This is a genomic window from Psychrobacter sp. CX5 (genome assembly GCF_057621535.2).
The window spans coordinates 1,960,831-2,018,501 of the sequence record NZ_CM177735.1 but is presented as its reverse complement, the minus strand read 5'-3'; the positions used below and the strand labels follow the sequence as shown (position 1 = coordinate 2,018,501).

The window sequence follows — 57,671 nt, the reverse complement described above, 5'->3', positions numbered from 1 at the left end:
AGGTGACATTTTTATGATGATTATCATATTAGCCATCATTTAGTCGAGTACGTAATATTCTAGTACTTATATTTAAGTATCTATATTTAAGTAATTATATTTAAGTACCTATATTCAAGTAACTAACCTAGCAGTTTAAGGACAACTTTACCATTGATAAATTTTAACACTTAAGATACTAACACTTAAAGATGAAGTTGCTTAGATCTGCAAGTACTTATTCATACTTAACGTTTATTATTTCTGTACCGAGATCCTTAATTTACTCATTTCTTAATATACTCAACTTATTTTACTTAATCAGATGAGTTATGCTTTGATAAATTAAGTTAGGGTACGATAGCTTATAACTATTTATTCTAAGAGGCTATTAATAACTTAAGTTATTAATAGCCTGATCAAAAAGTTTGACTCATTATTCAATGGTTAGTAACACAGGTGTCAGCCAACAGCGTTGAGAGAAAAGAATCAATTTTTGCTAAAGTTAGAAGCGGTAGTGAGAGAATGCTTTGTTAGCATCTGCCATACGGTGAACTTCATCACGTTTTTTCATAGCAGCGCCTTTACCTTCTGAGGCATCAGCTAATTCACCAGCAAGGCGAAGTGCCATAGATTTTTCAGAACGTTTTGCAGCGGCTTCTGCGATCCAGCGCATTGCTAGAGCAGTACGACGGGAGGGGCGTACTTCCATAGGTACTTGATACGTAGCACCACCAACACGGCGAGCTTTTACTTCAACCATTGGGCGTACGTTTTCAAGAACTTCTTCAAAGAAGGCAACTGGATCTTCGATGTTGCGTTTTTCAGTTACTTGCTCAAGTGCACCGTAAACGATACGTTCAGCAGTAGACTTTTTACCATGACTCATGACATGGTTAATGAATTTAGCAATAGTTTGGCTACCAAACTTTGGATCCGGTAGGATCTCACGGGTAGCGACGACGCGACGTCTTGGCATAACATTTTCCTTATCTTCAGGGTTGTCTGGCATTCATAACCTTATACAAATGTATATGATAAATAAATGGTTACCAGCCAGCCTTACTGCATGGTGGTATGTCTGCTAAATTGCAAAACACCTATCCCATGCATATTATTGAGTAATATGCTAATTAAACCTTAGGTTTCTTAGCACCATATTTAGAACGACCTTGCTTACGGTCTTTAACTCCTGCACAGTCAAGTGCGCCGCGAACAGTGTGATAACGTACACCTGGTAGGTCTTTAACACGACCACCACGGATTAATACAACACTATGCTCTTGCAAGTTATGCCCTTCACCACCGATGTAGCTAGAGACTTCATAGCCTGAGGTTAAGCGAACACGACATACTTTACGCATGGCTGAGTTTGGTTTTTTAGGTGTGGTAGTATATACACGAGTACATACACCGCGGCGCTGTGGGCACGCTTGTAAAGCAGGAACACCAGACTTTTCCTTTAATACTTTACGACCCTTACGAATCAATTGGTTAGTTGTTGCCATAAGGCATCCTTCTCCCGTTTATTAAATACAAAAAAATGGGTCATTAAACTGTCAGTTGCATTCTAAAGCGACCATAACATAATGTAAGACGAATCTTAGCATCGTAATAAGCTTTAAATTGCAGCACCAGCTTACCCATTTTTCGGACACTATATTATATAGACTTAATACAAAAAACTCAAGCCCAAGTTCAAACAGTGCCCGGCAAACATCAAAGCACTCAACCGAGGACTCATACTATGTCTTTAAGAGACGACTATGTTTTATGTCACTATCATTCTTTAAAATAGCTTTCTTAAAGATAGCTTTTTAGAATATAGCTTTCTATTAAGTGAATTGACTATATAGGGGCGATAACCTGTTATTTCAATAGCTTATCTTAAAGCGCGCATCGTACTCAATTTACGACACTTTATGATAAACTCCTCAAAGATAAAACTACTTATTCATTCAACTATAACCAACAATTATAACCATCAGGTATGCCCGTATGACTTCCCAAAACTCAGATAAAAATACGACTAAGACAGCAGACTTTATCAATCCAAATCAAGACACCCGTATCACCGAAGGCAGTCAGGTCAAGCTTCACTTTGAAGTGTCGTTAGAAAATGGCACCATCATTGACTCGACCTTTGATCGCAGTCAACCTGTCAGCTTAACCGTGGGTGACGGTAGCCTTTTGCCTGGCTTTGAGAGCGTACTCAACAACCTTCGCGCCGGCGATACCCGTACCGCTCACTTAGAGCCAGAACAAGCCTTTGGTGAATGGAATGACGACAATGTACAGACCTTTAGTCTTGCACAGTTCGCTACTACTGAGACAACTCCTGAAGTGGGCATGATGTTAGAATTTGAAGATAAAGGCAAAAACACCCTTCCCGGTGTCGTCAGTAAAGTCACCGAAGATGACGTGGAAGTAGACTTCAATCATCCGTTAGCCGGTCAGCCTATTTTATTCAAAGTTCAGATTTTCAAAGTGACTCCGCCAGGCCAAACAAGCGTCCAATTAATGTAGTCGCTATTTCGTGGGTATGATTTATTGAGTACGATTCACGAAGGTTTCAGGAGCCAATCTCGCTTTCGCTACTATCTCCTTGACTGCGCATAGCGGACGGCTAACGTCTTAAGTGTCTCCTGCTTCGCGAGCCACTTAAGACTAAGCCGCCACAATCTGCTCAATCAAGCAGTATATCCGCTACAATCGAGGCTAAACCGCTCTTAACATTGACCTATCGATGCAAGTAAGGCAATCTGGATAAAGTGCTAAATTAGCAAGAGCCATAAACCAATAAAAAATAAAGGACAGATTATGAAATATACCACTCTCCCTAAGCTTGGTGATAAAGTCTCCAAGATATGCCTTGGCACCATGACATGGGGTCAGCAAAATAACGAAGCGCAGGCGCATGAGCAAATGGACTTTGCATTGACTCAAGGTGTCAACTTTTGGGACACTGCCGAGATGTATCCCTCCCCGCCCAATGAGGATAAGCAAGGCGACACCGAACGCTTTATCGGGACTTGGTTTGCTAAAAATAAAAAACGCGAAGAGGTGGTTTTAGCAAGTAAAATATCCCCAATGAGTTTCTTACGTGACGGTAAAACCCGTTTTAATGCCAAGCACATCAGTGAGGCTATTGACCACAACTTACAGCGCTTGCAAACAGACTATATTGATATTTATCAACTACATTGGCCAGAGCGTCAAAGTAACTTCTTTAGTACCCGCGGTTATACAGAAGAGATGGCCCAGCAAGACTTGAGTGATCTGACCCCCTTTTTAGAGACTATCGAAGCATTAAACGCTGAGATCAAAAAAGGACGTATTAGAGCCTTTGGGTTATCAAACGATACAGCATGGGGCGTGATGCGCTACTTATGGGAAGCAGAAAAAGCCGGACTTGAAGGACCTATCACGGTTCAAAACCCGTACAGCTTACTCAACCGTCTCTATGAAGTTGGACTGGCCGAGATTTCGCATCGTGAAAACGTCGGCTTACTGGCTTACTCCCCGCTTGCCTTTGGAGTGCTCTCTGGTAAATATTTGGATGGCAAAAAACCTGAAGGCGCCCGATTAACCATGTATGACCGCTTTCAACGCTATACCAATGATGAGGCAGTTTGGGCGACGCAGCAGTATGCTCGCATTGCTAAAGAGGCAGGTCTCGATATGGCGCAAATGGCGTTAGCATTTGTTAATAGCCGCCACTTTGTCACCAGCAATATCATTGGCGCCACCTCAGTGGAACAACTAAAATCAAACATTGACAGTATTAATCTTGAGCTGAGCGACGAGGTACTCCAAGCCATCGAGACGGTACATACCCAGCAGCCCAACCCTTCACCCTAAGGGTCTTGTCAGATTTTCAAGGCGTCCAGTGTTTATCGGACAGCTCTGTAATAGGCAGCTCTTCTATAAATAGCAAAAAATCCCTGCTAGGGTTAGTAGGGATTTTTTATGAATAGCTGACAATAATATTAATCAGTCTTTAACACCCGACTGTGTAACTCCTCTAAGCCTAACTGCATTGTCTCTTGTAAAGCCGCTGTCAGTTCCTCAAGACTCTTATCCTCAGGGTATAGTGGGTCAAGTGGCAGTACATAGGCAGTAACAGGCTCGGCTTCTATCACATTTAATAAACTCTTTTTTAATGTTCTATCGCCATAATAAGGCACGGTATCATCAAGTTCACCTTGGCTATTAACATAACACACTACCACAGGCTGGATAGGTTTGTTTGCCTCTATCGCTGCCTTAAGTAGTTTTCCATGTATTTTCTTGATCCTTTTGCCATTTGTGGTTGTTGCTTCAGGGAAGAATAATACAGAATGACCTTGTTTTAAAAAAGTAGACATTTGCGAGGCAACTGAGCCGGCATCCCCTGAACCCCTTTTTATAAATAACGTCCCCGCTGCTATTGCTAACGGGCCCATCAAGGGCATCTTTTCAACTTCTGCTTTCGATAGAAAAAAAGCGGGGCTGACACTGCCAATGACGGGGATATCCATCCATGAAATATGATTAGAGGCCCATAAAGCATGTGTCTTTGGCACTGGCTCAACCTCGATGATTTTCACCCCAAAGGCATTGGCTGTTTTACGACAAAACTGTTGAATATATTTAGGCAATATTTCTCGAGGGGGTTCACGCCAAGCGCCTATCTTAGTCGCTGCTCGATATCCTCCTAGCATGGCATCGGCTAAGCCAATAAAAGTTTTACTTTGTTTTATACTTCTTTTCGTGGTGTTAACTAACGTGCTTTCTATCTTATCTTTAACACTCATTATCGTCACCCTTTTTAATGATACTTACATTCATTAAACGACCTAATCTTAGGATATTTAATTTATCTCTTTAAGTAAGCAAGAGTATAGCAAAGATAATGATTCCAGTATGCATGTGTTCACTGATTTATTCGTAAAATATTTTCAATGAGGTTAGGGCGTGTGGAACATTCGCAAGTTAGCACTGCTGATAGCTAAAATCGTTCCAGACTAGGCGCAAACTGACGCTAATGTCTAGACCTTGGCTAGGTTTGTAACAATGTCTGGGGCGATTTTAGTATCAGCCCGAAGGGGCGGGACTCATTTTTGCCAATATATGGCGGCTTTTAAAAATTTAGGGTTCTAACTTAGAATGACTAAGCGTCAAAAATTTCTCTGCAAATTGACTAAAAAATAGTCTCCGCCAGTGCCATGGTCGAATGTTCCACACGCCCTAATTGTCCTATATTTGTATTCATTTACAGTTCATCCCTTTTAATTTACTATTGTTAGCATCATAAATAACGCATAGCATGGCTTATAGGATCTTTGTAATCCTCAGAATGACTCAATTTGTCACTTTGAAAGGCATTAACAAGCATCAACACACATTGCCAATAAGCGATGAAACATTTTAATTTTTAGATAGGTGAATATTTTTGGAGTATTTTGAGAGACATAAAGGTGGCGAACGTGCCATCTTAGTACATTTGGATATTAAGCAAATTTTAGACCCCGATGATTTAGAAGAGTTTAAATTATTGGTGGACTCAGCAGGTGCTCAACAACTTGCCGTAATATCTGGCTCAAGACTTAAACCTGATGCCAAGTATTTTATTGGTAGTGGTAAAGCTCAAGAGATTGCAGAAAAAGTACAAGAGCTGTGCGCTGATATAGTGATTTTCAACCACAGTTTATCGCCCTCACAAGAGCGTAATTTAGAAACGTTATTACAGTGCCGTGTATTAGACCGGACAGGGCTCATTCTTGATATTTTCGCGCAGCGAGCACGTACCTATGAGGGTAAGCTGCAAGTTGAGCTCGCTCAATTAAACCATTTAGCAACCCGCTTGGTACGGGGTTGGACCCATTTGGAACGCCAAAAAGGTGGGATTGGATTACGTGGTCCTGGTGAAACGCAGCTTGAGACTGATAGACGTCTACTACAGATTCGCGTCAATCAGTTAAAAAGTCGTTTAGATAAAGTCAAACAAACTCGAGCCCAAGGTCGTGCCAAACGTCAGAAGTCGGATGTACTGACTATATCTTTAGTCGGATATACTAATGCTGGCAAATCAACATTGTTCAACCGTTTGGTAGATGAAAACATCTATGCTGCTGATCAATTATTTGCCACACTTGACCCCACGTTAAGACGGTTAGATTGGCAGGGGGTTGGTCGAGTCGTCCTAGTCGATACTGTAGGGTTTGTGCGTCATTTGCCGCACGAATTGGTAGAGTCATTTCATGCAACCTTAGAGGAGACATTAGAGGCCGACTTACTGCTACACGTCATTGACTCGGCAAGCCCAGATATGCACGAACAAATCAGCGCTGTTAAGTCTGTCTTAGCTGAGATTAATAATGATGTGCCTGTCCTCAATGTCTATAACAAAATAGACCTTACTAATGAGCCTGCTCGTATCAACTATAGTAAGCCCGGTGTGCCAAGTCGTGTATACGTATCAGCAAGAGCAGATTTGGGTATGAGTATGTTACACACAGCGGTTCAGCAGTTACTGACCGGTAAACTCAATACCTTTGAGTTAACCCTTCCCTTTGATGCGGGCAACCTAAAAAATGAGCTCTATCGCATAGACGTCGTTGAGCAAGAAAGCTACGATGAGTCTGGTCACGAAGTACTGACCTTGCGTCTGCCGTCTGATAAGCTTCTACAGTTATTAGGACAAGCGAATATAGACCCTCTTGAGGTGTTACCTGAAGATCAAGCTAATGAACTCATTCCTAAGCTTGAACCTTTTGAAAAAGAGCTAAAGGAAGAACAAGATCAGAGGGCTGAGCAGGATATACTAGATGGGTCTGATGGGTCCGTTGACAAGCCTATTGATAACACTTCAATTGACTGAGACCAATCTATAGAACATTATAGATAGCTCCATAGTCTCTATAGCCAACGAACCTTTTAAAAGGATTATTGCTCAGTGTTATAGTTCCACACTATAGTCTATCTTAAAACACTACTAATTTAAGTCACTACTAAATAGATAAATTAGACCTAACCCCATAAGTAGTAATTAACTTATGGGGTTTTTCTAGTTGTCACTATTGTCAGGACATGTTCAACCTACTATTATAATCATTAGCTCTGAAGCTTAAGGCACTAATTATTACCTCAATAATTTAGCTCATTACCTAAAAAAACGCGTCAACTAAGATAAAACATGATGACATTACGATGACAATATGAAGTCTTCAAAATGCTTATATCCAGCAAAATGAGTGTCTTATTTTACTTGAATAACGACTTAAATAAGCATATTAAGTTTTAGCCGCTTGATTTTTTAGACGCTTGATTAAGGATGACTTGATTAAGGACAACTTGATTAAGGATAATATATGCCTCCACGCTCCCACTCACCAATCTCAAATACAGAGGTCCATCATATAGACGATATCTCGCTTGAAAGCCAAAAGATGTCTGATACGCGTGACATCAATAATTCGGATAACAGCTCTGATAACAACTTTAATAGTAACCATGTCAAAAACTCATCTCATAAAAAAGAGCCTAGAAAAAATATGCCACTCCTATTTGCGATTATATTGACCCTAGCAATTGTGGTAGTCATAAGAGAGACTGCGGTGATCGTTTGTCAGGCTCTAGGCTTTGGGAGTGCTGGCAATGTGGTCGGTATGATTGCCTTTTTTTTATTACTCATAGTATATCGATTTACATTCGGTATTCCTGAATGGTTGACTCATGCCAGCAATACACTGCTCGTGGATAGTGGTTTCGCCTTTTTACCTGTTTCAGCAGGTGCGGGGTTGTTAATCTTTGGACTAGGAGATGAGCTATGGGGCATCATAGGTATTATGGTGGTAAGCACTCTACTACCCTTATGGGGCTTAGCTAGATTATCGAATACTTGGTTGGGTAACTCTCATGATAGTGAGTCACCCAAAACTAAGTAGCTTGTTTAACCATATTAGCTAAATAGTTAATCTATACAGACCCTAATGAAGGCATGACGTTATGACCCTATTTGAACAAATGCCAACAGGCACCACGTTTACAGTCGTTGCAGCAGCATTTATGCTGACCTTAGTGGCTCATATCTTAGCCCGTATTCTATCTAAACGACTGACAATGTTACCTATGGTCATCACTGCTCTTATTTTGGTGCTGCTGTTTTTATTTGTTTTAAAGTGGGATTACACTGACTATTATGCAGTGTCTAAGCCCATATTTGACCACCTTCTAGGGTATGTCACTGTCCTACTGGCCATTCCCTTAGCGACCATGAACTTCAAAGGTCTGCCTCTGAAAAAACTGATGGGTATTGTGATCATCGCTAGTGTGGTAGGCGCCCTACTTCCTATGGGGTTGGCTTATGCATTAGCACTCAGTCACGATACGATTTTAGCATTTGCAACCCGATCTGTGACTACTCCAATCGGATTAAGTGTGGCTGAGATTATCAAAGCACCGTTAGCGTTAGCCAACCTGATTATTATCGTTTCGGGGTTACTAGGTGGGGCAATGGCAAGAGTGCTGTTTAAAAATATTGACGATGATAAGGCAAAAGGCTTGGCGTTAGGATTAGCGGCTCACGCCTTTGGTACGATTGAGGCATGGCAAATTAGTCATACGGCTGGTCGATATGCAGCGTTTGGACTGGCGGTTAATGGTTTGTTAACGGCAGTATGGGTTCCCATATTTCTAATAGCAGTGTCTTAATCTAACTTTCTAAAACTATTTCTTAACGTAACCTCAGTGTTTTGTTTCTTAATCTTTCTGTAATGATGTTCATGAGATAATTTAGCGATACAGGATTAGATTAGCAAACATATAAATGTTATATTACATTTTCTCAATATTGTTGTTCCAATAATCTAACAATAAATTACAGCTCTTATATAGCGAAAATAACTATGACTGACCTGTTGTATAAAACATTTACTCGTTCAGCCAATATGGTTGTTGCAACTTTATGTCTATCTTCAAGCATCCTTGCCTCACAAGCTGCTCAAGCTGGAAACATGTATATCTATAAAGATGACACTGGACAAGTGCTTCTTACCAATGTAAATCCTTCAGGTAATTTTGGAAAATATAGCAAAAAAGTAAAAGTATCCTATTATCCTAATTCGGGTGCCGAACAGGATGCCCAAAGAACTGTACTACCCGCTTTAAGCTCCCCTAATTATAGTGATTTTGACGTACCATTTGATGTACCGACTACCACAGTCGCTGGCAATAATATGTATGACCATTACATTATTGACTCCGCAACACGCCATGGCGTTGATCCTGCCTTACTAAAGGCCATGATGCATACTGAGTCAGCGTTTAACCCTAATGCACGATCGCCTGTCGGTGCACAAGGATTAATGCAATTAATGCCTGCCACGGCACGTCGCTTTTCAGTCCGTAATGCTTGGAATCCTGCTGAAAATATCGAAGGCGCTGCAAAATATGTGGCTTGGTTATCCAAACGTTTTAACGGCAATATCGAACACGTGTTAGCAGGATATAATGCTGGAGAAGGCAATGTTGATAAATATGGCGGTATTCCTCCCTTTACAGAAACGCGTAATTATGTCAAAAAGGTCTTAAACCGTTATAATACTTTGTATAAAAATGACAGTGCCTTGTTTAGTGCTAGAAACGTCACAGACTCAAATTATGATGATACTATTCAACAAGTTAGCTTTGCCACTTCAAGCAACGGCTATTCCCAATCTGCCTTTAGCGCCCTTCGTTAAACTTTAAAAGTTTTAAGATTAAATGAAGTTCGATAAAAAAAAGCCCTCTACACTGATAGAGGGCTTTTTTTTAACTTTAATTTTAATGTATGCTACTTAATACGCACTAATTAATACGGGTTATGCAGTAGGATGCAAACGTACGTTTAATTCATCAATGACTTCAACCCAAGCAGCATCACGCTTCCATTCTTCTTGTAAAAAGGCACGCTGAGAATCTGTCCAGATATCGGCTTCAATAAGTTCTTGGTCTTTACCAAGTTTATTATCATTAATAAATTGATCAATGGCTTCATCTGAGCTGTCTAAACCCAATTGAGCAAATAGCTCATTCATGGTGTATTCTGGTTCACCTAACATAATTATCTCCAAAGGTTATTAACGTTCTAAACAGTTACCTTATTATCTTTAAATTTATAATAAGTATAATGTTTAATTTAAGGACTTTATCTGCAAATTATACCTATAAAGCCATACGATAGTTACGTAGAAGCTTTGCGATTATGTTAACAAATCGTCCCGCCATAAAGTGTCTTTTCAGCTTAAAGAGATTTTAATCGTCTTAAATAAAGATATGACCTAAAAATACACAGTAATATCAAATCTAGCATAAAAAAAACCTGCTCGTAAGCAGGTTTTTTAATGAAAATAATTCAGTACACTCTTAGGATTAATTCATTAAGCTAAAAAAATTAAACTCAAAAAATTAAGCCTTTAGATTATGGTAATAAATGTTCTACAGCATCACGCTCTTCAGTAAGCTCTTGCTCTGTCGCTTTCATTTTCTCTTGAGAGAAGTCTGAAGAGGTATCTAAACCTTCAACAATTTTCCAGTCGCCATTGCTGCAAGTACATGGGAATGAGTAGATCAACCCTTTAGCAATACCATATTCACCTTGTGAATACACGCCCATAGATACCCAGTCATTCTCATCTGAGCCTAATGCCCAAGTACGCATGTGAGCGATAGCTGCGTTAGCTGCTGAGGCTGCTGATGATGCACCGCGCGCTTCAATAATTGCTGCACCACGTTTTTGCACGCTTGGGATATAGGTATTTTCATACCAATTGCGATCCACTTGGTCTAGGGCTGGTTTACCATTAACAGTACATTCAGTTAGATCTGGATACTGAGTTGATGAGTGGTTACCCCAGATGATCATTTTCTTAATATCATTCACAGTGCTGTTAGTTTCTTCAGCAAGCTGCGCTAGGCCACGGTTGTGATCAAGACGGGTCATAGCTGTGAAATTACGTGGGTCTAAATCAGGAGCGTTACGTTGAGCAATTAGCGCGTTGGTATTTGCAGGGTTACCGACTACCAATACTTTAACATCACGGCTAGCTACGTCATTAAGGGCCTTACCTTGCGCTGAGAAAATAGTTGCATTAGCTTCAAGTAAATCTTTACGCTCCATACCAGGGCCACGAGGACGAGCACCAACTAATAGAGCATAGTCTGCATCTTTAAAGGCAATATTAGCGTCATCAGTCTGTACCACACCAGCGAGTAATGGGAATGCACAGTCTTCAAGCTCCATAACAACCCCTTTTAGGGCATCAAGAGCGGGGGTGATTTCTAAAAGCTGTAAAATAACAGGCTGATCTTTACCTAACATTTCGCCGGAAGCAATACGAAATAGCATAGCATAGCTAATATTACCAGCAGCACCAGTAACGGCAACGCGAACAGGTTGTTTCATTTAATTCTCCTAGTGATTTATTAAAATTATGATAAGGGGTATGACACTAAATAATAGGTCATAAATAGACACCTTAAGTGCTAAACGGTGCGATTACTTATAATCATTATCTAAGAACCTGTTTTAACACCAGATGATTAGAGTAATTATGGCATCTACAATGGCTGTAATTCCGGACATAGACTTTGATTTAAGCCATAATTGATATCATTATTCCTGACAATACCTATAATTTGGATTGCGGTAAAAGTGTAGCACCTTTCAAAATTTTGCTCAAACCTAATTATGTCAAGCCACAAGTTTATTGTGTGTTATAAGAGTACACTGTTATCTTGATTATTCAAAGTTCCCTAAAACTAATAAAGTTATAGAGAACTTAGATCCCATTCTTGGGAATAAATAGTTTTACGAGAATTTTGACTTAATAGCCAGCAGGGATAGGACGCATACGCTGCGATATTGAGGTATTCTCCCCCAACATACTGCTATAAATGGTAGCATTTTCCATCACTCGTTTCACATAATTGCGGGTTTCAGAATACGCTATCGTCTCAACATATTGATCTGCCTCTAGAGATCCGTAAACCGGTTGCCAACGCTGTGCTTTGCTTGGTCCAGCGTTGTAACCCGCGGTTGCTAATACAGGGTGATTATGCAATTTCCCCATAATATCGCTCATATACCAGGTACCGTAACGAATATTGGTATCGCCACTATTGGCACGGCTAGCACTATAAGACTCTCCTAAGTTACGTGCGATATATCTAGCAGTATCGGGCATAATTTGCATAAGACCACTTGCACCGACACCTGAACGCGCTGAGCTGACAAAACGACTTTCTTGACGCATAATGCCATACGCCCATGCAGGATCAATACCCGCTTGTCGACTGTAACTGACCACCGAGCTTTGATAAGGCATAGGATGCGATAAACTATATTGATTTAACCCGTCTGTATTATCGATGGCATAAATAGAGCGATCCAGCCAGCCGATATCATGCGCATGCTTAGCAGCCGCTAATATCATCTGGGTATCATTACTATCCCGTGCCTTCTTAACCGCCCAGTTCCATTCTCGATTGGCGTAAGAGCGATTAACATCAGCATTATACAAAGCCAACGCTCTTGCAAAATGAGGATTATTTAGCATTCGATTGATGTCGGTACTAGACACATTGGGCAGCGAAGTGCTACCCGCAGTGAAGCGCTGTCCTATTTTGTCTTTGGCTAAAAACCCGTAATAATCATTATGGCTAGACAAGCGCTGATAAATTTGACGTGCCAGACCTTTTTGAGCCCCATCACTAGCTTGCTCATACGCGCGCGCAAGCCAATATTGCCACATATCTTGCTGCTGAGTAGCACTATCCATACTACCTATCGCCGTTATTAAGTCTTTCCATTGACTAAAGCGAATGGCAGCCTTGGCATATTCTTCGGCCTCATCATCACTAAAGGTCTCACCCAAACTATTTCTAAACCAAGTCACCGCCTCATCATTAAAGCCATCATCCGTATTATAATACATGCGTTTGACCCCAAGCGTTCTGTAAGCTTGGCGACGCGTTTCCTCACTGATCAGCTTTTGCGGTCGGCGATTGTCTTGATTGATATCATAATCAAGCTGCATAGCCGCTTCTCGATAGGATTTATTGGCAATACGACCGATAGCATATAAATAAAGATATTGATTTTTGACACTATAGGGTTGGTTACCAAAACGAGTGATAAATCCGGTTGGATTCAGTTGAATTTCGCTAAGCTCACTATAGGCGATAGGGATACCCAATGACTGAGATAGAGCCATAATATCTCCCGTATTACCTTCTCGTAGCATACGCATCAAGCGCTCTTTACGATCTGTATTACTGATCATCGAGTTGTTGTTCATTTCTGATGCCAACTGATTGCAGAGCGCAGGTTGCTTTTTCGTCGTTAACCAGACATCAGGTTTTAAGGACAATGCTCGCATCGGATCGCCTGTATGATTAAAACCTAAAGCGATCGCGCACTTTTCACTGTTATCCGGGTTGATGATATAGCTAGCTACTTGACGCACCGCATTATAATCACCCGCTTGCGCCTTTGTTTCCGCGTAGTCAGCAGTTAACTTTTCTGCCATAACACTACCCTGATACTTATTCGCAAAATTAGTGACGACAGAAGGATTGAGGGTTGAAAGGTCATTATTTAAACGCCAATATTCTGGATACATGGCAAATAATCCACCACTCATCATCTGCTCATACTGGTATAAAGCACCCGAATCATTACGATTTGCGGCACTTAACGCTTCATTAAAGTAGTAAACACTACTATCACTGGCTGCGTTATACGTATTATCTTGGACATCTAGTTGAGCACAGGCTATTTGATTCATGCCAAGTAAACTCAATAAGGAGATTGCAAACGAAGCTTTGGTGCTGACACGGGCATGAGTCCTTAATAACCCAGCTTCAGTAGTCGTCTGTTTTTTGTTGTTTTGTCTTGAGATAAAGGGTTTGTTCAGCATAATTATAATCTTATTGGTCAGGCAAACATTGAGTAAATTGAATGTTTTAAAAAGTAGTCTCTAAAAAGATAACGTAAAAGAGTTTAATATAAAGTCGGCGAACTTATAAGTCGAACTTATAAAGAGTCACGGTGTTAACCGTGTTAAGCCTACTCCCGTATTACTTGCTACTTGCACTCGGTTGCCTTGTGACTACTTTAAAGTTCTTTGACTATAGTGTATTGATTATAGGCAACAAACTGTCAGACACCAAAATGCTTTATGTAAGCTGATGTTGCAGCCCCATTTACATCTCCTTAAATTTGGATGACCTATATGGTGTCTGATAAGTGTTGGATGATAGTTTATTTAGTAGGTCTCCATCTTATGAATAGGAGTGCATCAGCGGATATTGTTTGAAGCTTTTTTTGAAATTTTATTGTTTCCTTCCTAGTAGGTCATAGCGACGTAGTGTCATAGCAAAATAGTGTCATAGCAAAATAGTGTCATAGCAAAATAGTGTCATAGCAAAATAGTGTCATAGCAAAATAGTGTAATTGCTAAGTAGTGTCATGGCGCGTTTGAGCGTTTTTCTACTGAAATAAGAAACTTTCGATTCAAAATACTTAGGTCAGATACCTCTCATTACACCTCTAAACTTAGTCACTGGATTAATACTCAATAACAATAAGCTTATGGTATAATATCGACCCACTATTGACCTTAAATAGCCTGACCTTAAAATGTTTAACTTTCACTTAATCGTTAAACTTAAACACATCAGCGTCTTAGATCAGCACATAAAAGACAACTCTTGCTAGAGTAATCCAGTAACTGTTTTGCAACTCTAATAACTGTCGTGCTACCCTTTTCATCATTCTAACCTTGGACTGCTTAATATGAGTGCTACTATATTTGACCCTAAATCTATCCCTGTATCTGAGGAAAGTTCCCTAGCGACTACCTCATTATCAAATGTGGATTTTGCAAGTCAAACTAGCCCGACAACCGAGCGTGCAAAAAAGAAAGTCTATATTGCGACTCAAGGATGTCAGATGAACGTTTATGACTCTGAGAAAATGGGTAATGTGTTGGGCGACTCTCACGATATGATCGTCACCGATAATATTGACGAAGCTGATGTGTTGTTAATGAACACCTGCTCAATCCGTGAAAAAGCACAAGAAAAAGTATTCTCAGAATTAGGGCGTTGGCGCAAACTTAAAGAGCAAAGACCAGATCTCGTTATCGGCGTCGGAGGCTGTGTTGCCTCCCAAGAAGGTGACAATATCCAAAAGCGTGCACCTTATGTCGATATGGTATTTGGCCCGCAAACCCTACACCGTTTGCCTGAGCTTTATGACAAGTCGACTCAGCAAAAAGACGTTAAACCCAAAGATCGTATTGGTACGGTGGACGTCTCTTTTCCAAGTATTGAGAAGTTTGATTTTTTGCCAGAACCTAAAGTAGAAGGCTATCGTGCTTTTGTCTCTATCATGGAAGGCTGTTCGAAATATTGTTCTTTTTGTGTGGTCCCATATACCCGAGGCGAAGAGCTATCACGACCATTGGATGATGTATTGGCCGAAATTGACAGCTTAGCTGAGCAAGGGGTGCGTGAGATTACCTTATTGGGACAAAATGTAAACGGCTATCGCGGTGAAAAAGATGACGGCAGCATCTGCCGCTTTGCCGAACTATTACATTATGTGGCTCATGTAGACGGTATTGAACGCATTCGTTATACGACTAGCCATCCGCTTGAGTTTACCGATGATATTATTGATGCTTACGCTAAGCTACCACAGCTAGTGTCACACCTTCATCTGCCTGTACAAAGTGGTTCTAATAAAATCTTGTCCGCAATGAAGCGTAATCATACTATTGACGTATACATCAACCAAATTAAGAAGCTGTTAGCGGTTCGCCCTGATATGCATTTATCCAGTGATTTTATTATTGGATTCCCAGGCGAAACCGAAGAGGACTTCTTGGAAACGCTTAACCTTGCTAAAGCGCTCGATTTTGATCACTCTTACAGCTTTATTTATTCTAAACGTCCAGGTACGCCGGCTGCAGAGTTACCAGATGATGTCAGCTTAGCGACCAAAAAAGAGCGTTTGGCTATCTTCCAGAAGGTCATTCGTGACTCTACCTTGAAGAAAACCGAAGAAATGGTGGGTAAAACGGTCAGAGTGATGGTTGAAGAGGTTGCAGATCGCTATCCAGACCAACTATTGGGTACTGCTGACAATACCCGTTCAGTACTATTTAAAGCCACAGAGCAACAAAAAATGGACTTAATGGGAAAATTCGTGACGGTTAAGATTGATGACTATGTTAGCCCGCATATGGTACGTGGCGAATTGGTCGACATTTTAGGCTAGGTTAAAAAGTAAAGATTCAAAACAGTTATAAAAGCACGGTGATCAGTAAATCACTGTGCTTTTTTATATTTAATCTAGAGATTAATACCCAATCTAGAAATCAATCTATCACGAAAGGTATCTGCAAACTCTATAAATAGTTGTTTGGTAAGGTTAACGCTGTCGTACTTTAGTTTGCCTATGACGATAAATAGCTTTAAGCGGTTAACGAACTCAATAATTGATCTAAGAAACGATCACACATTGCCAATTGCTCAAGTTCGACATATTCATCCGCCTTATGCGCCCGCTCGATACTACCCGGTCCACAAATCACTGTCGGAATCCCTGCATTGGTAAATTGACCGCCTTCAGTCGCATACGCCACTTTATGCCGCGCTGAGCTTTCCACCAATCCCGCTATTAAGGCTTGTAACGCCTCACTATCACTGTCAGTCATAGCTGGCACATCTTCTAATTGCTTAATTTCAATACCCGTATTGGCATCAATGTGCTGCATTTGTGCATTCAGCTCTTCAATTTTTTGTTGAATAGCCGGTAATATATGCTCGGCACCCATAAAAGGAAGATTGCGATAATCAAAGGTAAACTCGCATAAATTCGGCACGATGTTCGTTGCGGTACCGCCTTGGATGGTACCAACTGACAATGTAGAGAACGGCACATCAAACTCAACGTCTAATTGACCTGAATTCGCCAATTTACCAGCCAGCTCGTCTATAAACCCAATCAGTTTAGCCGCATAACTAATGGCATTTACCCCTTGCGGAGTCAAAGAAGAGTGCACTGATTTACCATGTACCGAACATTTAAATACCGATATACCCTTATGGGCGATGACCATCTTCATAGACGAGGGCTCACCGACGATACAATAATCGGGATGTATGCCCCGTTGCTTAAGATCATCAATCATAAGCGGCGCACCCAAGCAGCCAACCTCTTCATCAAATGACAATGCAATATGCAGCGGTTTTTTAAGCTGACCTTGGCGGGATAATACAACCGCTTTAGGTAGTATACTTAACGCGCTGGCTATAAAGCCTTTCATATCACAAGCACCGCGACCATACAGTTTATTATCGCGTATCACTGCTTTAAACGGATCTGATGACCAATCCTGACCGTCTACGGGTACCACATCGGTATGGCCTGATAAGACAATACCACCACTAATAATGGCAGGACTGTTATCCTCCATACAGTTGTTATCCACACTGTTGTTATCTAAACTGTTATTTTCAACGTCATTATTCTCAACACCCCCATCATCAAGACCCTTTCCCGCAGGAACGGTAACAAATAAATTGGCTTTGTCTTTGTTTTGGTTAAAGGTGAGTATAGGCTTGAGTCCTAAGCTCTGACAATACGCTTGCACATCATTAATCAGCGCCAAGTTAGAGTTACGACTGACCGTATCAAAACCAATCAAACGGTTCAGCCATTCTAAACTTTGGCTAGGATAGACAGTATTGCCAACTGAGGTAGTCATAGGGTTTTCTCACACAAATAAGGTCATAGGGCTAATGGTTGATAAACAGCGCTGATGTACAAAAGTCATTATAGTATGACTAAAGAAGGATCTCTTTAAAAGCTAAGTGATATAATAGCTAAGAGGGATTGTTATGATTCATGATATCCATAACAGGCGGAATTGGCTTAGGCTTAACCCCCTCCTCCTCAAGCTCTTTCGCCGTTTTGGCATCAAGAGATAGTCCTGCAATAAGCGGCAATGACATCATAGATTTACGGGGTCTAACCGCTAAGCTTACCGGGACCATACGTATAAATTCATATAAATACAAATAAGACTCTTCACCACCCTCGAACTCATCTTCTGGATCAATGCGTATCCCGCCAATTTTCGCCAAATCAGCAAATATCATATTTTCTTCTGCGCTAAGAGTACTGTCTGTCACGCCAAAACCTGTCATAAAGCCATTCGCCCATTGCTTTAAAGCAATGACTCGCTCGTAGAGATCGTGCTCATCATCTGGCACTAAAGGAGAAAACTGATAAGCATCGTCTTTATCTTTTAACTGAAACGAAGTGTCTTCCGCCTCTTCTGCTAGTAAGGTTAACGCAGCCTCATCTGGAATAGAGAAGCTTAATTCAGTGAGTAAACGCTCCCACTCTTCAATCTTACTAGGCGCATGACACACCGTCATTAATCCTGTCATTAAGCCATGCAGTTCACTAATGCTGACGTCAGTCCAGTTTTCAAACGCTCTTGACCAATCATTCCAGCCAGAAATATCATCATTCATAATCATTACCTGTAAAGTTTTAAAATATTAATTTTATTAAATCGAGACCCTAATTTTAAGTAACCCTAGGTTTAAATAAAGAATATAGAGGTGTTATAAATGCCTAGTATCATTAAGGCAACTTGTGTAATAAACAGTCACAATGAGCAATTAATAGTATGAGCGTTTAGTGAACATTTTAATATTATGAAATAGCCTATTTGATTTATTTAGCCCTGATTAAAAATGTTTTTTGAGAAACAATACTTTTAAGTTATACTGAAATAAATGTGTCGTAAAATGATAGAAAATATTTCTAAACAACGGGTTATGCTATACGCTATGACTTTAATAAACTCTTTAGACCAATAAAAAGCCCTAAATCTTCTTTTATTTTTAAGTGTTAAACACATTCATTAACAACCTAATGCTAGATATAATGTGGGCATCTATGGCATTATTAAAGGCAATGTATCCATAACCTTGCATTTAAATTTAATCTGACTTTATTAGAAGTGATTACCCATGACTGAATCTTTGATTGATAAACTGCAACACTTGCATGCAATATTAAATGATCTTCGCCATCGCTATGAAGCCACCCAAGCTGAATTAATAAACCTCAAAAATAGCCCTGACGTTGAAAATGAAGAAGTTCAACAGTTACATAAACAACTTGAGGACCATCGACAAGCTTTTGAGCAAAGTCTTCAGGACAAACAAAGCCTTCAACAAAAGTTTGAACAGCTTGATGAAAAGTATCAGACCCTTGCTGAGGCACATCACAACTTAAACGATACTTATAATGAATTACTAAAAAAATGTGAAGCGCTAGAGCACTCTAATCAAACTTTACTTGAAAAAAACCGCTTAGCCAAGGAACATACTAAAGTGGTTATGCAGAGACTGACCTTGATTGACCAAGCAACGGATTAGTCCATACTCATTAGCTTAAGCTCTATGACTGATTTAATTACCCCTTACCATTACAATTTTTAAGAGAATATTATGTCAACCCAAAACCATAACGAGATAACGGATGACGGTCAAAGGTTATCGAATGAAGTAGAAATTAATGATATGACTACCACTGGTACAGACATTGAAATTATCACACCCGATGACTTATCGGACAACCCTAATATAAATATTAGAGAATCTGGCACCTTTGATTTTGAGTTAGATGACACAGAATCATATGACTCTGATGACCATACTGACAAGCATGAGTCAAACACCTATGATACTGTTACCTATGATACTAATACTTATAATGAGCCTGATAGTTATAATGAGCCTGAAACCAACTCGCCTCAGTTTACAGCCGTTGATATCGATATTTTAGGACGGTCTTATACCATTAACTGTCCTGCAGGTGAGGAAGAAGAGCTCAACTCTGCTACTCACTATATCAATGATTTTATCACTGATATTCACGAGCAGGCGTCACACTTATCCCATGAAAACTTATTGGTGTTATGTTGTTTGAATTTATATGAGCAAATTCAACAAGCCAAAAAGTCAGCGTCTGACCATGATGATCTCACACAGCAAGCTAACCTGCTGGTCGATCAAATCATTCAAGACATGCAACAGAGTCAATAACAGTAGGGGCTAAGCACCAAGCAAGTTTTAGTGACATATACTCTGTTATTATTTAATTCAGTGCTTTATTGACTCAGTGCTTAATCGTCTCAGTACTTATTTGACTCAATACATGTTTGCTCATTAAAGGTTGAAGGACTTTAGGCTATTTCACTTGTGAATGAAACTCGTCTTGATGATCATAGTTACAAAAAAACCAAGATGTGATTTTCTTAATTGCTTGTCGTTGTTCATTTAATTGTTTTTGATACTGTTTAATCTCCGACTTTGTTTGCCTCTTTTGCTGGCGAGACAAGGTTTTTGACTGTGTAGTATCGGTTAATTGAGTTTGTAGTTGATTGATTTTACTTTCGTTATCCGCTATTGAATGTGTTAGGGTTTTGACCTCTTGTTGTTCAGAAACGGTGAGTTCATCTTCAGGCTTTATTTCTAAAACGCCTCGGTATTCCGCAAGGGGATAGCCACAAAAATCACAATCTCGCGGGGTAATAATATCGCCTTCTTTAGGCATGAATTGTCTGGGCGGTTTAGGATACATAAACTTAAAAAAACCCCACATACATAGCCATACAATCATTATAAAAAATAAGAATGAAAAAAATGCAAACATGGTAACTTCCTAAATATACCCATCATTTAAATAAGGCTAAGATATAACATTAAAAATTTGATGTTATACTAAAGGTAATTGTATCGGTTTTTGCCTAAAAAAGGTCAAATGATAGAAACAATCGTAATTCAGATACGAAATATAAATGACCTGACGTTACTTTTTCAGCATGACCAAACATCAGCACGACTAGACTTAAATTATGATTATCAAATGACAATAACTAAATAATCTAGACTGAACGTTTTAAATGCATTATTACAATCAAAATTGCTAAACTTTCTTCGAAAATTAAATTCACTATAATTAATACTATGTCTAAATCAAGAGTCAATACCTACAAAACTTAATAAATTGATTCTCTATTTAGCGTTTAGTAATAAGACCCATTATATAGGATCTACTAATGTCAACAACGAATAACAGCAAACAAGTTAAAGGAAATTCACTAAAATTTGCGATGGCGCAGTCTCACTTTATGGTGGGAGACATCCAAACAAATATTAATAAAATGCGCCACCTTGCTATCGAAGCACGTGATAATGGTGCCGATATCATTATCTTTCCTGAGCTCGCTTTATTAGGCTATCCGCCTGAAGATTTATTATTACGCCCTAGCCTATCTGACCGAGTGAAATCGGCCCTTAATTCACTAAGCGATATCAATGATATTGTAATGATTATTGGCTACCCTCATGTGGATTACCATGGTACCTTTAATTCAGCCGCTATCATTCAAAATGGTCAACAAAAAGGCTTTTATCACAAGCAACATTTGCCAAATTATGGTGTTTTTGATGAACGTCGTTATTTTGATAAAGGACGTAATCAGGTCCTTTTTGATTATCAAGGGGTGACTATTGGGCTGCTCATCTGTGAAGATCTATGGGTCGATGAGCCTATTAATGCGCTAAAAGATCAAGGAGCTGACTTAATAGTTACTATCAATGCATCCCCCTTTGAAGCAGGAAAACAGCACGCTCGACAGGCCTTATTAACTAAGCGCTCAATGGATACCAAACTGCCTCTTATTTATACCAATTGTGTCGGTGGTCAGGATGACTTAGTGTTTGATGGCGGCTCTATGGTCATTCAGTCTAATGGTGAAGTTGCTCATGAAGCACCAAGATTTCTTGAGCACATGATGTACGCTACATTTGATGCCGAAAGTGGCAGCTTTGATACTCAGGATAAAGCACCTCTACAGCTCAGTGCTGAATCTGAAACCTATCAAGCCCTAGTCGTTGGTTTGCGAGATTATGTCAATCACTCGGGCTTTGAGGGCGTTATCGTTGGTTTATCAGGTGGTATCGATTCTGCATTAACGTTATGTATTGCCGTCGATGCTTTAGGCTCCGACAAAGTTTACGCCGTGATGATGCCTTATGAGTATACCTCTCAAATTAGCTTAGAGGATGCTCAAATTCAGGCTAGAAGGTTGAATGTGTCTTATACCGTTTGCCCTATCCATGATGCGGTAGATGGTATGCGCCATACCTTAGCGCCTTTGTTTAATAAGTCTAAAGCAGATACCACTGAAGAGAATATTCAAGCGCGCGCTCGTGGTATGGTACTTATGGCATTATCTAATAAGTTTGGTCATTTAGTTATCACTACCGGTAATAAGTCTGAAATGGCAGTTGGTTATGCCACTTTATACGGGGATATGGCAGGTGGCTTTGACGTTCTTAAAGATGTTTATAAGACCCAAGTTTATGCTCTCGCCAATTATCGCAATCGATTAGAAGATACCGATGTGATTCCTGAACGTGTGATTACTCGTCCCCCTTCGGCTGAGCTACGACCGGATCAAAAAGATCAGGACAGTTTGCCTGATTACGATATTCTTGATGCGATTTTAAAAGACTATGTGGATAATGACTTAGGTTTTGATGACATTGTTGCTAAAGGTTTCGACGCTGAGACTGTTCGTCAAACCATAACCTTAGTTGATAGAAGTGAATACAAACGCCGACAAGCCGCAATTGGTACTAAAATTAGTCATAAAGCATTTGGACGTGAAAGACGCTACCCGTTAGTCAATGGTTGGTCAATAAAAGGGGATTGAGCATTAACACCTACGACTTAACTTTCGTACAATGACTTAATATGATCTGAAAAGAGCCTCATTTAATTGATGAAGGCTCTTTTTTTATTTTAGGACTGACGACAAAATTAAAATGTCGTTACTCTCTTGCACCAAAAATGGCACTGCCTACCCGAACCAAGGTTGAGCCCTCGGCTATAGCTTGCTGCATATCCCCGCTCATCCCCATACTCAGTGTGTCCCACTGGCTAAGTTCTGGATGCGACTGTTTGACAGTATCAAACAGCGCTTTGGTTCTGACGAATGCATCGGTGTCCTGTTTTGAAGGAATAATCATTAACCCGCGTAGGTTCAAATTTTCATAGTCTTTCACAAGACCGACCAACCCATTCACCTCTTCAGTTAAACAGCCTGACTTACTCTCTTCATTATCTATATTGACTTGAATAAGCACATTGAGCTTCGGTAAGTGTTCGGGACGTTGATTGCTTAGCCGTTTGGCAATGATATCGCGCTCAATGGTATGTACCCAGTCAAAATTTTCAGCGATATCACGGGTCTTATTACGCTGGATATGACCAATATAGTGCCAAACGATATCAACGTTAGTGTCTAAATGAGAGGTCAATTTGTTTACTTCTGCGATTTTGTCCACCGCTTCTTGTAGATAGTTTTCCCCAAAATGAAGCTGTCCTGCCTCAAACAAAGTGGCAACCATACTCGCCGGCTTAGTTTTAGACACCGCCAGTAAGGTAACTGAATCTCGGTTTGATGCTGCACAAGCGTCATCCACCTGTTGTTTTACGGCCTGCCAGCGTTGCAATAATTCACTGTCAGAAATCTTAGAATCGGTCATATTACGCCCCTTCATTTTTAGAGTTATCTCATACTGTCATGCTAAGTAATGGCTAAATAATATAGCTAACAGTCGCTAATTGTATTTTGAGAACTTTAACGGCTGTTAGAACATTGACCACCTCAGCTTCAGGTTGTCGACATTAAATGGTGTCATCATTAGGATAATTTAATTCTATCCACTAAAAATTTTAATTCCCATGAAAAAGATTTAATGGGTTAAATAATGCTATAAAACTATGTAGACTTGATATGATAGCTTTAAATGACGGGTAATTTGGATAAGGAATAACTTAGTGACGAATAAGGATGTAACCCAATTTAGCAGTGTAGTGTGTAATAAAGAATTAAATACTGAATATGATGGTGAATGTAAAAACAAATTTGACAGCATTGAGCGTCTATTAGACTATGCGTATCAGCGACAGGCTTCAGACATACATCTCTCTGCTGGTATGCCCGCTATGATTCGTAAAGACGGTGACTTGATTAAACTTAATATGCCACCATTAGCACATAGTGAGGTACAACAATTTATCTATGCCACCATGACCGCCTCGCAGCGTACTGAATATGAAGCGAGTCTAGAGCTTGATTATGCGTTTAATGTTCCTGATCTCGCTCGATTTAGGGTCAATGCATTTCATCAAAATCTAGGGGCTGCGGCAGTATTTAGAGTTATTCCCTCCAAGATCATGTCTCTTTCAGAATTAGGGCTGGATGCCTCTACTTCACATCAGCCCGATATTCACCATACTTCGCTTGAAGACACCTTAAAGCGCATTGCCAGTTTTGCACGAGGTCTGGTGCTAATTACTGGTCCTACAGGCTCTGGCAAGTCCACAACGCAAGCCGCACTCATTGACTATATCAATAACTCTCGTAAAGCACATATACTGACGATTGAGGATCCAATTGAGTTTATACACCAATCCAAGCTTAGCTTAATCAATCAACGTGAAGTATCTCGCCACACTTTAAGCTTCGAGTCCGCCCTACGTTCAGCATTAAGAGAAGATCCAGATGTTATATTAGTCGGCGAATTAAGAGATCTTGAGACCATACGTTTGGCACTGACTGCTGCAGAAACGGGGCATTTAGTATTTGCCACACTGCATACCAGCTCTGCCGTAAAGACAGTAGATCGTATTATTGATGTATTCCCAGCCGCTGAAAAAGATATGATTCGCGCGTTGCTCTCTGAGTCATTACAAGCTGTTATTTCTCAGACGCTTGTCAAATCACTCTCTTGTGGCCGTGTGGCTGCGCATGAAATAATGATTGCCACACCTGCCATTCGCAATTTAATTCGTCAAAATAAATTAGCGCAAATGTATTCTGCTATTCAAACGGGCGGCCAAAATGGTATGACCACTTTAGATGATTCTCTTAAAACCTTATTAAGTCTTGATATAATCACTAAAGAACAGGCTAAGCGTCACGCGAAGCAACCTAATAGTTTATGACATCTGACCATAATATAGCCGCCGCATAAATAGCCGCCGCTTAATATGCCAGTTCTGATAGTTATATTGAAGGGTTAATCGTTAGCATCTATAAATAGGTAGTCTCTATAAGGTAACGCTTAGCTCTACTTAGCTGAGTTTCGACATTCTTCACTATCACATAGACCATACATAACCAGTGAATGACCAGATAGTTTAAAGCCGTGTTCTGCAGCAACTTTTAATTGTTCTTCTTCAATTCGAGCATTATGAAATTCGACAATTTTACCGCAAACATCACACACTAAGTGGTCATGGTGCTCTTCTTGGGTAATTTCAAACACAGAAAGATTGTTCTCAAAATTATGACGTTCAACAATTCCCGCCTGCTCAAACTGAGTGAGTACACGGTATACTGTGGCTAAACCGACATCCTCACCTTGCTCTATTAACGCTTTATACACTTCTTCAGCGCTCATATGATGATGTTCAGCGCTCTCTAATAGCTCAAGAATTTTGACACGGGGTAACGTAATTTTTAATCCAGCTTTACGTAAATCCTGATTTGTAAATTTCATTGTGTTCCCTATAGGTTATAATGAATATGCGAAAGTGCATTATGGGTGACATTAATGCAAAATTTAACTAAATAATCTCGTAAGTGGTAGGCAATTGCAAGTAATTGACGTATCATTTATCGAAACATTTCGATTGATTAATTATAACCCCTACTTTGTTAGATACATCGATTTAATTGTAGTTCTTAACATATGATGGCTTTAAAATCTGACAGTCTTTAGACATGACAGTTTCGAAGTATGGTTATACTGAATATATTGTCGTAGTGGTTAGGGTATTAATCTATCCACGACAAGAATTCAAAGCATACAGTACTAAGATTTGGAATAACGTGTTAATACTAACTATAATTAACAGCAACTATAATTACCTGTGGTAGAGTAAACGGTCTTGAGTTAATATTCTTATTCGCTATAGACTCTAATCGCTAACTTAATCGTTAGCGTTATCAATGGATAATTTAAAAACGTGAAACTATGAAATCATTAAAATATTTTTTTTACCCCGTGGCTATTGCAACCACATTATCACTCTCTGCTTGTTCTATCTTTGGCGTTTATAAGATAGATTTGCCACAAGGCACGCCTATTACTCAAACACAAGCGCAGCAGATTCAACCAGGAATGTCGAAAAACCAAGTGCTTTATTTAATTGGTAGTCCTGCTCTGCGTGACACGCTTGCACCGAATCGCTGGGATTATATCTATGATTATACCCCAGGCACTTATGGTGAACGTGACGGTAAAAAAGTTATTCAAGATGCCAGTCAACATCTGGTTATATACTTTAATAATGACGATATTGTCACTAAGATTGAAGGCGTTGATACCTTACCTGTCACCAAATAATTCGCTTACTCGTTCACTAAGCAATTACATATAATGGCCTAGGCCTAATGCCATTGCTATATTTTAGATGAGTTTGAGATTGGTAATGTCACCCATCGATAATTCAATCTTTGGTTCGAGTTGGTTTGAATAAGTTTTAAAGCTTATTACCTTACAAGATTTAGTCTTATTTAGTCTTTATGCGGACTATTTAGGTAATAAGCTGTTTTCCTTTAATTAAGTCTATTAAAACTCATAAAGTCTATTAAACACTAATAGATTAATACTGACTATTGAGCATTAGCTCTTCTTTTACGCTTACGCATTGGGTCTATAGTCAGGGGTCGATATATCTCAATACGATCATGCGCCTGCAATATATAACTCAATAATTTCTTCTGCGAAAACACCCCTACACACCAGTGCTTATTGTCTATTTGAGTGTCATGACGGTGAGCATCACACCATTTATCTAATTCTGGATACTGTGCTAACCATCCTGCTAACGTTAATGCGTCAAGCAAATTGGTATCTTGAGGCACCTCAATTTCAAGATATACGTTCTCAATGGGTGTTGGTGCATAGGCTAAACTAATTGGTATTCTATCAACATTTGAATAACTGACCTTGTAAGGACTGGCATTGGAAAGAGCCACATTTGAATCAGCCACATTTGAATCAGCCACATTTGAATCAGCCACATTTGAATCAGCCACATTTGAATCAGCCACTTTGATAGCCTGCTTTCTATTCTGTAACTCTACACCCTCATTATTCATGATAAAAACCAACCGACTACGGCTATCAAAATGAGTAGTGGTGCTAAGATACGAATGGCCACTCTCCACATGTTATAAATGCCTTCAGACTTAAAGTTTAAAGACTTACGCATATGACTAATTTTCATTTGCCAGCCTGAGAAAATCGCCAATACAAGAGCGCTGAGAATACTAAGCACGACCAGTATTATTACTAACGCGTGTGGCGAGGCAACTAATACCAATAATATTCCAATAACCATACTCACTGCCGTCGCTATCCCTATACCAAAGCGACCAAACTTAGTGGCAATCTGAGTACTCGCAAAGTGAATAAAATAGGCAGCCGCCGCCAATACCCCTAGTCCGTATATAATCGCTGGGATTGGGGTTAAAGCACCTGTACTGAATGTACTGAACATAAGCGCAATACTGCCTATCACCAGTTGGGTCAACCAAATCGGCAATACTGTCTTTGTGGCTATCTCTTTCGTATTACGACCTACTTCTGCACTGTGATTAGGATCTTTGCTAACGAGCGGATTATTAAACCAATATAGACCCGTCCCTACCCCAACACTGACTAAGGCTAAGGTCACTGCTCTCGCCCATTCACTAAGAGTGGGCTCAGTCATAACCAAGGCCAATGAAGACAAATGAGTCACCGCCCCGATGGCAAAAGCGATGGCGATAAGCACCAGTGAAACTACCAAACTGCCAGACCCGAGTAAACTCAATAAGGCTGCAATTACCATCAGAACAATGGCGAGTGCATAGCTTGGAACCTCAAAATTGATACCCAGCTCACGCATTGCTTCCAATAGATTAGCACTGATTGCATCAATACCTAAACCAGCAATAACCAAAGATAGCAAAACGGCTAACCACACAAAACTTCGCCAAATCGTACTGGTATCTGCTTGTCGAGTGAGCTCCTGAATACCTTGCGCTGGAGTTTTTTGGCTGCGATGCGCAAGTCCAACTTCAGCATACAATAAAGGCAATCCTACGACCAGCATTGCTATAACCCACATCAGCCAAAAATCTAATTGACCTATTGGCATTGGCACAAACCAATGAAAGAGCAATAAGGGTAATAGTGCGGCAATAATAAGTGAGGCAAAACGATTTTGCATGCGAATGTCCACGGGTTAAATAATAGGTTAAATAAAGATACGTTGAATGACAATCTAACTGATTTTGAATCTGAAAATCAAATGTAATAAAGTATAGTGACTAAATCAATGTTTTAAACCTTTTATAGTCACTATAACAACAAAACCCCGATGAACGGGGTTGTAGTACACTAATTATCAGATCAATATCAATCAAAAGTAAGTTTAGTGAATAGCACTTACATACTGAGATAACATCTTAATGTCTTTATCAGAAAGTCTTGAAGCCACAACTTGCATCATGCCTTTATCACCTTCTTTGGCGCCATCATTAACACGCATTTGATCTTTACTTACGTCATCTTCCCGACCCGCAGCACGGAACATTTTTAACTGCAAACCAAGGTATTCAGCGTGTTGACCGCCAATACGAGGGAAGGCTGCGTAAGCATTACCAGAACCTTTCGGATCATGACACCCTGCACAAGCAATCACACCTCGTGTCTTATCACCCCCCAAGAAAAGTTTGGTCGCCGCTGCGGTAGTCGCTGGATTACCCGCGAAGGCACCCCAAGGCTTTTGTTCTGAAAAATAGCCTGCCACGTTAGCAAGGTCTTGCTCTGATAAATTTGCAACCTGTCCCTGCATAATACCGTTTGTACGGTATCCTGTTTTGAAGTCTCTTAATTGCTTAAATAGGTAACGCACATTCTGACCGGCAAGATTGGGCTGTGTCGGTACAACACTAATTCCAGTCATACCATGACAGGCAGCACAGGATATTTCGACAATTTTTTGACCTGCCGCAACATCATATTTAGGAACAGTAATAACTGCATGTGCACTGAGACTGGCAATAAATAAGCTGGAGGCAACGAGCAATTTTTTCATTGTAGTTTAATCCTACTAAGTCTTTCAGGCGGTAGCTAAGTACTTATAACCCTAATGCAACACTATTTGCTATCTTGTAACGTCAATATAAGTTCTAATTAGCTTTATGTAACATAATCATGACTCACACTATTATAACAAATTAGCGCTAAGTTCAAGTTATAACGACTCACTGAGAATATTTGATGTCATTATTATATCAATAGTTTTGTAAAAATAGCTACCTATGAGTGACATATTAGTCAGCATAGATTGACATACCTTACTATTATTAGGCTTTCATTAAAAAAACCTTAGCATAACTAAGGTTTTTTTTAATATTATGACTTATAGGTCTACATATTAGTTTTTGGAACAATCGTATAGTTATTATATTGAACTTATCAAGTATGACTATTTTGCCATATACTCGATTAATGCTGCATAATCTGCATTGGAACAGTCACTGCATAAGCCACCAGCTGGCATTTGCGGCATGCCATTTTTTACAGAGTTTACCAATGCAGGCATACCTTTTTGTGATTTAAGCTTATCCCAAACGGTTTTATCGCCCGTTTTTGGAGCATTTAAAGCCCCTGTAGCATGACAAGCGGCGCAACTGTCTTCATAACGTTGAGCCGTATCTGCATTGGCTAACAATGGCAAACTATTTAATAGCAACCCGACAACAAAGGGTGTTGCAACTTTTGTAAGTCTCATTTCGACTCTCCTTACCTCTAATATGCTCTAAACAGTAGAACAATCAAGGTATCATGCAATTATTAGAATAAGGGTATTGCAGTATAAAGATAACACGTTTGCATTTTAGTATACACTTATTCACTTAACTATATTATGGCGCTATTTAGTTAAATTTCAATATAAAGACTAAGGTTTTTTGTTGCTGATACTCACGTTGTCTGTTACGTTTTTGGTATCACTATAATTCATGCGTTTAAAGGCGTAACTTTAAAGTGATATGTATGTTGATATAAATTCATTAAGTATCTATTGAAGGCGACCTCATTTAAGGGTATCACTCAATTTCCCATATCGATGTGAAATCTTACCTTTGAAATTTGTGCATTGACGATTTTTAAAAACGTAATAACAAACATTATGAGGATCAATTCATTTACTGCGCCATTTTATCAAACTTATGTTAAAGTTTAAGTTATTAAAGTCAATAAATTGATTAAAATAATTTAATGTATTGCATACTCTTAACTTAGGTCATTATCATTAGTTGCTAAGACTCGTTATAATGAGGCGATTTATTCGCCTGTTGTCTTCTTATTTAAGTATTACGGCTAGCATTTATAACGACAAATAGTGCTATTATTTTATCTGACACAATTTAACAAGCATCATCTATTTGTTGTTAAAGTTATTTATTACCATACTTAAATTTTATAATAGGTTAAATAGCTGTCAGTTGTTTAAGTTTCATATTCTACACTCTTGTTTATCGTTCAAATTTTGAGACACCCTATGTCCAACACCTCCAAGACAAAAAAAACCAAAGCACCAGAATACATGCCCCCTGAGTCAGCCTCAGATTTATCACATTTGACACCCAGAAAGCGTTTGGAACAAACAGAATTTTTAATGTCTGCCCCCACTTTCAAGTTATGCCCACCGGATATTGGCTATGAAGTAGCGTTTGCTGGACGCTCAAATGCAGGTAAATCTTCAGCAATCAATGTATTAACCAATCAACGCCAGCTTGCTCGTTCTTCAAAAACACCAGGGCGCACTCAAATGATAAACTTCTTCTCTATCGGGAATGATCAAGCACGCTTGGTTGATTTACCAGGCTACGGTTATGCAGCCGTACCCGAAAAGATGAAACTGGTTTGGCAAACAGAACTTGAAGAATACTTGGTCTCTCGTGAAAGTCTGGCAGGCTTAGTACTTCTCATGGACAGTCGCCATCCTCTCAAGTTTTTTGATGAACAAATGCTGCGCTGGGCTAAAGATGGCGAGTTACCTGTGCATGTACTATTAACCAAGGCAGACAAGTTTAAGTACGGACCCGCCAAAAATATACTATTAAATACCAAACGTGAACTTGAAAAGATGGGGCTCCCTTTTAGTATTCAGCTTTTTTCGTCATTAAAAAAAGACGGTGTGGATGAGTTGGCTGAAGTGATGGGACGCTGGTTAAGAATTGATGGACTAACTACACCAATAAGCGAACACCCTTTAAATCAGCAACAACCTTAACCTTATACCTATAGTTTGTATTGTTATTAGAGTATCGCGCTTGGTTTGTCACGCTTGATGCGCACGCAGTTACTTGCCTTGCTCTTTGTACTAACGACTGACGAAACAATTATCATATAGCACTTAACGAGCGACAAAATAGACCCAACATTAAGACAGACCGAAATGCACTATTGACAGTGGCTAGGCTTTCAGCTATTTAATTACTTTTAGCCCTTAATTTATTTTATAATGTCGCAACTAACTGATAAATGCTTGCCACTGGTGTCATGGATACAGACTGCTGGCATCATGCTTGACTGTGCATCAGACCCAAATATTTAAATTTGAAAGGTTATTAAACCTTATCTGTTTTACTTTCAAAACCACTGCTTTACTTTTAAAAACCCAAATATAGTATCACTTTAAATTTACACTAAATTTTTGTTTTAACTCAATATATAAGACGGCATATATGACTGATTCAAACCCTTCAACAACAGAGTATCCAGACTACAAAGACACTTTAAACCTCGCTGATACCGCCTTTCCAATGCGCGGAAATTTGGCCAAACGTGAACCTGACTGGCTTAAAGCTTGGGAGGCGGATAATGTCTATACCAAAATTCGTCAGGCAAAAGCAGGACGTAAAAAATATATTTTGCATGATGGTCCTCCGTATGCGAATGGTCAAATCCACCTTGGTCATGCGGTCAACAAAGTACTAAAAGACATTATTATTAAATCAAAAACGTTATCAGGTTATGACGCGCCTTATGTGCCAGGTTGGGACTGTCATGGTCTACCTATTGAGCAAAAAGTAGAGGCCAAAGTCGGTAAAGTCGGTCAAAAAGTTTCTGCTACTGAGTTCCGTGGTTTATGCCGTAAATATGCTAGAAGCCAAATCGAAATGCAAATGGCTGACTTTAAGCGTCTAGGTGTCTTCGGTGACTGGGACAATCCATATCTGACGATGAACTTCCATCAAGAAGCCAATATCGTACGTGCCTTAGGGAAAATCTATGCCAATGGCTATGTAACCCGCGGTATGAAACCAGTGAACTGGTGTCTTGATTGTGGCTCCTCGCTTGCCGAAGCAGAAGTCGAATATGAAAATAAAACGTCAGATGCCGTCTATGTGTCATTTGAAATCGTTGAGCCATCAAAGCTGTTCTCTGAGGGCGACTTAGATAGTGGTGTCGACAATAGTGCTGATAAAACCTATGCCGTTATCTGGACGACCACCCCTTGGACCCTGCCTGCCAACCAAGCCATTACTGTTAGTGCGGACTTTGACTACAGTATTGTCAAAACTAATAAAGGCAACCTTATCTTAGCGACTGATTTGGTTGACCATGTTATAGAAACCCTTGGCTTAGATAATAAGGGTACCCTTACAACAATGAAGGGCGCAGATCTTGAGCTTATAAAAGCTCAACACCCCCTGTTAGAGGATCGTCAAGTACCAATTATCTTGGGGGATCATGTGACCACCGAAAGTGGTACAGGTCTGGTGCATACAGCACCTGCGCATGGTGCTGATGACTATGTTGTTAGTTTGCGCTATAACTTACCCACAGTAAATCCTGTAGGCGGTAATGGGGTCTACTTAGACTCTGCGCAAATCTTCGTCGGTGAGCATATCTATAAAGCACAGCCAAAAATCATCGAAACCTTGCATGATAGCGGTCATTTGCTGAAGCATTATAAAATGGAGCACAGCTATCCACATTGCTGGCGTCATAAGTCGCCTATCATTTTCCGTGCCACACCTCAGTGGTTCATCCGTATGGATCATGAGGTCAACGAGGGTGGCAATACGTTAAGACAGCAGACGATGCAGGACATTCCAAATGTCACTTGGACGCCAGCTTGGGGACAAAACCGCATCGAATCTATGGTTGAAGGTCGCCCAGACTGGTGTATCTCACGTCAGCGCACTTGGGGCGTGCCCATTCCGTTCTTTATTCATAAAGATACCGATGAGCTACACCCTAATACGCTTGAGCTGATGGAAGACATTGCACAGCTTATCGAAAAAGGCGGCGTAGAAGCTTGGTTTGAGACCGATGCTGAGCACTTTATTGGTGAGGATGCTAAAGATTACGTTAAATCAAATGACACCCTTGATGTCTGGTTTGACTCAGGGACCACTCATTTTGCAGTACTCGGCCAAGATGACAACTTAACCAATCCTGCGGACATGTATTTGGAAGGGTCTGACCAGCATCGTGGTTGGTTCCAGACATCGCTACTGACGTCAGAAGCCATGTACGCTAGAGCCCCTTACAAACAAGTGCTGACTCATGGCTTCGTTGTCGATGAAAACGGCCGAAAAATGAGTAAGTCACTAGGTAATATTATTAATCCACAAGACGAAATCAACAAAACGGGCGCTGATATGCTACGTATGTGGATTGCGTCCAGTGATTATCGTTATGAGATGAACGCCGGTAAGCAAGCCTTTAAAGGGGCGACTGATATGTACCGCCGTATTCGCAATACAGTGCGCTTCTTATTGGCGAATACAGATGACTTTGATCCTGCTAGCAACAGCTTGCCAATGAATGAGCTGGTCAGTCTTGATAAGTACATTATGCTACGAGCCCAAAAAGTTCAACAGGACATTATCACCGCTTACGATGCTATGGACTTCCACCAAGTTACCCAGCAAGTGACCGCCTTTTGTTCACAAGACTTAGGTGGCTTCTATTTAGACATCATTAAAGACCGTCAATACACCACTATGGAAGATGGTAAGCCGCGTCGCTCTGCGCAGACGGCCTTATATCATATCGCCCATGCTCTGCTACGCTGGATATCCCCAATCTTGAGCTTTACGGCACAAGAAGCGTGGGAAGCCTTACTGAAAGACTCTGCCACAGGCGACAATGCTTATATCTTTACTCAAGAGTGGTATGAGTTACCAAGCTTTGAGATGTCCACCCTTACTGAGGCTGATTGGGCACGAGTGTTAGAAGCTAAAGACGCCATTAACAAAGTGATTGAGACCGCTCGGGAAGAAAAGCGCATCAATGCCAACCTATCTGCCGCTGTCACTATCTATGCGAATGGCGAGATTTACGATAGCTTGGCGAAGCTTGAAGATGAACTGCGCTTTGTATTAATTACCAGTTCAGCATCGCTTGAAACACTCTCAGGCGAGCAAGGTGATGAAACTGACATAGACAATCTTCGTGTTACTGTCAGCTCAGCTGAAGGTGAGAAGTGTGTTCGCTGTTGGCATGTGCGTGACGATGTTAACACCAATCCAGAATATCCAGGTATTTGTAAGCGCTGTGCTATAAATATCGCTGGACCAGGCGAGGTTCGTCACTATGCCTAATCAATCCAGTGATAACAGCACCCTTTCAGACAACACACTGTCAGACACTTTAGGCGATAAGGATCAGATCGCACCGGCATATGCCACAGCGACGCCTAGCCTATTTAAGCGCCCAAAGTTGGTACCCAATCGTGGACGAGCACTATTGTGGTACCTTATTGCGCTATGTGTGATTGGCTTGGATCAATGGACGAAGTGGTTGGCGACTACCCACCTCAATTATCATGAGCCGGTACCTGTAATAGAGCCGGTCTTAAACTGGACTTTGGCCTACAATTATGGGGCAGCGTTTAGCTTTTTGGCGGATCAAGGGGGGTGGCAAAAATGGTTCTTTGCGGGACTATCACTCGTAATGTCAGTCTTTTTAATTATTTATCTGACCCGCGCGCCGCGTCAAGCAAAGCTGTTAAATATTGGCTTGGCGCTGATCCTAGGTGGTGCCATCGGTAATTTGATAGACCGTTTACGCATTGATAAGGTGATTGACTTTATCCATGTACATTACATGGATGTCTGGCACTATCCTATTTTTAATATTGCAGATATTGCCATTTGTATAGGGGTGGCGATAGTCATTATTGATATGCTTTTTTTTGAAGGCAAACGCAACGAGAAATATCAATCTTAATCGCTGTAAAATTTGTCAGTTACATTAATAGCTTCTTACGATATAACAAATTACGATAAAACAAAGCCCGTTTTTAAACGGGTTTTGTTTTTATATGCTTCATTATTTTTGAAAACTTGTTTTATATGCCTCTTGTATTAATAGGCCTCTTGTAAAAGCCTCTTTATATCCCGAGTATATAATTAAACGTTGGAAATGTCACCGCCAACGATCACATATAATAGCCCTGCCATATTTAACACCACTGTCAAATAATACATCACTCTAAAATCAGGCTTTTGCGTTTTATGTCGTAAATAATTTTGAGCAACCATGGCACCCACCCAGCCGCCAAGTAAACTCAAAATATGTAAGATTTTTTCAGGAACACGCCACTGACCTAACTTTGCTGCCTTCTTATCTTTGGCATATATCAAATAGGTCAGCGCCCCTATAACCCCATACCAAATAAATAGTAATAATGGAAGATTACCTTTAACTGTCAATACTGCTAATACAATATAAAACCCCAAGGCTATTAATAATTGATTCTTATTTTTATCTTGGAAGCTAACTTGACGCCTAGCGTGCTTTCGCAAATTTTTTTTCATCATATTCTCATTGAAAATCAAACCTATTACGACACCATTTTAGTATTTTGTAGCGGGTTGTTATTTTAAAGTGGCTCACGTTTACCAATATAGCAGACTTGTATATCCTCTTTATCACCACCATCTAATAATCAAGCTTACAGCCCTTAGTTACGCAATACTGTATTTTTTATACAAACAAAGGGTTGCTTAACAACTAGCAAACTACAGTTTTAATATCCTTGATTTGTTATTATCGCCCTAACTTAAATATAGACCTTAATTAAACTCTGTTCATTAATAAAACGATGAATAATCATAGCATCTTACTGAACTCTATGGCTGGACTCTATGGAAAATACAGAACAAAAAGCATTTAAAGTAGGCATTATTGGTGGTGGCGTTGCTGGATCAACGATTGCCATACGCTTAGCAGCCTTAGGGGTACAAACTTACCTGTTCGAAACAAAGTCCAGCTTGATTGACGGTCCTCCGATGTGTCATTTACACGCAGGTGGCAACTTATATCGCGAAATTCCTGATGAGGATTGTGTTGCACTGCTTAAACAATCGATCGATATGCTTAGAATGTATCCCTATAGCATTGATGTGCGTCCCACAGTGATCGCTATTCCTAAGCGTGACGATGGCAATCCAGAAGATTTATTACCTCGCCTTGAGCTTTTGACAGAAGAATATCGTCAATTGATAGCGCTAGATTCAGCCAATAAGGTATTGGGAGATCCAGAAGATTACTTTCATATGTATGACCGTGAAGAGCTTGAAACTTTAATAACCCATCAAAATAACAGTGGGACAAACCAGCCAAAAAGTACAGATGATTGGGTGTTACAGGCGGCGCAGCATTTGGATTTAGACAAACTAAAATTTCCTATATTTGCAGTGAACGAATATGGCTGGAATATTTTTCGTCTGGCAGCATCCGCACAAGCAGCGCTAAAAGGTTATTCAAATGCACATTTGTTGCTGAATACCAACGTGGTTAATGTCTCTATGAGTAAGGCATCTAAATACAATGGTACGACTTCAAAGCAGGAACTAGATGAATTAGCCGAGGCTAAACAGTGGCAGATCAATTACATCACGTATACAGATACTTTGCCGTCACATGACAGCCAACCCGACGACAGCAACGCGCTTGAACAGTCTATTCAGGTCGATTACTTGATCAACGCATGTGGCTTCAAAACGGGAATTATAGATAATATGGTCGGCGTGCCTGCGCAGCGCATGGTCGAATTTAAGGCCTCATACGTTACTGAATGGCACAATAATGCTAATTTGGATACCGCAACAAACCTACTGCCAGAAATTATCATTCATGGAAAGCGTGGCACCCCCCATGGCATGGTACAACTGACGCCTTATCCAGATGGGTTCTATCAAATTCATAGTATGAATAACGCGGTAACTTTATTCAATGATGGTCTTGTGGCAACCAGTCATGGCGATGCACAGCCGAAGCTTAAGCCGACTTATCTCGATTATATTGAGGAAGGATGGAATCCAACGACGCTACATCAACGCAGTCAAAGAGCCATCGACCAAGTCAGTGAGTTTGTGCCTAAGTTTGCTTCTGCAAAGCCAACCGATAATGCCCTCTATGGCGGTCAACAAATTCCAGGTGAAAATGACACCTTACGTGTCGCTGATGTGCGTCTTTATCCTGAGCTGCATTATGCAAGGGCTGAAAATGTAAAGGCGTCTTCAGCATTAGAAGCCTCTGACGATATTGTCGCAGAACTGGAGCAACAAGAGCTTATTAAGGTTCAGAAGCAACAAATAGAGGCACGCCAGCATCATAAATGGGCTTATTTGCAACATATTACTAAGCATGATATTGATAGCATTGCTAAAGATTTGGCGCAACAACGTGCCTTTCCCTTGCCCATGTCGGGCGTTGTTACGCCTTTTCAATCTGCCGTATGACTTAATGAGGCAAATGGGGTCAAGGTTTAGTTTAGTGCCGTAACGTATATGCTGCGAGCAGAAGGTGTCATCAAACTCTACGAATCGCCTGATTCGTTTTTATACCGTGCTATATTTTATGGGTGGCTACGGAATCTTGAATTTGCACATATTTATTTAACAGCGCAATTGCAGACTCAATATCGTTACAGACCACTAATCTCTCTAAGTCCTCAGGTTTCATAAATCCTTGTTCAGCCGTATGCTTCAAGTGTGCTATTAATGGGTCATAAAACCCATTGATATTTAAGATAATCATCGGCTTTTCATGTTGATACAATTGGCGCCAAGTGGCAATCTCCATGATCTCCTCTAAAGTGCCTAGACCACCAGGTAAAGTAATAAAGGCATCGGCATACTCCGCCATAATGGATTTACGCGTGTGCATTGTATCGGTTAAATGTAGACGAAATAAGCCTTCATGGGCAATTTCATGATCTAACATAAAGGTCGGAATCACTCCCACCGCGGGCGCTCCTCCTGAGATAACGGAATCCGCTACAGCGCCCATCAGACCAATACTGGCGCCTCCATACACTAAGCCCAGATTATTATTAGCCAGTGCAGTACCCAGTTCTCGAGCAGCCGCTTCATACACAGGATCTTTGCCTAGTCGTGAACCGCAGTAAACGGCGACTAGAGGTTGATTGATCGTTGATTTGTCCACCACCTCACTGACATTTTCAACGTCTTTACTAGTGATCGTAGTATAGTTTGATTGAGATTTTTTAGAAGTTGAACGCGTTGTGTTTCCAGAGAACGTTGGGGATTGTGTCATAAATAAAAACCACCTGAATTGTTAAAAAGTAATCGTTTATAAAATATTGACCCTATAATAAGTCATTAATTGTAAATCATTGTGCGTTATCTATAATAGCTTATATTAGCCGCTATAAAGATAAACACTTGTATAGATAATTTTTAATGACGTTTGATTTAGTTTACAGTACTTGTATGATACGCGTATGAAGATATGAATAAAGTGCTAAAAAAACAATGAATGGTGCGGCGTGAGTTCATGCTACTAAACTTTAGTTAAATTTCCTATGATAGAATCCTATTAGACTTATTTATCGCTACGCGCAAGCATATTAGACAAGGCCGTCCCATGACACATGACAATAAGACTTCAAACCAAGCAGATAAATTAGAAAAACCAGACCCTACAGGATATACACCCGCCACACTCACTATTGTTACTGAACGCAACCAACCTTTGACGGCGAGTTTGTATCTTCCAAGGGGCGATGAGCCAGACGATGTTGCCAGCATTGAGCATGCCATTATGATCGCTCCTGCCACTGGCATAAAGCGTCAATTCTATAACAGTTTCGCAACTTATTTAGCAGAAGAAGGATTTGCGGTTATTACTTATGACAATGAAGGTATTGGCGATTCCTTAAACTGTCCCCTTCAAAAATGTGATGCATCATTGATCAGCTGGGGGCGTCATGATGCCACCGCCGTTTTAGACGCCCTACAGCAAGAGTTCCCAAATGCAAAATATCACCTTATAGGCCATAGTGCTGGGGGTCAGTTAATCGGCTTAATGCCAAACTTTCAAGCCTTATCATCGGTAGTGAATGTGGCCTGTTCATCAGGACGTATCAAAAATATGGACATGCCATTCAAAGCTAAAGCTATTGTATTTATGGACGGCGCTATTACCTTAGGTAATTTAATATTAGGTTACACGCCCTCTGATAAATTTGGTATGGGTGAACCTTTACCACGTGGTGTTGCCAAGCAGTGGAGAGATTGGTGCAATGGTAAAGGCTATGTCAAAACTGCGTTTGGTAAGACCATTTTTACCCATTATTATGATGAGTTTTCAGCGCCTTCGCTTTGGTTAAACTTCACAGATGATGACATTGCGAATGCTAAAAATGTCGATGATATGTTGGCCGTCTTTCCTGCGATGCCCGTTGAAAAACGTATGATAAATCCGATGGATATGGGACTGAGTCATATTGGGCACATGACGTTTTTTAGTCGCCAAACTTATGCTAAGGCGCCACAATTATGGCACATGGCAACAGACTGGATTTTAAATCACACCAATTAGAATATGTTAAAGCTTAAGTCTATAGGGCTACTAACGTAGAACCCTTACTTATTAGTTTCAATCTCCTCTGCCATTCTTTTTTGCAACGCTGAATATAAAGAGGGCGTCATATTAGGTATGTTTGCTAGCATCCACTTGACATAACTTAAGGGAACATCCTTAATCATACGTCCTTTATATTTGCCGAATGGCATCTTAGCAATAGGTTTGGCCGTATTGGATAGGTTATGCAACGCCTCAAAATCCGTGGGATCAAGCTCTAAACGCTCACAGCACGCCTTATAAAGTAGATAACACATACGGGCATCGCCTAAGGCATCATGAGCGGCAGCGGTCATTTCAGCAGCGTCATCCTTACCGATTAGCTGCTCTATACACTTAGACTGAGAGTATCCAATCCACTCTGGAAAAGCCACTCTTGCAAGTCTTACGGTACAAATAAGCTTTACATCAGGACGACCAATAACTCCCCAATCAAAGCGAACATTATGACCTATTAAGTAGTCGCTTAAGTCAAATTTATCTAACTCAAATGGGGCCAGTCCCACCACGTCAGCATCGGTAATCCCATGTATTTTAGTCACAAAAGGCGAGATTGGACGCCCACTATTGAAGTAGGACATCCATTCATAGCCTGTCTTAACATCAATAGTCGCGACCTGAATAGGTCTAGGGTCTCGCCCTTGATCGGTTTCTGTATCTATGACTAAAGCGTTAGTCTCTGGTGCTGGTTTCAACATAATAGTTTGTCTTTATCGCCCTTTCATTCATTTTGATGCTTCGTTGAGAAATCTTGTTATACTCTTACTCACTCAATTAAAGCATAAACACCCTAATATGACTATAGAGAAACTGCACCCTTGGGAAGATTATAAACGTCCTTTTGTCAGAGACTTAGCGTTTGCGCTCGCCTGTCCAAATATTCTAAATGAATGGGTTGCTCCCGACAAAAACGTGGTGGCGCCGAAAATATTCGTTCATTCTTCTAAATTTTGGCATCTACAATATCAAAACTATGCAGCACGTCTTCATGAATTGGATACGACCACCGCCTATCAAGACTTAACCCGATATTTAATGTCGCGACCTAGTCCCTATCGACTGGGCTTTCACTTTGAGGGGCTGGTGCATTATTGGTTGGAAGATGGGCATCGATTGGGTCTTCATCCCTATCAGGTCTTAGCGCATAATATTCAACTGTATAACGTGGCACAGACTACAGGTGAGCTTGATTTTATATTACGTAATCAAGAAACCAATGAGGTGGAGCACTGGGAGCTTGCCATAAAGTTCTATTTGGGTGCCCCGCCCTATCACTTCGCAAACTGGTTGGGTATCAATTCACGCGATAATCTTGAACGCAAACTCATCCATATGCAGACCAAACCTTTTCGCAGTGTCTGGATTGATTTGGATTTTTATGACAAAGTTAAGATCGATAAACGCTACGTGGTTATGAAGGGACGGTTTTTTAGACCCAGTAATCAAACCTTTTCACGCCCGCAGTGGCTTGAAAACAACTTTCCAACTCATGTTTGGCATTCGATCAATAGTCGTCAAGATTTCGAAGCATTACAGATGCCAAACCTGCGTCCCGCTCACTATATAGAATGGTTTACCCATCGTGCTTTTTACGATGCTAACTTTATCAAAAAATCATCACCGATCACTCTTAATCCTCAGCTTGATCCAAAACTTAAAAGAGAAGAGCTGCGCCGCCGTCGTAACCGCTTAGCACATTGGCCTTATACGCCGTTAACCTATGAGGATATTGATACCAATTTATATATGAATAACGGAGAGCCTGTTGTTTTGGTTAGCAATGGTCAGTAAGCTGATATGATAAACATTAAAAAATTAAAAAGGCTTTAATACATCTATTAAAGCCTTTTTAGAGATATCAAACAAGATGGGTGCCACTACGTTAGACTTAACGTACGACGCGCCAGACACTGACCTGCCCAGATTTGGTTTGTGTTAATAAGTAATTAGATTGCGAGGTTAGCTTATTAATCGGACCTTTGGTCTGAGCACGACTGACAATACGGCCATCTTGAGGGGATAAGAAATGTACTACCCCCTCTAAATCACCGATAGCAATATAGTCTCCAACACGTTCAGGATTACTGAGTTTACGATACGCTAACGCCTCATTTTCCCATAATAACTCACCGGTATCACGACTATAAGCTTTAACTGAGCCATCTAGCGTCGTTGATATTACCGCATTGTCAGTAACTGCCAAACTGTTTTTACTGGCCGCTTCTGACAAAAAGCGTATTTGACCACTTGCTAGATCCACCCCCAGCAGCTGTCCACTATAGCTTACTGCAAACAATTGACCTCGATCTACGGTTGGCGTACCGTCAATATCAGTCATACGTTGGATTTCACTAGCACCAGAGGGGATACCCACACGGCGGTTCCACTTAGGAATACCGGACTCAATTTCTACCGCATGAAGACGACCGTCAGCACTCGCAATAATAGCTGTCTGATTGTCCAATAGTGTTGGGCGAGCACTACCCCGCACACTTATACTTGGTGTTTGAGTAGCAAACTGCCAAATAATATCCCCTGTTTGTAACGACAAGCCATGCATAATGCCATCGTTGCCAGACAACACGACACGGTTGTTATGAATTAACGCGGGAGACAAAACAGTACCGTTAATAGGAGTCTGCCATTTGATACTGCCATTACTGGTATTAATGGCAATGACCCGCGCTGATTTAGTGGTGACTATTGCAGTTTGACTCGCACTATCAAAGGCGACGCCGCCAAGGATATCTTCATCAAGATTAACGCTCCATAATGCCTTTCCATCAAGGCTATAGCTTTCAACTTGACCTGAGCTTGAAGCGGCAACAATCTGATTGCCATCAAACCCGACTTCAAATCGATTGACATCTGACAGTTTAGAGCGATTATTTAAAGAGGTTTGAAAGACAGGTTGAACCACATTAACGGACTGTTCTAGCTTCACAAGCTTTGTAGGTTCATGAACTTCAGGTTTAATCGACTTTCCACAAGCCGATACTAAGGCGATAGAAGCACATAGAAGTCCTATTTTAGACACCTTTACCATCGCTTTCAATTGGGGGTGATTTGTTGTGTTGTTATACATAGTTGAATAGCTCAATCAGGTTAAAAGTCATAGCACACTTAACGGTTTATTTAGCAAGCACTAATCTTAAACAGTGTGTATGTGGTTATAAATACGTTCTTTTGGAAATTTTCTAATCAACTCATGCTAATCATCTACAGACTGTTAATCACGATTAAGAAAATTCCTATTTAGAGAGTTATTCTGCTGTGCTTTGTGTAACAGCTTCCTCAGAATTACCTTGAGCCAAGTCTGTACCATTGCTATCTTCTACTGCCGATTGTTGTTCAGGTGCTGTCGATTGTTCTTCAGGCATATTAACAATTTGCGGAGGTAGCTCAATCGGCTCAGGGTTAATTCCTAAACTTTCCAATTTTAGACGAAGCAAAGGACGCTCCTCTGCACGCTTCGACAATAAACTCCAAGCATTTTTATAAGAGCGAATGGCTTTTTCTTTATCTTTTTGAGCCATATAAATGTCACCTAACAGCTCTTGTTGGCTAGCCTCAAAAGCGACAGGAACATCTTTCGACGCTTGCGTCATCGCCTCATCCACGTTACCACTATCTAGCAATACAGTTGCATAACGTAGCTGGGTAATAGAGTGCAGTCCAGCATCATGAAGCTCAATCTCCATCGCTTTCTTTAAAGACTCTAGTGCGACGTCATTATCATTCGCATCTACCGCATTGCGCGCTTTAATCATGAGCGCCTGCCACGCATAAACAGTAGAGCCATGCTCTGCTACTAGTGCATCAATATCTGCATTAAGTTTGTTTAGGGCTTCAGCATCAGGTTCTGGCTGATTTAGTAGGGTATCATTCGCGGTTTCAATGGCGGTAAACTTATCTGCAGCGACTTCATCAGCTTTGATCCCTGAACCTTGAAAATAGGTCCATCCAAAATATCCTACTAATGCGAGAAGTATAGCACCGATGATATAGACAGCAGACTGTTTAAGCTTCTCCATCGACTGTGAGTCATCATTGGGGATATTTTGCTGTGGTGACGTGGGACTAGGACGTTTTGCCATAAATCTACCTAAAAGTTATTCGCAAATATTATAAAATAAAATTATCTACCTGATGTAGCCACTGCTTGTCTTGATTAGACTGCTCACCGGTTTCCATTGTTTTAACACTAATGGTATCGTTTTCTACTTCATCTTGAGCCAAGATGACAGTCAGTTTAGCACCTGATTTATCTGCTTTTTTCATTTGTGACTTTAAGCTTGACGCACTGGACATCTTAACACGTAAATCTATGCGTGCCTCTCTTAATGACTGAGCATATAACAGTCCATGTTCATAGACATCGGGATGCGCAACCACAAAGACATCGCAAGCTTGAGTTTCTTGCATAGGATTGACTGCCTGTACCAACAGTAGTAGACGCTCAAGCCCCATCGCAAAACCAGCAGCAGGGTCTGACTTGACAGGTTTATCATCCGTCTTACCTATTGATTTTAGCTGACCAATCAGTCCATCATAGCGTCCGCCCGCACATACGGTCGCTTGAGATCCTAACTTGTCTGTTACCCATTCAAATACTGTTTTGTTATAGTAATCCAGACCACGTACCAACTTTGGATTAATCACATAATCGATATTTAACGCTTTAAGATAGGCTTGCAATTGGTCAAAGTGGGCTGTCGTCTCCTCCCCTAAGAAATCTGCCAAACGAGGGGCATTTTCCAATATGGCCTGTGTATTCACATCTTTACTGTCTAAAATACGCAGTGGGTTGGTGGTTAATCGGCGCTGACTATCACTATCGAGCTGATCTTTTTTATCGTTTAAATAGTTAACCAGTGCTGCACGATAGGCTTGTCGCTCTTCAATCTCACCTAAACTATTAATCTGTAATGTCAATTCGTGGTCAATACCCAAGCGCTTCCACATCATATGAGTCATAGCGATTAGCTCTGCCTCTACATCGACATGCTCACTACCAAAGGCTTCCACCCCTAACTGATGGAATTGGCGATAACGGCCTTTTTGCGGTTGTTCATAGCGGAACATAGGACCGATATACCAAAGCTTAGGACTATCGCCACGCAGTAGATTATGTTCGATAACAGCACGAACTGCTCCAGCCGTCCCCTCTGGACGAAGGGTGATAGGCGTCGGTGGATCAGACTTATCCGTAAAGCTGAACATCTCTTTTTCCACGATATCAGTCGCATCACCAATGGCTCGGGCAAATAACTGAGTTTCTTCAACAATAGGTAATCGAATCTCTTCATAACCAAATTGATCGAGTACCTCACTAAGTGTGCTTTCTAAACGGCGCCAATAACTGCTTGGCTGACTGCTTGAGGTCGGTACATGTAAAATGTCATTAAACCCTTTGATTGATTTGATCATACTTTTTGCCCAAATATTTTTAAGTAAAGCAGTTTATCATAGTAATGAAATACTGGTCGTAAGCCACAGGACTATAAATGACGTATAGGACAGTTGTTTGTAATCTGTTTTATAGTGACGTATTATCAGTTACGTCATATTAGTCCATTGGATAATCAACGACTCAGATACTTGTCCCTTTACTACCATCCACACGTAATATCTCATTGGCGGCTTGCTTTTCAGCCTGTGCCACGCGTTCACGTACCATTTTTTCGATACTTTCAACCAGTGTCGACGTCTCGATTAAATGGCTTTTTTGCCCTTCTTTATAGACCAATGAATTTGGCGACGCCCCTACCACCCCAATATCTGCTTCTTTAGCTTCACCCGGTCCATTTACCTTACAGCCAATGACTGATACATCCATAGGAATCCGCACATCTTCTAATCGCGCTTCCAATTCATTCATTACTCGAATAACATCAAACTCTTGACGGGAGCAGCTTGGACAAGCGATAAAGTTAATGCCATTAGCACGAATATTAAGCGACTTAAGAATATCAAAGCCTACCTTAATTTCATCTTCAGGCTCAGCGGCTAATGAGATACGAATAGTATCGCCAATACCCTCTAATAATAAGCCACCTAATGCAATAGCAGACTTCACTGTCCCTGTTCGAAAGATACCTGCCTCTGTTACCCCTAAATGTAGAGGGTTATCAATTTGCGCAGACAGTAAACGATACGCGTCTAAGGTCAAAAAGACATTACTGGCTTTCACTGATACTTTATATTGATCAAAATTTAAACGGTCTAAAATATCGATGTGGCGCATGGCAGATTCAACCATCGCCTCGCCTGTCGGCTCCTTATATTTGCGTTGTATCTCTTTTTCCAAAGAGCCGGCATTCACCCCGATACGGATAGGAATATTATAATCGCGGGCACAGGCAACCACTTCTCGTACCTTGGCATCATTACCGATATTACCAGGATTAATACGTAGACAGTCGGCACCTGCGGCAGCGACGGCAAGAGCAATTTTATAATCAAAATGCACGTCAGCTATCAGCGGAATATCTACTTTTTTTCTAATTTCAGCGAATGCTGCGACCGTATCCATAGTCGGCGTTGATACACGCATCATATCAGCGCCTGCATCAACGCAGCGTTTAATTTGTGCAACGGTTGCATCGACATCACAGGTATCAGTATTGGTCATACTTTGAACACTGATTGGTGCATCACCACCGACTGCCACATCACCGACAAATATTTTTTTTGTTTTACGACGTTTTATTGGAGAGGGAGTTGACATAAGGATTCTCAGTTGACTGCAAGAGTATTGAAGACATGAAGACTTGCTTGCTTATACTTTTTTTAATGACTTGCTTGCATGGTAATCTAAAAACATGATAATCGAATGAATAGTTAAACTAATAACGGACAAACTTCAAAAGATACGTTTAGATTATGGGGCTAAACTAAAATCCGCTCTATTATTCTGAGCAAATTGAGTTAATTCAACAGCTTCATTATTCAGATCTAGATCAACATTTGAGACCTTTTCAATTTGAATTTGAAAAGGTGGTTGTCCCGTAAGTTTATAACCACCGCGCGGCTGCTCACCGGATAATAAGGTTTTACCTGTCGCATCTACCACTTTCAGGTCTGTATTGTTGCGCACCCAAAATTCCAAGTTCGAAGGCTCTGCATTCGCGGTTACCGTGTCAGTAGTGCCCAAATCTAATGCTGAACCACTATTCGTCAAACTACTACCTGAGTTATTGATAGCACTACCGGTGCTCGTCGTTGTGGTATTCACAGCCGCGCCGGCAGACTGTTCACTATCTGACAAATCATCGACCAAGTCAGTATTGTTTGGATCATCTACCGTTGCGTCTTGAGCATTGGATACGGTGCGAATTAAAAATACTGCCAGTATGATTAAACCGATTAAACCCAGTACTAATAAGGGGTTGATACGGATTGAACGCTTACCTTCACGTTGCAGTGTACCCATAGGTTTGAGCGGTGACTCAATATCATCAACGCTTTTTCTTTTGAGTTCATCAGGATAATTGCGATTAAAGCTCTCAACAATTTGATCAGGATCTAACCCTAAAAACTTGGCATAATTAATGACAAAGCCACGCGAAAATGCCACTTGGGGTAAGGCCTTAAAATCTTCAGCTTCAATGGCTTCAAGATGACGTCGCAATATGAACAACTCACCAGCCACATCATCTAAGGATAGATTTTTATGAATACGAGCCTGTTTAAGCCGATTACCAAATGAGCCTACATTTTGATTGGATGTATCAGGTCTAAGCGTTGACGAGTCTTTATTATCTATGTCCATGATGCCTCTGGGTTAGGAATCCAAACTTTTAGCTGTTTATCTATGGATTACAATTTTACGCCATAAAGTATTATAAATTCTAGCATTTGTAAAATGTGCAAAATAGAAAAAACGTCCTAAAAGCGGTCAATAAGGTGGTATGTTACGTTATAAATTCTAATGAAACCGTTTAATACAAACTATTAAAATGGTTTCAACTAAAAGGGCTATAATTTAAATAGTTACAATCTATATGCATACCGTTTAAATGTCCATTATTAAAAGTAGAAAATAACAGTATAATTTCTTTTATTCATTTTTTATTCATTATGAGCTTAGCAGCATGAAAAAGCCTTAGTAAAAACACCACTAAAACTTATCATAAACTATCTAATCTAGTGCCTTGAGCGACAATACGTGGATAGTTGTTCACATTATCGCCAACAATCAGCATCAATTCATGATATAAATTTCGCGCTTGAGCAACTTTGTCACTATTAATCAGTAAATCAACCAACTCAATATGCGCCAATAAATTATGACGGTCACTTTCAAGCACTCTTACAAAAGCTTGGCTTGCAAGCTGTTGATCATTATTCTTTAATGCTGTGACACCTAAATTTTCTAACGCTTTAATCCGTCCTGAATATCCAAGCGTAGAACCAGCGATTTGAAAATGGTCGATAGCCGATTCATAGCGACCTAAATTCGATAAATAAACGCCATAATTATTATGCGCTTGCATAAACGCAGGTTCAATCTGAATCGCTTTTAGAAAATAAGCTTCAGCCTTATCTATATTAAGCTCACTGCCTTCTCTCTGCAACAGTAGGCCCATCATATCATAGGCCGGCGCATAGCTTTTATGCGCCAAAAAGGCTTTTTCTAATTGCTGTTTGGCGTCATCTAGCTGATTATTAAGCAGGTACTGAGCTGCCATTTGAGTCCTAATCCTAGCAACTTCTATAGTGCGCGGGTTAGCTGATAGCTGCTGATAGCTTAGGCTATCCATATTACGGTAAGAATATCCCGTCTCATGACTAGATTGACAGCCCATCATCAGAATGCAGATTAATAATGAACCCGTTATCAAGAAACCAGCAGTGACAGACAAGTGAGTAGTCAGACTCACTGTCAGATCATGCCTCTCATGGCTCACCCCTACAAATGATGGCGAATTTACACCATTCGCTTTATGAATCAGCTGACTATTTAAAGCTTTTTGATTTAAAAGCTTATGAGGGGTCACTGCCATCCTTACCCTTAATTTTGATTAACGAATCTTAAATACGAATCTTTATTTTCACAGTCAGATAAAATTAACGTTATTAGCCTGTATTTAGCATTTAACTTTATTCATAGCTATCGTAGTTTATAACGCGACTTTTTATTTAAATGTTCAGTTATTCTATTATATTTACTTAAGTTCTTCTAATTTAATATGACTTATAAAGGTAATATAGCACCACTCTGCCTTTTTTGTAATGGTCTACATTAATTTCTGCACTATAATCTGCACTATAAATAGGTAAGCCCTCTATCTTAAACCATATTGCAGGACTCTGGCAAATAGTGCCGTCATTTAATCTATGTCATGCGCTAGATTGAAATTAGCTGACATAAAACGTGGTACTTTTAATTTAAACTAATAAATATTTTTTCGATGAAAGCTGATTACTTTATGCGTCAATACTTAAAGTAAACATCAATACTTAATAATAGCTGCTAGTAAACTGACTATTTAAAGTGAGCCTTCTGTGGGCTGTATTTCACGATCTTTAATGCTTTGTTGCCACTTAGCAGAGCGCCGTGTTCTATCCGCTACTTGACCAACTAACTGACCACAAGCAGCATCTATATCATCTCCACGCGTTTGGCGAATGGTACAGACAAATCCAGCATTATTTAGAATATTGCTAAAAGCATGGATACGATTATTACTCGAACGCTCGTATGGCGCATGGGGGAAGGGATTGAAAGGGATTAAGTTTATTTTACTGGGTAACCCTTCTAATAAATCGACCAACTGATACGCATGCTCATCACTATCATTCACCCCAGCAAGCATCACATATTCAATAGTAACGTGCTTTTTATGTCGCGGATTATTATCATGAACATACGCTTTTGCAGCTGCTATCAACTCGCTTAACGGGTATTTTTTATTAATGGGCACTAGCTCATTGCGTAGCTCATCATTGGGCGCATGTAACGATATGGCTAATGCCACATCAATATCATTATATAAGTCATACATCTTTGGTACGACGCCTGAGGTGGACAAAGTAACACGTCGCTTAGACAACCCATAAGCATGGTCGGATAACATAAGACTCATTGAGGACACCACGGGTTTGTAATTTAGCAGTGGCTCACCCATCCCCATCATTACCACATTCGTCACATTATTTTGCCACTCTTGACTATCCACATCTTCCATATAAGAGGCATTTGCCACCCAAAGTTGACCAATAATTTCAGCAGCTGTTAAATCACGCTCAAACCCCTGCTTTCCGGTACTACAAAAGCTACAATCCAGCGCACAGCCCACTTGAGAAGAAATACACAACGTCTTACGTCCATTGACCTTACTATCATCGGCAGGAATCAATACGGTCTCGACAAGCGACCCTCCAGCCACTTTAAACACCCATTTACGTGTACCATCATCACTATATTCTTTATGCACGACTTCAGGCGGCACAACGCAGGCTTGCTCGCTAAGCTTTTCGCGGAGACCTTTGGATAAGTTGGTCATTTTTTCAAAGTCGGTCACACCATGCTGATAGATCCACTTCATCACTTGCGTGGCTCGAAAAGGCTTTTCACCAATTTGTTTGAAATAATCCCCTAATTGATCTTGGCTCATACCGAGAATATTAGTTTTGGCAGGAGCTGAGAGCTTCGGATCAAAGGAAGTGAGCGGGCCATCAGCGGATTGCATAGGGATTTTGGTCATGATTTATTAACTAACCTAATAGGGTTTGTGAATTTAGTATGAGTTATAGGGTTTGAAAGTTTTGTATGTATTTTACGGATGTCAATGGATAATGACCCATACGCCTCAATCATCATAGTACTGAGAAAGTACTGAGCGTGAAGTCTCTTATACCATTAAACATCATATTATAACTTAAATTTCTTAAGCCTATGTTGTCATATATTACCAAGTGTAGAAATATCAAGCTTGTGAATTTACAATGAAAAACGGCTAAGCATCTGCCTAGCCGCTTTAAAGAATGAGCGCATGTATAAATAAGAACGTAAATTTATATCTAAAATATACACTTCATGTAAAATGCACTTAATAATTGCACTTAATAATAAGGCAAATGTTTAGATTAACGCGTACGGTTTAAAACTTCATCGTCATTGAAGAAATAAGCAATTTCACGCTTAGCCGACTCAGCAGAATCAGAGCCATGTACCGCATTTTCATCGATGCTAGACGCGAAGTCTTTACGGATAGTACCTTCAGCGGCATCGGCTGGGTTGGTAGCGCCCATGATTTCACGGTGCTTAGCAATCGCATTGTCACCCTCTAATACGGATACCACAACTGGCCCAGAGGTCATAAAAGAGACGAGATCATTATAAAAAGGACGCTCTTTGTGCTCAGCATAGAAGCCACCTGCCTTTTCATTATCAAGGTGAAGCATTTTAGCGCCAACGATTTTTAGGCCTGCGTCTTCAAAACGGCTGTAGATAGCGCCAATATGATTGCCACCAACTGCGTCAGGTTTGATAATAGATAATGTACGTTCGATAGCCATGTTAAGTTCCTTAAGTAAAAAAAGTAATAAATAAAAGAATTTATAAAGTAATAAACAATTATTATAAGTTTTAAAGGGTTCGGGTTATATCCTAAGACGTCAATCATTAGAATAGAGCTCGCCTTCAAACTGCACTTATTATAGCGATTCAGCGCCTAAATGATAGTCAAAATAAAGCTCAATAGTATTATATTAACATTATGATACTTTTTTAATGGTTTATAGCCTGATTTTAAACATAGTATATCAAGATATTTTAGCACGATAGATCATAGATAAAGGAAATAGCATGCCACATTCTCAAAAGCCAAGCACACCGCCTCATCCACAACAGTCTAATGCAAAAAATAAAGCGGATGCCCTTAAAGCTAATAGAAACAAAGCCAATACTCTAATAGCAAATAGCATGGAGGCCAATGAGCGCCAATACCAAGTGGGTATGGTTAAAAGATATGGTCTACTGATTGTGGTCGCTATTGTGACTATAGTAGCGATAGTGCTATCGGTCTGGTGGCTGGCGATAGTGGCGGCGTTGTTGGTGTTAGTGGGTATTTATGATTTACTACAATCTAAGCATGCGGTACTCTACAATTATCCTATTACCGGTCATATTCGTTATTTTTTAGAGAGCTATCGACCTGAAATTCGTCAATATTTTCTTGAAGATGATAAAGAAGAAGTTCCTTTTTCACGTCAGCAGCGCGCTTTGGTATATCAACGTGCTAAAAACGTTAGTGATACCAACGCCTTTGGCACACTGGATGATCTATATTCAAAAGACAAAGAGTGGTTTTTACAATCTCAAAATAGTCATCCGCTGAATGTTGAAGACTTTCGAATCGTCGTAGGTAATGACCACTGCAAACACCCTTACTCGATGTCAGTGTTCAATATATCTGCCATGAGCTTTGGTAGCTTGTCAGGTAATGCCATTATGGCACTAAATCACGGGGCGAAACTAGGCGGATTTGCACACGATACTGGGGAGGGTTCAATTAGTCCCTATCATCGTAAATATGGTGGCGACTTAATTTGGGAGATCGGTACGGGCTATTTTGGCTGCCGAGATGCACAAGGCAATTTCAACGCTGAGTTGTTTGAGACACACGCCAAAGAAGACCAAGTCAAAATGATCGAGATTAAAATATCTCAAGGTGCAAAGCCTGGTAAAGGTGGCGTCTTGCCTGCAGAAAAAATCACTGAAGAAATTGCCGAAACTCGGCGCATACCAATGGGAGAAGACTGTGTTTCTCCCGCTACCCATTCGGCCTTTTCAACCCCAAGGGAGTTGGTTCACTTTTGGCAGGAGCTGCGCGACCTATCTGGTGGTAAGCCCGTCGGTTTTAAGCTGTGTATCGGTCAGCCCTGGCAGTTTATGGCCATCGTTAAAGCCATGATTGAGGAGGATAACTATCCAGACTTTATTGTAGTGGATGGTGCTGAAGGCGGAACAGGCGCTGCGCCTGTAGAGTTTATGGATAGTGTGGGTATGCCACTCATAGATGGCTTTTTATTGGTTCACAATACGTTAGTCGGTGCCGGTATCCGCGACAAGATAAAAATTGGCGTCAGTGGTAAAATAGTCTCTGCCTTTGATATTGCCAAAATGCTCGCGCTAGGCGCTGATTGGTGTAACTCAGCTCGTGGGTTTATGTTTGCAGTAGGCTGTATTCAATCTCGCTCTTGTCACACCAATACGTGTCCTACTGGAGTAGCGACTCAAGATCCATTCCGTGAAAAGGCGTTGGATGTGCCCAGTAAATCTCATCGCGTCGCAAGTTTCCATAAAAATACCCTTAAGTCTTTGGCCAACTTTGTGGGTGCAGTGGGTCTGTCACATCCTTACGACTTGCATCCCTATCATATTGCACGACGTATGAATGATGGCTCTATCAAATTATTATCACGCTGTTTTTACTTTATTGATGAAGGGGCATTACTCGACATGAGTGCTCGTTCAGATATTTATAATCAGATGTGGGTAATGGCTGATCCGGATAGCTTCAAAGCGGATAATGAGGCTTTTGTGGCTTATAACTCTGATTCACGAGATTTGCACAGACTGGCTCAGAACAATGAAGTAATGTCTTAGGGTCTGATTTATGACAAATTATAAAAGTGACATGATGCGCTAGAATTAGACTGCTTCTAAAGTAAGCTATTTTTAGAGAAGCCGGTTTTTTGCAAAAGCTATCAGCACTCGTATTCATAAACTAATGCTATTCTTAGGCTAACGCTAAGATATGTTCGAATACATGAACACAGGTTCTGAGAATAACTTATTGAGCAATATATGATTAAAGCACTTCAAAACCTAGGAATATTTAACCCTTGTTTGCCCCTAAGCTGTTTAGCAATAGGTGCTATGTTGATACTCAGTGGCTGTAATGAGGATGAGCTTAGTGGTCTGATAGATAAGGTAAAGGCTACCGACTCCAAAGATACAGACGCTAACTTCTGTCAGGCAGGTGTATCCCCTTTTGCTTATACCCTGTGTGAGGTCGCTCAAGACAGCTTGTCAGATCCAAACAGCGCATTATCCCTTCATTTATTCTGGAAGTCTGGACAATGGCAAAACAAGGAAGGGTCTTTGGATCAAAAAACCTCTCGCCTGCCGCTTTATAATTTTGATGCCTTAATAGACGACCTACCCCCATCGAGTACGCTTAAGTTTGCTGCCAATGCTGGCATGTATAACAACGAATTTGCCCCTATCGGCTATACCGTCATACAGGGCACGCAAATATTGTCATTAAACCTTAATGATGGCGCAGGCAACTTCCATCTAATGCCAAATGGGGTACTGTGGTGGGATAAAAACAATCACATTAACATTACTGAAAGTCATAAGTTGGCAGAGCTTCTAAAAAGCGGCGACGCTAAGCCTTGGTATGCTACTCAATCTGGACCCATGCTGGTCATCGATGGCAACATTCATCCTAAGTTTAACCCAGAGAGCACTTCTGTCAAGATACGTAATGGGGTTGGTGTGTGCGATGATGGCAACATTAAATTTGTCACCAGTCATAATCCCGTTAACTTTTATCAATTTGCCCGTTTTTTTGAAAAAGATCTACACTGCCCCAACGCCTTATTTTTAGATGGGGGTATTGCCTCGGCGTTATATTCCCCTGATACCGAACATAAAGATGAGAAGAATATGGGGGTCATGGTAGGACTGATTAAAGACAATGACTTAAAAAAGGTTACTCTAACTAAAGTCGACACGAAGAATACTGCTGAAGCAACCAGTATAAACTAGGACTTAATGGTCAAAGCTATTGTAAAGTAATTACAAAATAATTGACCGTCATTATCAGTACTCAGGATAATACGACCCCCACTCTATCTAATTTTTGCTACAATACGCGCTATTTAAAATGATTAGTAACGATATATAACCGATTATATCTATCCCTATTTATCTTAAAATCAACGTTTTTAATATATTACTGGTTTTTACCATTTATGTTTTATACCATTTATGAAAAATTAAGAGAGACATATCATGGGCTTTAATTGTGGCATCGTGGGCTTACCAAATGTCGGAAAATCGACTTTATTCAACGCCTTGACCAAAGCAGGTATCGCAGCTGAAAACTTCCCCTTTTGTACTAAAGATCCTAACGTCGGTATCGTACCCGTTCCAGATCCTCGTCTGCAGAAACTTGCCGCCATCGTCAATCCTGAGCGAGTATTGCCAACGACGATGGAATTCGTTGACATAGCAGGTCTAGTGGCAGGTGCCTCACAAGGTGAAGGCATGGGCAATCAGTTTTTAGCAAATATCCGTGAAACTGATGCGATTGCTCATGTGGTCCGTTGCTTCGATGATGATAACGTCATTCACGTTGATGGTCGCGTGAGTCCCATTGATGATATAGAAACCATTAATACTGAGCTTGCTCTTGCTGACTTAGAAGCGGTAGAGCGTGCCATTACCAATTTAACTAAAAAAGCTAAGGGTAACGATAAAGACGCACAAGCTACCTTAGACGTGTTTAAAAAGATTGAACCTTTCGTGGTAGAAGGTAAAGCGGCTCGTGCTGCCAACCTTGACGAGGATGAGAAAAAGCTTATAAAAAGCTATGGTCTTATCACCCTTAAGCCAACCATGTATATCGCCAACGTCAGTGAAGATGGGTTCGAGAATAACCCTTATTTAGATGCTGTTCGTGAATATGCTGCTAAAGAAGATGCCATTGTCTTGCCACTGTGTAATCAGATTGAAGCTGAAATTTCACAGTTAGAGGACGCTGACAAAGCTGATTTCTTAGAAGCCATGGATATGGAAGAAGCAGGTCTGGATCAAGTTATTCGCTTAGGCTATAAAATGCTTGATATGCAGACTTATTTCACCGCTGGGGTTAAAGAAGTACGTGCATGGACTGTCAAAGTCGGTGCGACTGCACCAGAGGCTGCTGGCGTCATTCATACTGACTTTGAGCGTGGATTTATTCGTGCAGAAGTCATCGCTTATGAAGACTTTATTGAGTATAACGGTGAAAAAGGGGCGGCTGCCGCGGGTAAAGCCCGATTAGAGGGTAAAACCTATATCGTGCAAGACGGTGATGTCATGCATTTTAGATTTAATGTTTAGAGCTGACGTTAGCACTGACCGTTTAATAGAACACTAAATTTTAGGTTTGTATTCAGGAATTAGTACTTAATTTTGTTTAAGTCTAATTTTAAAATAAATGTCGTTTTAACAAAGTCAATTTAATCAAAGCCGATATACACTATCGGCTTTATTTTATTACTTTATTGTTATAGTATAACATAACTTATTAAGCGTCTATTTTTTATTTCTCTAACGATGCTAAAGCCTGAGGTTTATGCAGCGTTTAAATTTAAATTGACCCCTGTCTTATACCTCTAACTTGCTTTGCTATAAATTATGACGTAAGACCTAACCCTTTTATTTAAACTAGTCCCATTAAAGGAAACCATTGTGACTCTACCCAAAAGCACGACATTATTCACGCTGATCTGTTTGTCTACCGCTACTGTCCTAACAGGCTGTCAACCCAATGACTCTATTGAAACTGTCGAAAAGGCAGAAGAGACTCCTCAACATAACGAAGAACATAGCGAAGAAAATGGTGTGCATCACGAAGATCATGCAGACCATAGTGACCATCATGACGATGAAGGTCATGACAATGTCGCTCATGCAGACGAGCATGATCATGATCATGATCATGACAAAATTTACACCACGTTCAACTGTACACCAGACACAAGTTTAAGTGTCTATTATCATGACGATATTCAGCCTAAAACGGCACACTTGCTAATCGATGGCATAGAATATGATTTAACCAAAACCAACTCATTGCCAGATGACATCCATTCAGGTGACGTCTATATCGGCAATGTAGGTCTTGACGAGCATCATGGTCTACTCTGGCAAGTAAACGATAATAACGCTACTTTATATGAAATTTCTGTTGATCATACAAAGTCTGATGCCGTTCAAGAAACAAAGCGTGTTGAACATAAAAAACCGCTTTATCAGTGTCAACCAGCTACAGTCGCGTAGGCTGACCAATTCACCTATCATTAGTTAACCGACCCAAACACTAAACACTAAACACTAAACACTAAACACTAAACAGGGCGTATCATTAAATGAGTACATAAGTAAAATTAGGACATAAGCTCATTAATGACAATACGCCCTAGGTCAAATCGAAATTTTTCTGTTATGCTTATTGGCAACTGCATTTCTTTTTTGATTTGGTCAATTGGTGTCCTATGACTCAGCAAAACCTTAACTTAAACCGCCATTTAAACAATACTGATTTAAAAAAATTAACCCCCAGCAAGCATTGGTCTTATTTACTGACGGATCGCCGCTTAGGCAGTATAAAAAAAGACCGCGCCCAAGAAAAATCCCGCACTCCTTTTCATAAAGACTACGATAGGCTTATTTTTTCCCAGTCGTTTCGGCAATTAAACCAAAAGACACAAGTACATCCCTTAACCAATCAAATGGGCATTCACACTAGACTCACCCACTCGCTTGAAGTCTCTTGTATAGGCCGATCCTTAGGAAT

The 57,671-nt window shown here is 40.4% G+C and carries 50 protein-coding genes (1 of these 50 running past the window's edge); 24 read left to right on the top strand and 26 right to left on the bottom strand.

The annotated features are described in order from the left end of the window. Positions 1–484: 484 nt before the first annotated feature. A complete protein-coding gene (gene rpsG / locus AC21OG_RS07900) occupies positions 485–958 on the bottom strand; it encodes a 30S ribosomal protein S7 (RefSeq protein WP_486546957.1) in 474 nt (157 codons plus the stop codon). A gap of 154 nt (positions 959–1,112) precedes the next feature. After that, on the bottom strand, positions 1,113–1,487 hold the full coding sequence (gene rpsL, locus AC21OG_RS07895) for a 30S ribosomal protein S12 (RefSeq protein WP_486546898.1): 375 nt from the start codon (positions 1,485–1,487) through the stop codon (positions 1,113–1,115). A gap of 490 nt (positions 1,488–1,977) precedes the next feature. Between rpsL and AC21OG_RS07890 the strand changes: the two genes are divergently transcribed. Both AC21OG_RS07890 and AC21OG_RS07885 read left to right on the top strand, forming a co-directional pair. After that, positions 1,978–2,505: an FKBP-type peptidyl-prolyl cis-trans isomerase gene (locus tag AC21OG_RS07890; protein ID WP_487378193.1), complete on the top strand. Its 528-nt coding sequence runs from the start codon at positions 1,978–1,980 to the stop codon at positions 2,503–2,505. Between the two features lie 294 nt (positions 2,506–2,799). After that, positions 2,800–3,840 (top strand): aldo/keto reductase, encoded by a 1,041-nt coding sequence (locus AC21OG_RS07885; protein ID WP_487378192.1) that lies wholly within the window; start codon positions 2,800–2,802, stop codon positions 3,838–3,840. A gap of 128 nt (positions 3,841–3,968) precedes the next feature. Here AC21OG_RS07885 and AC21OG_RS07880 read toward each other — a convergent pair whose 3' ends face one another. Next, positions 3,969–4,775 (bottom strand): lysophospholipid acyltransferase family protein, encoded by an 807-nt coding sequence (locus AC21OG_RS07880; RefSeq protein ID WP_487378191.1) that lies wholly within the window; start codon positions 4,773–4,775, stop codon positions 3,969–3,971. A 638-nt stretch (positions 4,776–5,413) separates the two neighbouring features. Between AC21OG_RS07880 and hflX the strand changes: the two genes are divergently transcribed. From hflX to AC21OG_RS07860, 4 genes are all read left to right on the top strand, one after another. Continuing rightward, positions 5,414–6,841 carry a ribosome rescue GTPase HflX gene (hflX, locus tag AC21OG_RS07875; protein WP_487378190.1) on the top strand — a complete coding sequence of 476 codons (1,428 nt, stop codon included), beginning with the start codon at positions 5,414–5,416 and terminating at the stop codon, positions 6,839–6,841. A gap of 490 nt (positions 6,842–7,331) precedes the next feature. Next, positions 7,332–7,907 carry a CidA/LrgA family protein gene (locus tag AC21OG_RS07870; protein ID WP_487378189.1) on the top strand — a complete coding sequence of 192 codons (576 nt, stop codon included), beginning with the start codon at positions 7,332–7,334 and terminating at the stop codon, positions 7,905–7,907. Between the two features lie 61 nt (positions 7,908–7,968). Further along, positions 7,969–8,673 carry an LrgB family protein gene (locus AC21OG_RS07865; protein ID WP_487378188.1) on the top strand — a complete coding sequence of 235 codons (705 nt, stop codon included), beginning with the start codon at positions 7,969–7,971 and terminating at the stop codon, positions 8,671–8,673. 194 nt (positions 8,674–8,867) lie between these two features. Beyond that, on the top strand, positions 8,868–9,701 hold the full coding sequence (locus AC21OG_RS07860; protein ID WP_487378187.1) for a lytic transglycosylase domain-containing protein: 834 nt from the start codon (positions 8,868–8,870) through the stop codon (positions 9,699–9,701). Positions 9,702–9,821: 120 nt separating this feature from the next. On the opposite strand, the gene AC21OG_RS07855 is transcribed toward AC21OG_RS07860, so the two are convergent. The 3 genes from AC21OG_RS07855 to AC21OG_RS07845 form a co-directional block, all read right to left on the bottom strand. Then, positions 9,822–10,061: a DUF2789 domain-containing protein gene (locus AC21OG_RS07855; RefSeq protein ID WP_486546906.1), complete on the bottom strand. Its 240-nt coding sequence runs from the start codon at positions 10,059–10,061 to the stop codon at positions 9,822–9,824. A gap of 359 nt (positions 10,062–10,420) precedes the next feature. Continuing rightward, positions 10,421–11,404 (bottom strand): malate dehydrogenase, encoded by a 984-nt coding sequence (locus AC21OG_RS07850; RefSeq protein WP_487378186.1) that lies wholly within the window; start codon positions 11,402–11,404, stop codon positions 10,421–10,423. A 421-nt stretch (positions 11,405–11,825) separates the two neighbouring features. Beyond that, positions 11,826–13,787: a lytic transglycosylase domain-containing protein gene (locus tag AC21OG_RS07845; RefSeq protein ID WP_487378198.1), complete on the bottom strand. Its 1,962-nt coding sequence runs from the start codon at positions 13,785–13,787 to the stop codon at positions 11,826–11,828. Between the two features lie 1,010 nt (positions 13,788–14,797). Between AC21OG_RS07845 and miaB the strand changes: the two genes are divergently transcribed. Beyond that, positions 14,798–16,285 (top strand): tRNA (N6-isopentenyl adenosine(37)-C2)-methylthiotransferase MiaB, encoded by a 1,488-nt coding sequence (miaB, locus tag AC21OG_RS07840; RefSeq protein ID WP_487378185.1) that lies wholly within the window; start codon positions 14,798–14,800, stop codon positions 16,283–16,285. A 196-nt stretch (positions 16,286–16,481) separates the two neighbouring features. On the opposite strand, the gene argE is transcribed toward miaB, so the two are convergent. Together argE and AC21OG_RS07830 are read right to left on the bottom strand one after the other, a co-directional pair. Next, entirely contained in the window at positions 16,482–17,777 is a 1,296-nt protein-coding gene (argE, locus tag AC21OG_RS07835) for an acetylornithine deacetylase (protein WP_487378184.1), read from the bottom strand. A 118-nt stretch (positions 17,778–17,895) separates the two neighbouring features. Next, the gene (locus AC21OG_RS07830; RefSeq protein WP_486546910.1) at positions 17,896–18,552 is read right to left on the bottom strand and encodes a UPF0149 family protein; all 657 of its coding nucleotides are present in this window, start codon (positions 18,550–18,552) and stop codon (positions 17,896–17,898) included. 504 nt (positions 18,553–19,056) lie between these two features. Here AC21OG_RS07830 and AC21OG_RS07825 point away from each other — a divergent pair. After that, positions 19,057–19,467 carry a hypothetical protein gene (locus AC21OG_RS07825; RefSeq protein WP_487378183.1) on the top strand — a complete coding sequence of 137 codons (411 nt, stop codon included), beginning with the start codon at positions 19,057–19,059 and terminating at the stop codon, positions 19,465–19,467. Between the two features lie 72 nt (positions 19,468–19,539). Beyond that, positions 19,540–20,136 carry a cell division protein ZapA gene (locus AC21OG_RS07820; protein WP_487378182.1) on the top strand — a complete coding sequence of 199 codons (597 nt, stop codon included), beginning with the start codon at positions 19,540–19,542 and terminating at the stop codon, positions 20,134–20,136. A gap of 145 nt (positions 20,137–20,281) precedes the next feature. Here AC21OG_RS07820 and AC21OG_RS07815 read toward each other — a convergent pair whose 3' ends face one another. Then, positions 20,282–20,695 carry a hypothetical protein gene (locus AC21OG_RS07815; protein WP_487378181.1) on the bottom strand — a complete coding sequence of 138 codons (414 nt, stop codon included), beginning with the start codon at positions 20,693–20,695 and terminating at the stop codon, positions 20,282–20,284. 457 nt (positions 20,696–21,152) lie between these two features. Between AC21OG_RS07815 and AC21OG_RS07810 the strand changes: the two genes are divergently transcribed. Then, a complete protein-coding gene (locus AC21OG_RS07810; RefSeq protein WP_487378180.1) occupies positions 21,153–22,814 on the top strand; it encodes an NAD+ synthase in 1,662 nt (553 codons plus the stop codon). A 118-nt stretch (positions 22,815–22,932) separates the two neighbouring features. On the opposite strand, the gene AC21OG_RS07805 is transcribed toward AC21OG_RS07810, so the two are convergent. After that, a complete protein-coding gene (locus AC21OG_RS07805) occupies positions 22,933–23,649 on the bottom strand; it encodes a YggS family pyridoxal phosphate-dependent enzyme (RefSeq protein ID WP_487378179.1) in 717 nt (238 codons plus the stop codon). 391 nt (positions 23,650–24,040) lie between these two features. Between AC21OG_RS07805 and AC21OG_RS07800 the strand changes: the two genes are divergently transcribed. Then, positions 24,041–25,114 (top strand): type IV pilus twitching motility protein PilT, encoded by a 1,074-nt coding sequence (locus AC21OG_RS07800; RefSeq protein ID WP_487378197.1) that lies wholly within the window; start codon positions 24,041–24,043, stop codon positions 25,112–25,114. Between the two features lie 125 nt (positions 25,115–25,239). On the opposite strand, the gene fur is transcribed toward AC21OG_RS07800, so the two are convergent. Next, positions 25,240–25,671, bottom strand: a complete 432-nt coding sequence (gene fur, locus AC21OG_RS07795; RefSeq protein WP_486546916.1) for a ferric iron uptake transcriptional regulator — start codon at positions 25,669–25,671, stop codon at positions 25,240–25,242. A 477-nt stretch (positions 25,672–26,148) separates the two neighbouring features. On the opposite strand from fur, the gene AC21OG_RS07790 reads away from it, so the two are divergent. After that, a complete protein-coding gene (locus AC21OG_RS07790; RefSeq protein WP_487378178.1) occupies positions 26,149–26,520 on the top strand; it encodes an outer membrane protein assembly factor BamE in 372 nt (123 codons plus the stop codon). A gap of 269 nt (positions 26,521–26,789) precedes the next feature. On the opposite strand, the gene AC21OG_RS07785 is transcribed toward AC21OG_RS07790, so the two are convergent. Next, positions 26,790–27,155 carry an RnfH family protein gene (locus AC21OG_RS07785; RefSeq protein WP_487378196.1) on the bottom strand — a complete coding sequence of 122 codons (366 nt, stop codon included), beginning with the start codon at positions 27,153–27,155 and terminating at the stop codon, positions 26,790–26,792. On the opposite strand from AC21OG_RS07785, the gene AC21OG_RS07780 reads away from it, so the two are divergent. Beyond that, the gene (locus AC21OG_RS07780) at positions 27,142–27,312 is read left to right on the top strand and encodes a hypothetical protein (protein ID WP_491185032.1); all 171 of its coding nucleotides are present in this window, start codon (positions 27,142–27,144) and stop codon (positions 27,310–27,312) included. The genes AC21OG_RS07785 and AC21OG_RS07780 overlap by 14 nt on opposite strands. Here the strand turns inward: AC21OG_RS07780 and AC21OG_RS07775 are convergent. The 3 genes from AC21OG_RS07775 to AC21OG_RS07765 form a co-directional block, all read right to left on the bottom strand. Beyond that, entirely contained in the window at positions 27,275–28,393 is a 1,119-nt protein-coding gene (locus AC21OG_RS07775) for a hypothetical protein (protein WP_487378177.1), read from the bottom strand. The genes AC21OG_RS07780 and AC21OG_RS07775 overlap by 38 nt on opposite strands. 204 nt (positions 28,394–28,597) lie before the next feature. Next, positions 28,598–29,263 carry a c-type cytochrome gene (locus AC21OG_RS07770; RefSeq protein ID WP_487378176.1) on the bottom strand — a complete coding sequence of 222 codons (666 nt, stop codon included), beginning with the start codon at positions 29,261–29,263 and terminating at the stop codon, positions 28,598–28,600. Positions 29,264–29,656: 393 nt separating this feature from the next. Then, on the bottom strand, positions 29,657–29,962 hold the full coding sequence (locus AC21OG_RS07765) for a c-type cytochrome (RefSeq protein ID WP_487378175.1): 306 nt from the start codon (positions 29,960–29,962) through the stop codon (positions 29,657–29,659). 771 nt (positions 29,963–30,733) lie between these two features. Between AC21OG_RS07765 and yihA the strand changes: the two genes are divergently transcribed. The 3 genes from yihA to lspA all read left to right on the top strand — a co-directional run bounded on the left by yihA (position 30,734) and on the right by lspA (position 35,421). Continuing rightward, positions 30,734–31,468: a ribosome biogenesis GTP-binding protein YihA/YsxC gene (gene yihA / locus AC21OG_RS07760; protein ID WP_487378174.1), complete on the top strand. Its 735-nt coding sequence runs from the start codon at positions 30,734–30,736 to the stop codon at positions 31,466–31,468. Positions 31,469–31,922: 454 nt separating this feature from the next. Further along, positions 31,923–34,793 (top strand): isoleucine--tRNA ligase, encoded by a 2,871-nt coding sequence (gene ileS, locus AC21OG_RS07755; protein ID WP_487378173.1) that lies wholly within the window; start codon positions 31,923–31,925, stop codon positions 34,791–34,793. After that, entirely contained in the window at positions 34,786–35,421 is a 636-nt protein-coding gene (gene lspA / locus AC21OG_RS07750) for a signal peptidase II (protein ID WP_487378172.1), read from the top strand. The genes ileS and lspA overlap by 8 nt, the downstream gene beginning before the upstream one ends. Before the next feature lie 182 nt (positions 35,422–35,603). Here lspA and AC21OG_RS07745 read toward each other — a convergent pair whose 3' ends face one another. Beyond that, positions 35,604–36,014 (bottom strand): DUF1294 domain-containing protein, encoded by a 411-nt coding sequence (locus AC21OG_RS07745; protein ID WP_486546925.1) that lies wholly within the window; start codon positions 36,012–36,014, stop codon positions 35,604–35,606. A 327-nt stretch (positions 36,015–36,341) separates the two neighbouring features. Between AC21OG_RS07745 and AC21OG_RS07740 the strand changes: the two genes are divergently transcribed. After that, positions 36,342–37,940: an FAD-dependent oxidoreductase gene (locus AC21OG_RS07740; protein WP_487378171.1), complete on the top strand. Its 1,599-nt coding sequence runs from the start codon at positions 36,342–36,344 to the stop codon at positions 37,938–37,940. 109 nt (positions 37,941–38,049) lie between these two features. Here AC21OG_RS07740 and AC21OG_RS07735 read toward each other — a convergent pair whose 3' ends face one another. Beyond that, positions 38,050–38,757 carry an LOG family protein gene (locus tag AC21OG_RS07735; RefSeq protein ID WP_487378170.1) on the bottom strand — a complete coding sequence of 236 codons (708 nt, stop codon included), beginning with the start codon at positions 38,755–38,757 and terminating at the stop codon, positions 38,050–38,052. A gap of 330 nt (positions 38,758–39,087) precedes the next feature. Between AC21OG_RS07735 and AC21OG_RS07730 the strand changes: the two genes are divergently transcribed. Then, complete coding sequence (locus AC21OG_RS07730; RefSeq protein WP_487378169.1) at positions 39,088–40,044, top strand: alpha/beta hydrolase family protein; 957 nt, start codon at positions 39,088–39,090, stop codon at positions 40,042–40,044. Positions 40,045–40,088: 44 nt separating this feature from the next. Here AC21OG_RS07730 and AC21OG_RS07725 read toward each other — a convergent pair whose 3' ends face one another. Next, the gene (locus AC21OG_RS07725; protein ID WP_487378168.1) at positions 40,089–40,784 is read right to left on the bottom strand and encodes a 3'-5' exonuclease; all 696 of its coding nucleotides are present in this window, start codon (positions 40,782–40,784) and stop codon (positions 40,089–40,091) included. A gap of 97 nt (positions 40,785–40,881) precedes the next feature. Here AC21OG_RS07725 and AC21OG_RS07720 point away from each other — a divergent pair, with 97 nt between their 5' ends. Beyond that, positions 40,882–41,877 carry a DUF1853 family protein gene (locus AC21OG_RS07720; RefSeq protein ID WP_487378167.1) on the top strand — a complete coding sequence of 332 codons (996 nt, stop codon included), beginning with the start codon at positions 40,882–40,884 and terminating at the stop codon, positions 41,875–41,877. A 97-nt stretch (positions 41,878–41,974) separates the two neighbouring features. On the opposite strand, the gene bamB is transcribed toward AC21OG_RS07720, so the two are convergent. The 8 genes from bamB to ndk all read right to left on the bottom strand — a co-directional run bounded on the left by bamB (position 41,975) and on the right by ndk (position 51,612). Continuing rightward, positions 41,975–43,171, bottom strand: a complete 1,197-nt coding sequence (bamB, locus tag AC21OG_RS07715; protein ID WP_487378166.1) for an outer membrane protein assembly factor BamB — start codon at positions 43,169–43,171, stop codon at positions 41,975–41,977. A 178-nt stretch (positions 43,172–43,349) separates the two neighbouring features. After that, positions 43,350–44,183, bottom strand: coding sequence for a YfgM family protein (locus AC21OG_RS07710; protein WP_487378165.1), 834 nt, complete (start codon positions 44,181–44,183; stop codon positions 43,350–43,352). A gap of 28 nt (positions 44,184–44,211) precedes the next feature. Continuing rightward, the gene (gene hisS, locus AC21OG_RS07705) at positions 44,212–45,516 is read right to left on the bottom strand and encodes a histidine--tRNA ligase (RefSeq protein WP_487378164.1); all 1,305 of its coding nucleotides are present in this window, start codon (positions 45,514–45,516) and stop codon (positions 44,212–44,214) included. A gap of 163 nt (positions 45,517–45,679) precedes the next feature. Next, a complete protein-coding gene (gene ispG / locus AC21OG_RS07700) occupies positions 45,680–46,816 on the bottom strand; it encodes a flavodoxin-dependent (E)-4-hydroxy-3-methylbut-2-enyl-diphosphate synthase (RefSeq protein WP_487378163.1) in 1,137 nt (378 codons plus the stop codon). Positions 46,817–46,969: 153 nt separating this feature from the next. Further along, a complete protein-coding gene (locus tag AC21OG_RS07695; RefSeq protein ID WP_487378162.1) occupies positions 46,970–47,860 on the bottom strand; it encodes a RodZ domain-containing protein in 891 nt (296 codons plus the stop codon). 358 nt (positions 47,861–48,218) lie between these two features. Continuing rightward, positions 48,219–49,094 carry a tetratricopeptide repeat protein gene (locus AC21OG_RS07690; protein WP_487378160.1) on the bottom strand — a complete coding sequence of 292 codons (876 nt, stop codon included), beginning with the start codon at positions 49,092–49,094 and terminating at the stop codon, positions 48,219–48,221. 486 nt (positions 49,095–49,580) lie between these two features. Continuing rightward, the gene (rlmN, locus tag AC21OG_RS07685) at positions 49,581–50,798 is read right to left on the bottom strand and encodes a dual-specificity RNA methyltransferase RlmN (protein ID WP_487378159.1); all 1,218 of its coding nucleotides are present in this window, start codon (positions 50,796–50,798) and stop codon (positions 49,581–49,583) included. A gap of 382 nt (positions 50,799–51,180) precedes the next feature. After that, a complete protein-coding gene (gene ndk, locus AC21OG_RS07680) occupies positions 51,181–51,612 on the bottom strand; it encodes a nucleoside-diphosphate kinase (protein ID WP_486546939.1) in 432 nt (143 codons plus the stop codon). Positions 51,613–52,051: 439 nt separating this feature from the next. Between ndk and AC21OG_RS07675 the strand changes: the two genes are divergently transcribed. The 5 genes from AC21OG_RS07675 to AC21OG_RS07655 form a co-directional block, all read left to right on the top strand. Continuing rightward, a complete protein-coding gene (locus tag AC21OG_RS07675) occupies positions 52,052–53,704 on the top strand; it encodes an FMN-binding glutamate synthase family protein (RefSeq protein ID WP_487378195.1) in 1,653 nt (550 codons plus the stop codon). A 201-nt stretch (positions 53,705–53,905) separates the two neighbouring features. Continuing rightward, complete coding sequence (locus AC21OG_RS07670) at positions 53,906–54,874, top strand: phosphodiester glycosidase family protein (protein ID WP_491185031.1); 969 nt, start codon at positions 53,906–53,908, stop codon at positions 54,872–54,874. A 246-nt stretch (positions 54,875–55,120) separates the two neighbouring features. Continuing rightward, entirely contained in the window at positions 55,121–56,212 is a 1,092-nt protein-coding gene (ychF, locus tag AC21OG_RS07665; RefSeq protein ID WP_487378157.1) for a redox-regulated ATPase YchF, read from the top strand. Positions 56,213–56,563: 351 nt separating this feature from the next. After that, positions 56,564–57,154: a hypothetical protein gene (locus AC21OG_RS07660; protein ID WP_487378156.1), complete on the top strand. Its 591-nt coding sequence runs from the start codon at positions 56,564–56,566 to the stop codon at positions 57,152–57,154. 215 nt (positions 57,155–57,369) lie between these two features. Continuing rightward, positions 57,370–57,671 carry the beginning of a deoxyguanosinetriphosphate triphosphohydrolase family protein gene (locus AC21OG_RS07655; RefSeq protein ID WP_487378155.1) on the top strand. The gene runs 1,291 nt beyond the window's last position, so the window shows 302 of its 1,593 coding nt (coding positions 1–302); its start codon is at positions 57,370–57,372; its stop codon lies off the right edge, out of view.

Bases quoted from the DNA above. Each gene is read 5' to 3' on its own strand.
- rpsG (WP_486546957.1), bottom strand. From the start codon at position 958: ATGCCAAGACGTCGCGTCGTCGCTACCCGTGAGATCCTACCGGATCCA.
- rpsL (WP_486546898.1), bottom strand. From the start codon at position 1,487: ATGGCAACAACTAACCAATTGATTCGTAAGGGTCGTAAAGTATTAAAG.
- AC21OG_RS07890 (WP_487378193.1), top strand. From the start codon at position 1,978: ATGACTTCCCAAAACTCAGATAAAAATACGACTAAGACAGCAGACTTT.
- AC21OG_RS07885 (WP_487378192.1), top strand. From the start codon at position 2,800: ATGAAATATACCACTCTCCCTAAGCTTGGTGATAAAGTCTCCAAGATA.
- AC21OG_RS07880 (WP_487378191.1), bottom strand. From the start codon at position 4,775: ATGAGTGTTAAAGATAAGATAGAAAGCACGTTAGTTAACACCACGAAA.
- AC21OG_RS07870 (WP_487378189.1), top strand. From the start codon at position 7,332: ATGCCTCCACGCTCCCACTCACCAATCTCAAATACAGAGGTCCATCAT.
- AC21OG_RS07865 (WP_487378188.1), top strand. From the start codon at position 7,969: ATGACCCTATTTGAACAAATGCCAACAGGCACCACGTTTACAGTCGTT.
- AC21OG_RS07860 (WP_487378187.1), top strand. From the start codon at position 8,868: ATGACTGACCTGTTGTATAAAACATTTACTCGTTCAGCCAATATGGTT.
- AC21OG_RS07855 (WP_486546906.1), bottom strand. From the start codon at position 10,061: ATGTTAGGTGAACCAGAATACACCATGAATGAGCTATTTGCTCAATTG.
- AC21OG_RS07850 (WP_487378186.1), bottom strand. From the start codon at position 11,404: ATGAAACAACCTGTTCGCGTTGCCGTTACTGGTGCTGCTGGTAATATT.
- AC21OG_RS07845 (WP_487378198.1), bottom strand. From the start codon at position 13,787: ATGAATCAAATAGCCTGTGCTCAACTAGATGTCCAAGATAATACGTAT.
- miaB (WP_487378185.1), top strand. From the start codon at position 14,798: ATGAGTGCTACTATATTTGACCCTAAATCTATCCCTGTATCTGAGGAA.
- argE (WP_487378184.1), bottom strand. From the start codon at position 17,777: ATGACTACCTCAGTTGGCAATACTGTCTATCCTAGCCAAAGTTTAGAA.
- AC21OG_RS07830 (WP_486546910.1), bottom strand. From the start codon at position 18,552: ATGAATGATGATATTTCTGGCTGGAATGATTGGTCAAGAGCGTTTGAA.
- AC21OG_RS07825 (WP_487378183.1), top strand. From the start codon at position 19,057: ATGACTGAATCTTTGATTGATAAACTGCAACACTTGCATGCAATATTA.
- AC21OG_RS07820 (WP_487378182.1), top strand. From the start codon at position 19,540: ATGTCAACCCAAAACCATAACGAGATAACGGATGACGGTCAAAGGTTA.
- AC21OG_RS07815 (WP_487378181.1), bottom strand. From the start codon at position 20,695: ATGTGGGGTTTTTTTAAGTTTATGTATCCTAAACCGCCCAGACAATTC.
- AC21OG_RS07810 (WP_487378180.1), top strand. From the start codon at position 21,153: ATGTCAACAACGAATAACAGCAAACAAGTTAAAGGAAATTCACTAAAA.
- AC21OG_RS07805 (WP_487378179.1), bottom strand. From the start codon at position 23,649: ATGACCGATTCTAAGATTTCTGACAGTGAATTATTGCAACGCTGGCAG.
- fur (WP_486546916.1), bottom strand. From the start codon at position 25,671: ATGAAATTTACAAATCAGGATTTACGTAAAGCTGGATTAAAAATTACG.
- AC21OG_RS07790 (WP_487378178.1), top strand. From the start codon at position 26,149: ATGAAATCATTAAAATATTTTTTTTACCCCGTGGCTATTGCAACCACA.
- AC21OG_RS07775 (WP_487378177.1), bottom strand. From the start codon at position 28,393: ATGCAAAATCGTTTTGCCTCACTTATTATTGCCGCACTATTACCCTTA.
- AC21OG_RS07770 (WP_487378176.1), bottom strand. From the start codon at position 29,263: ATGAAAAAATTGCTCGTTGCCTCCAGCTTATTTATTGCCAGTCTCAGT.
- AC21OG_RS07765 (WP_487378175.1), bottom strand. From the start codon at position 29,962: ATGAGACTTACAAAAGTTGCAACACCCTTTGTTGTCGGGTTGCTATTA.
- yihA (WP_487378174.1), top strand. From the start codon at position 30,734: ATGTCCAACACCTCCAAGACAAAAAAAACCAAAGCACCAGAATACATG.
- ileS (WP_487378173.1), top strand. From the start codon at position 31,923: ATGACTGATTCAAACCCTTCAACAACAGAGTATCCAGACTACAAAGAC.
- lspA (WP_487378172.1), top strand. From the start codon at position 34,786: ATGCCTAATCAATCCAGTGATAACAGCACCCTTTCAGACAACACACTG.
- AC21OG_RS07745 (WP_486546925.1), bottom strand. From the start codon at position 36,014: ATGATGAAAAAAAATTTGCGAAAGCACGCTAGGCGTCAAGTTAGCTTC.
- AC21OG_RS07740 (WP_487378171.1), top strand. From the start codon at position 36,342: ATGGAAAATACAGAACAAAAAGCATTTAAAGTAGGCATTATTGGTGGT.
- AC21OG_RS07735 (WP_487378170.1), bottom strand. From the start codon at position 38,757: ATGACACAATCCCCAACGTTCTCTGGAAACACAACGCGTTCAACTTCT.
- AC21OG_RS07730 (WP_487378169.1), top strand. From the start codon at position 39,088: ATGACACATGACAATAAGACTTCAAACCAAGCAGATAAATTAGAAAAA.
- AC21OG_RS07725 (WP_487378168.1), bottom strand. From the start codon at position 40,784: ATGTTGAAACCAGCACCAGAGACTAACGCTTTAGTCATAGATACAGAA.
- AC21OG_RS07720 (WP_487378167.1), top strand. From the start codon at position 40,882: ATGACTATAGAGAAACTGCACCCTTGGGAAGATTATAAACGTCCTTTT.
- bamB (WP_487378166.1), bottom strand. From the start codon at position 43,171: ATGTATAACAACACAACAAATCACCCCCAATTGAAAGCGATGGTAAAG.
- AC21OG_RS07710 (WP_487378165.1), bottom strand. From the start codon at position 44,183: ATGGCAAAACGTCCTAGTCCCACGTCACCACAGCAAAATATCCCCAAT.
- hisS (WP_487378164.1), bottom strand. From the start codon at position 45,516: ATGATCAAATCAATCAAAGGGTTTAATGACATTTTACATGTACCGACC.
- ispG (WP_487378163.1), bottom strand. From the start codon at position 46,816: ATGTCAACTCCCTCTCCAATAAAACGTCGTAAAACAAAAAAAATATTT.
- AC21OG_RS07695 (WP_487378162.1), bottom strand. From the start codon at position 47,860: ATGGACATAGATAATAAAGACTCGTCAACGCTTAGACCTGATACATCC.
- AC21OG_RS07690 (WP_487378160.1), bottom strand. From the start codon at position 49,094: ATGGCAGTGACCCCTCATAAGCTTTTAAATCAAAAAGCTTTAAATAGT.
- rlmN (WP_487378159.1), bottom strand. From the start codon at position 50,798: ATGACCAAAATCCCTATGCAATCCGCTGATGGCCCGCTCACTTCCTTT.
- ndk (WP_486546939.1), bottom strand. From the start codon at position 51,612: ATGGCTATCGAACGTACATTATCTATTATCAAACCTGACGCAGTTGGT.
- AC21OG_RS07675 (WP_487378195.1), top strand. From the start codon at position 52,052: ATGGTTAAAAGATATGGTCTACTGATTGTGGTCGCTATTGTGACTATA.
- AC21OG_RS07670 (WP_491185031.1), top strand. From the start codon at position 53,906: ATGATTAAAGCACTTCAAAACCTAGGAATATTTAACCCTTGTTTGCCC.
- ychF (WP_487378157.1), top strand. From the start codon at position 55,121: ATGGGCTTTAATTGTGGCATCGTGGGCTTACCAAATGTCGGAAAATCG.